The sequence below is a fragment of the Streptomyces sp. NPDC088766 genome, assembly GCF_044750845.1.
Taxonomy (GTDB): domain Bacteria; phylum Actinomycetota; class Actinomycetes; order Streptomycetales; family Streptomycetaceae; genus Streptomyces.
The window spans coordinates 1-57,671 of the sequence record NZ_JBIVKQ010000030.1 but is presented as its reverse complement, the minus strand read 5'-3'; the positions used below and the strand labels follow the sequence as shown (position 1 = coordinate 57,671).

Below are 57,671 nucleotides of genomic sequence, written 5' to 3'. Positions count from 1 at the left end.
CATGGCCCTTTCGACGATCCTGATGCTGGTGTGCGCGATCGCCCTGCTGGTGCTGGAGCGGATCCTCCCCCAGTCTCGAGCAGACTCGACCGGGGGCACCCCCGTCGACCGTACCGGGGAGTTCTGATGCTGAGGCTCGAAGGCGTGACCGTGCGGTTCGGGGACCGGGCGGTGCTGGACGCCGTCGATCTCACCGTCGTCGAGCACGAGGTGGTGTGTGTGCTCGGGCCCAGCGGCAGCGGCAAGTCGACGCTGCTGCGGGCGGTGGCCGGGCTGCAACCCCTGGACGCCGGACGGGTGGTGCTGGACGGACGGGACCAGGCGGGTGTGCCCGCGCATCGGCGCGGGCTGGGGCTGATGTTCCAGGACCATCAGCTGTTCCCGCAGCGGGACGTCGGCGGCAACGTGGCCTTCGGACTGCGCATGCGCGGCGCCGGGCGGGGACGACAGCGCGAACGGGTGGGGGAGTTGCTCGATCTGGTCGGGCTGCCGGACGCGGCCGGGCGGGCCGTCGCCGCGCTCTCCGGCGGTGAGCAGCAGCGGGTGGCGCTGGCCCGCGCGCTCGCGCCCAGCCCGCGGCTGCTGATGCTGGACGAACCGCTCGGGCAGCTCGACCGGTCGCTGCGGGAGCGGTTGGTCGTCGAACTGCGGGAACTCTTCGGCCGGTTGGGCACCACGGTGCTCGCGGTCACCCACGACCAGGGTGAGGCGTTCGCGCTGGCCGACCGGGTCGTGGTGATGCGGGACGGGCGGATCGCCCAGTCCGGCACGCCACTTGAGGTGTGGCAGCGGCCGGCGGACGCGTTCGTGGCCCGCTTCCTCGGCTTCGACAACGTGGTGGAGGCGAGCGTCACCGGGGAGGCCGCGGACACGCCGTGGGGCAAGGTGCCGGTGCCGGCCGGCTCCCCGCAGGGCACCCGCACGCTGCTGGTGCGGTCGGCCGGGGTGCGGCTGGTCGACGCCGGCCAGGGCCTGCCCTGCACGGTCGCCGCCCGCACCTTCAAGGGCACCCACGTCGCCGTCCACCTCCAGCCGCGGGACGCCCCGCGCCTGGAGGCCGCCTGCGCGCTGCGGCTGGCGCCGGAGACCGGGGACACGGTCGGGGTGGAGTTCGACGCGACCGAAATCGTCGTGCTCGACTGATCGTCCCGCCCGTACGGTGTGGCGCACGAGCCTTCTCGCACATGACCGGTACTGCGACGAAATCGCACACCGGGTAGGGCAGTCGAGGCCCATCGTGACTTCCGGTGCCGATCTGTCGGCCACCGTGCCGACCTGCCCCGACCGGTCCTTGGAGCAGCTCGTGCGGCACACGGGCGGGGCCCTGCGCCGGGTGGAGCTGCTGGTGCGGACCCGCTCGGCGATCGTGAGCTGCTGGAGTTCTGGCCGGCGAGGAAGACCTTCGGCTGAACCGGCGGGTGGCCCGCCCCGGCCGTCGGCTCGGGGCGGGCCACCCGGGTGGTCAGCGGTTGCCGGTTCCCTTGCGGCGCATGCCGAAGAAGACCGCGCCGCCGCCGACGAGGACCAGGACGGCCGCGATGCCGACGATCAGGCCGGTGCGGGAACTGGCGCCGGTCTCGGCGAGGTTGGCCTCCTGGGCGGCGGGCGACGGGGCGTTGCTCGCGGTGTCGGCGGGCGTGTTGCTGTCGCTCTGGGAGGCCGACGGGGTCGGGGTTCCCGACTTCGCCGGGGGTGAGGCGGTGTCGGAGGGGGGCGTCGACGGGGTCGGGGAGGCCGGCGGCGTGGTGGGCGTGGTGGGTGTGGTGGGTGTGTCCTCGGCCTGGCAGGCCTTGGCCGGGGTGGTCAGGTTGGGCGCGATGTCGGCGTCGAGCAGGGTCTTCCCGCCCCTGGCGGCCGCGACGCGGACCCGGTACTCGGCACCCGGCTCCCAGGCCTCGGCGAAGGTGACGGTGACGCCCTTCTTCGAACCCTCGATGGTCTGCTCGCCTATCTTCTTCAGGTCGGCGTTGTTGTTCTGGAGGAAGACCTTGACGACGGCCGTGGTGCCCGTCGGATCCGTGTCGGTGACGGTGATGACGCCCTTCGGTCCGTCGCAGGACGCGGTCGCGGAGAACTGGCCGATGCTGGGGGAGCCGGTGGCCAGCGCGGAGCCGGAGGCGCCGAGGACAAGGGCGGCCGAGGCGCCGACGAGAGCGGACATGCGCACCGAACGGGCGGCGGTACGGCGGGATGGGGACACGTTTGTCCTTTACGTGATGTGCAACTGCGGGGAGCGGAGGGGGAGATGTCGCCCTCGATGCGGCGGCGACAGCCTCCCCAGGGGTCCCACAGGTCTATAAGCGTTCCATGAGAAGTGTCAATGCGTCGATGGTTCCGGCCCCTTGGCTTTGCCCGATCATCAACCGCTGAGACGTTTCAGCGCGGCGGGAGCCTCCCCGATCCGGCCGACCGGGGCGATACGGCCCCGCATCGACCGCCCCTCGGCCGGCTTCCGCAGCAGCGGCCGGGCCGGCAGCCGCTCCGCCGGTGCGCCCGGCCCACGGGAACCATCGGCGCCGGCCCGCTCCGCGACTCGTGGTGGTCGGACGTCGCGTTGCCGAAGATCTCCTGCACGGTCCCGGCGGTGCCCGGCAGGAACACGGACACCGGCGTACGCGTCCGTCCCGCGGGCCATGAGGCGAACAACTCGTCGGGCGTGTGGACGAAACCGCGGTACGGGGTCGAAGGGGAGGCCGGGTGCCGGCGGGAGGACCAGGGCGTCCGGGGTACGCGCCTTCGTCGCCGCGGCCGCTTCCCCCGGGCAGCCGAGGAGGACGGCGCCCTCGGTCTCCACGGCGGCCCGGACGTCCGTACGCTCCGTCAGGTCGACGGCCCGGACGCGGAAGTGGGACAGGGCGCCCCGGGTGGAGACCACCCCGTCGAACTCGGAGGGGGACTCGATCTCACGGTCGGGTGTGCCGTCGTACGGCCGGGCGGGTGTCGGGTGCACCCGCCCGTGCCAGGCGTGCCCCGTCGGGGCGGGTCAGCCCTGGACCGCCGACGGGTCCATCCAGACGACCTCCCAGGTGTGGCCGTCGAGGTCGTCGAAGGAACGCCCGTACATGAAGCCGAGGTCCTGCGTCTCGTTGGCCGGCGAACCGCCCGCCGCCAGGGCGCGGTCGACCAGTTCGTCCACCTTCTCGCGGCTCTCGGCGCTCAGCGCGATCATGACCTGGCTGGTCTTGGTGGCGTCCGCGATCTCCTTCTTGGTGAAGGTCGAGTAGAACGGCTTGGTGAGCAGCATCGCGACGATGGTGTCGCTGATCACCACGGAGGCCGCGTCCTCGTTGCTGAACTGCGGGTTGATGGAGTAGCCCAGGTCCGTGAAGAACTTCTTGGAGGCGTCCAGGTCGTTCACGGGCAGGTTGACGAAGACCATCTGCTGGTGGGCCGGGGTGCTCATCGGGGTGTCTCCCATCGGGTCGTGCCGCTCGTGCTGTTCGCGTGCGGTGTCGTGCGTGTTCTTCCGAAGGGTCAGACCCGGGAGCCGCGCGGAAGTCATCGGTGGTCGACGTTCTTTCGCGTTCTCCGCGCGGATTCTCGAACGGCTCCGCACGGGGCCTCGGGCGGCTCAGGGGGTCAGCGGGAGGGCGGCGAGCGCCGCCACGGTCAGCGTGAGCGGGACGAACAGCGTGGCGAGGGCACCGGCCCGGAGTGCCGCCGCGCTGCGCAGCACGGTGGACGGGGCGCCGAGGCGGAGCAGGGCGGCCGTGGTGTCGGCGCGGGCCTGGCGGGCCTCGACGGCGGTCGTGAGGAGCGTGGCGAGGGCGCAGCCGGCGACCAGGGCCGCGCCGAGGGTGGTGAGCGGGCCGAAGGGCGGGTCGGCGGGGCCGTGCAGCGCGGCCATGGTGTACGCGCCGGAGGCGACCGCGCACAGGATGCCCAGGGGGGCGCCGATGCGGGACGCCTCCTCCATCAGGCCGCGGCCGGCGAGGAGGCGGAGGGCGCCGGGGCGGGCCGACTGCAGGACGCGGCCGCAGAGGTGGGTGAGGCCGGGGCCGGCCACGGCGAGGCCGATCGCGGTGAGCGTCCAGCCGAGCAGGGCCGCGGTGGGACCGGTGGGGCCGCCGGGGAGGGTGAGCTGGTGGCCGGGGGTGCGGCCGGCGTAGGCCTCGACGGCGAGGCCGGCGGCGAGGAGGGCAGCGCCCCAGGGGAGGCCGGCGGGGTCGGGGCGCGGGGGTTCGGGCGGGGTGTGGTCGGGGGCGCGGGCCGGGGTGTCCCGGGCCTCGGCGTCCCCGTCCGGGGCGGCCATGGTCACGGTGCGCCGGGGGCGCCGGGTGTCCCCGTCCGGGGCGGTCATGGTCGCGGGGTGAGCGGGTTGCCGGGGGTCGCCGTCGCCGTCCGGGGCCGGCGTGGTCACGGCTCGGCGGGCCTGCCTCGCGCCGAACCTGCCGTACGCGCCGAACGTCTCCCGGGCGCCCGCGGAGGTGGTGAAGCGGCGGAGGGCCAGGCCCGCGCCCCGGGCGGTCCCGGTCTGCCGGTTGTCCCGGGGGCGGAGCGTCAGGGCCACCGTCAGCGAGGCCGCCGCGGGGGTCAGGGCCAGGAGGGTGAGGGCGGCGGGCAGGGGCAGCGGGACGCCCGCCGCCAGGAACGATGCCGCCGCTCCGTCGAAGGGCATGCCCGTGAGGTCGCCGCGGAGGTGGAGGAAGAGGAGCAGGGCCAGCATCGAACCGAGCGCGGTGGACAGGGCCGTCGTGGTCGCCGCGATCGCCATCAGGCGGGCGGGGCCCAGGCCGATCGCCGCCAGGCCGGGGCGGGGCCGGGTGCCGGGGTCGGTGCGGGCGACCGCGAGGGCGAAGTGGACGGTGGCGGCCAGTGGGACCGCGCACCAGGCCAGCCGGAGCGCCGCGCCCGCCGGGGCGTCGGGGTGGCTCAGGGCGTGGCCGAGGGTGCACAGCAGGAGGAAGCCGGTACCGGCCGAGGCCGTCGCGACGAGCAGACGGCGCAGTTGGACGGCCGGACGGGCGCTGCGGGTCAGGCGGAGAGCGAGCACGTCGCCCGGCCTTCCGACTCGGTGACCGGCGGCAGGTGGACGGTGCGCACCCGGCGTCCGTCCAGGAGCGGGACCGTGCGGTCGGCGAGGGCCGCGGTCTCGGCGTCGTGCGTGGCCAGGACGACGGTGATGCCGTGCGAGCGGGCCGCCGTGGTCAGTGTGCGCAGCACGTGGCCGCGGTCCGCCCGGTGCAGGGGGGCCGTCGGTTCGTCCGCGAAGAGGACGGACGGGGCCGGGGCGAGGGCGCGGGTGATGCACACGCGCTGGCGTTCGGCCTGGGTCAGTTCGTGGGGCCGCAGGCGGTACTTGTCGCCGACGTCCAGGCGTTCCAGCCACTCCAGGGCGGCGGCCTTGGCTCGGCGGCGGCTGGTGCCGCGCAGCATCAGGGGCAGGGCCGCGTTCTCCCAGACGTTCAGCTCCGGGACGAGCGCCGGCGCCGGGTCGATCCAGCCGAAGCGGTCGCGGCGGAGCCGCTCGCGGGCCATCGGTCCCATGGTGTGCACGGGGACGCTGTTGAACCACACCTCGCCGCGCTGGCTGCGGGCCAGCCCGGACAGGCAGTGCAGCAGGGCCGTCTTGCCGCTGCCGCGCGGGCCGGTGACGGCGAGGATCTCGCCCTCCCGCACGCCGAGCGACACGCCGCCCAGTGCGGGGGAGCCGTCGGGGTGCGTGTAGTGCAGGGCGCGTGCCCACAGCACGTCGTTGTCCGGCGGGGCCTCCATGGGCGTACACCTTCGTTCAGATCCGTAGTTCCCGTGTCGTTCCCCCGTCCGGGGGAACGAAGGCCGGGCCGATCGGTCACTGGCACGCTAGGCAGCCCGGGTCGGGCATCCGGACAGCACACGGCCCCGGGCCGCCGTTTCTCACTCGAACGGACGGCACCGGGGCCGGTGTTGATCACCTGAGAGGAAGATCCCCACGGCTCGGCCGGGGATCGGGGATCCCCGGGAGGCCGTCAGAGCTTCGTCCACGCCTCCGTCAGGGTGGCGCGCAGTATCTGCTCGATCTCGTCGAAGGTCTCCTGGTCGGAGATCAGCGGCGGGGCGAGCTGGACGACCGGGTCGCCGCGGTCGTCGGCACGGCAGTACAGGCCGTTGTCGAAGAGGGCTTTGGACAGGAAGCCGTACAGGACGCGCTCGGTCTCCTCGTCGCTGAAGGACTCCTTCGTCGCCTTGTCCTTGACCAGCTCGATGCCGTAGAAGAAGCCGTTGCCGCGGACGTCGCCGACGATCGGCAGGTCGTGCAGCTTCTCCAGGGTGGCGCGGAAGGCGCCCTCGTTGTCGAGGACGTGCTGGGTGAGGTTCTCGCGCTCGAACAGGTCGAGGTTGGCGAGGCCCACGGCCGCGGAGACCGGGTGGCCGCCGAAGGTGTAGCCGTGCAGGAAGGTGTTGTCGCCCTTGTAGAACGGCTCGGCCAGGCGGTCGGAGATGATGCAGGCGCCGATCGGGGAGTAGCCCGAGGTCATGCCCTTGGCGCAGGTGATCATGTCCGGTACGTAGCCGAACTTGTCGCAGGCGAACATCGTGCCGAGGCGGCCGAAGGCGCAGATGACCTCGTCCGAGACGAGCAGCACGTCGTACCGGTCGCAGATCTCGCGCACCCGCTGGAAGTAGCCGGGCGGGGGCGGGAAGCAGCCGCCGGCGTTCTGGACCGGCTCCAGGAAGACCGCGGCGACGGTGTCCGGGCCCTCGAAGAGGATCTGCTGCTCGATCTGGTCGGCGGCCCAGCGGCCGAAGGCCTCGGGGTCGTCGCCGAAGATCGGGGCGCGGTAGATGTTGGTGTTCGGGACCTTGTGCGCGCCCGGGACGAGCGGCTCGAAGGGGGCCTTGAGGGCCGGCAGGCCGGTGATGGACAGGGCGCCCTGCGGGGTGCCGTGGTAGGCCACCGCGCGCGAGATGACCTTGTGCTTGGTGGGCTTGCCGGTCAGCTTGAAGTACTGCTTGGCGAGCTTCCAGGCGGTCTCGACCGCCTCGCCGCCGCCGGTGGTGAAGAAGACCTTGTTCAGGTCGCCGGGCGCGTGGTGGGCGAGGCGTTCCGCCAGCTCCACGGCCTTGGGGTGGGCGTAGGACCACACCGGGAAGAACGCCAGCTCCTGCGCCTGCTTGAAGGCGGTCTCGGCCAGTTCCGTGCGGCCGTGACCGGCCTGCACCACGAACAGGCCCGCGAGACCGTCGAGGTAGCGCTTGCCCTTGTCGTCGTAGATGTGGGTGCCCTCGCCCCGGACGATCGTCGGGACGGGAGCGTTCTCGTACGAGGACATGCGGGTGAAGTGCATCCACAGGTGGTCGTACGCGGTGCGGCTGAGGTCCTTGGTGCTCACGGTTATCGGGTCCTCACGGTTATCGGGTTCCCCACATGTAGGTCTGCTTCTTGAGCTTCAGGTAGACGAAGCTCTCGGTGGAGCGCACGCCGGGCAGCGCACGGATGCGTTTGTTGATGACGTCGAGCAGGTGGTCGTCGTCCTCGCAGACGATCTCGGCGAGGACGTCGAACGAGCCCGCGGTCATCACCACGTACTCGACCTCCGCCATGTCGGTCAGCGCGTCGGCGATCGCCTCGGTGTCGCCCTCGACGTTGATCCCGACCATCGCCTGCCTGCGGAATCCCACGGTGAGCGGGTCCGTGACGGCGACGATCTGCATCACGCCCTGGTCGAGCAGCTTCTGGACGCGCTGGCGCACGGCCGCCTCCGACAGGCCGACGGCCTTGCCGATCGCGGCGTACGGCCGGCGGCCGTCCTCCTGGAGCTGCTCGATGATGCCGAGGCTGACGGCATCCAGGTGCGGGGTGCCGTTCTTGGACTCGCGGGAGTCCCGGTGCTCTGCGCTTCGACTGGCCACGGCGTCACTCTGCACGACGTATCGACAGTTGCGCAAGGCGCGGGCGATGAAATTCGTTGTTTACGTGACTGAGACTTGCGGATTTCGCAGCGGTGGCGCGATCGGGGGTGTTGAAAACGTCAGTGTGCCGATTAGGGTGGGTGTCTCATTGATTGGACAGTTCGACCCTGACACAGGAGGCCGGCAGTGAGCACGGAGCTGCGTGGGCTGCGCACCCTACGGAATTACATCGCCGGTGAGTTCCGGGACGCCGCCGACGGACGCACCACCGAGGTGGTCAACCCCGCGACGGGCGAGGCGTACGCGACGGCACCGCTGTCCGGCCCGGCGGACGTGGACGCGGCCATGGAGGCCGCCGCGGCCGCCTTCCCGGCGTGGCGCGACACCACCCCCGCCGAGCGACAGAGGGCCCTGCTGAAGATCGCGGACGCGTTCGAGGAGCGCGCCGAGGAACTGATCGCCGCCGAGGTGGAGAACACCGGCAAGCCGATCGGCCTCACGCGGTCCGAGGAGATCCCGCCGATGGTCGACCAGATCCGCTTCTTCGCGGGCGCGGCCCGGATGCTCGAGGGGCGCTCGGCCGGCGAGTACATGGACGGCATGACCTCGATCGTCCGCCGCGAGCCGGTCGGCGTCTGCGCGCAGGTCGCGCCGTGGAACTACCCGATGATGATGGCCGTGTGGAAGTTCGCCCCGGCGATCGCGGCCGGCAACACGGTCGTCCTCAAGCCGTCGGACACCACTCCGGCCTCCACCGTCCTGATCGCCGAGATCGTCGGCTCGATCCTGCCCAAGGGCGTCTTCAACGTCGTCACCGGCGACCGCGACACCGGCCGTCTGATGGTGGAGCACCCGATCCCGGCGATGGCGTCCATCACCGGCTCGGTACGCGCCGGCATGTCCGTCGCCGAGTCCGCGTCGAGGGACCTCAAGCGCGTCCACCTGGAGCTGGGCGGCAAGGCGCCGGTCGTCGTGTTCGAGGACACCGACATCGCCAAGGCCGTCGAGGACATCTCCGTGGCGGGCTTCTTCAACGCCGGCCAGGACTGTACGGCGGCCACCCGCGTCCTGGTCCAGGAGGCCGTTCACGACGAGTTCGTGGCGGCGCTGGCCAAGGCCGCGGCCGAGACGAAGACCGGGCAGCCGGACGACGAGGACGTGCTCTTCGGCCCGCTGAACAACCCCAACCAGCTCCGGCAGGTCACCGGCTTCATCGAGCGCCTCCCCGCCCACGCCAAGGTCGAGGCGGGCGGCCACCGGGTCGGCGACAAGGGCTACTTCTACGCCCCGACCGTCGTCTCCGGCCTCAAGCAGGACGACGAGATCATCCAGAACGAGGTCTTCGGCCCGGTCATCACCGTCCAGACCTTCACCGACGAGGACCAGGCCGTCGAGTACGCCAACGGCGTCGAGTACGCCCTCGCCTCCTCGGTGTGGACCAAGGACCACGGCCGGGCGATGCGCATGTCCAAGAAGCTCGACTTCGGCTGCGTGTGGATCAACACTCACATCCCGCTCGTCGCCGAGATGCCCCACGGCGGCTTCAAGAAGTCCGGCTACGGCAAGGACCTGTCGGGGTACGGCTTCGAGGACTACACGCGGATCAAGCACGTGATGACGTCGCTGGACGCGTAGGCCTCCGGCGGTTGCGCCGGTCCGCTCCGGTCCGGCAGCTCCGGGCCGGTCCGCTCCGGTCCGGCAGCTCCGGGCCGACCGCGGCGGTCCGGCTGCGGCGGTCCGGCCGGCCGTCGCGTCCCGTCTGTGGCGCGCGGCGGTCCGGCTCGGCCCCGGTTCGCGCGTGTCCGCGCCGCCTCCATTCGCGGTGCGCCGGTACGCGCCGCGCCCCGGCCGTCGCATCCCGGCCGCGGTGCTCCGGACCGGTCTGCTCTGCGGTGGTTCAGCCCGGCCCGCCGCACTCCGGCCCGCCCGCCCCCGGCGGTCCGGCCGTCGCGTCCCGCTGCCCCGGACGGTGGTCACGTCCGGGGCAGCGCCGTGTTGCCGCTTTCCACGCCGCCGCCCGCCCGGCTTTGCCATCTCTTTGCAACCTGTGTTCCCGCTGTCTCGTCTCTCCGCTCGATCCGTCACGCAGCCCGTGCGGACCGACGAAGGAGAGCGACACATGCGATTCACACGCCGAACCGGCTTCCACGCCCTGGCAGTCGCGGGCACCGCCCTGCTGATCGGCGCGGGGCCCGCGTTCGCCGACGGGGGGACGCCCACGCCCGCCCCGTCCACCCCCGCGACCGCCCCCACCCGCGCCCCCGCCGAGGCGACGCCGGTGACCGAACCCACTGTGATGCCGGACTCCCGGAACCAGGTCCCCGTCGTCCCCCGCGGCGCCGCCGACACCGGTGCGGCCGCGACGGCCGCGCCGTCGTCCGGTGCCGACGCGGTGATCGGCGGCGGGGTCGCCGCGGCCCTCGCCGCGGGCGGCGCCGGGGTGTACGTCCTGCGGCGCCGGAGGACGACCGGCGCATGAGCCCGTACTCCAGGCGCGCCTTCCTCGCCGCGGCCGGCGCCGGCCTGCTCGCGGGCTGCACCGGCGGCCACCCGGCCGACCGGGCCCCGGGCACACCGCCCTCCTCGCCGCTCACCCCGTCCGCTCCCCTGCCGGGGGGCGGGGCGGGGGCGGCACGCCCGCCGGGGCGTTCGGCGCCCGTCGCCCTGCGGATCCCGGCCATCGGGGTCGACACCCCGGTCGTACGGCTGGGCCTTCAGGCCGACGGCAGCGTGGAGGTGCCCGCCGTCACCGCCGACGACCGGGCCGGCTGGTACCGGTACTCGCCGACGCCCGGCCAGACCGGGCCGTCGGTGATCCTCGGCCACGTCACGGTCGGGAAGTACGGGGACGGCGTCTTCCGCCGGCTCGACCGGCTGCGGCCCGGCGACGGGATCACGGCGCGCCTGGAGAACGGCACGAGCGCGGACTTCGCGGTCACCGCCGTACGGACCGTCGGCAAGGCCGAGTTCCCCACGGCCGACGTCTACGGGAACGTGGACCGGCCCGAGCTGCGTCTCATCACCTGCGGCGGGCCGGTCACCGGGGACGGGTACCGCGACAACGTGATCGTGTTCGCGGTCCTGACCTCTGCGGGAGAGCGGTGAAGCGGTCCCGTGAGAGGGCGGCGGCCGAACTCTTCGCCGCCCTCTACCCGCGCCTGGCCGGCTGGTGCCGCCGGCTCGTCGACGACGACGAGACCGCCCACGAGATCGCCTCGGAGGCGTTCACCCGGCTCTGGGCGCGCTGGACGGCGGTCGCCGAACCGCAGGGCTTCCTCTACGTCACCGCGGCCAACCTGGTCCGCGACCACTGGCGCAAGCTCGAACGCGAACGCCGGGCCGTGCGCCGGGCGACCGTGGAGGCCGCGGTCAACCCGCCCGCCCCGCCGGCCGACCCCTCGGTCCGGCTGCTCGTGCAGTCGCTGCCGGACCGGCTGCGGGTGCCGATCCTGCTGCACTACTACGCTGACATGCCGATCCGGGAGGTCTCCTTGCTCACCGGACGCAAGGAAGGAACCGTCAAGGCCGATCTGCACGCGGCCCGCGAACTGCTCCGCGCACACCTGGGGAGAAGCCTTGATCACGCACGCTGACGACGCCGACGACGGCACGCGCGCCCCCGACGACCCGCTGACCGTCATCCTGCGGCCCCCCGCCGGCCACCTCGCCCCGCCGCCCGGCCGCTACGAGGCGGTCCGTCGCGGCGCCGTCCGCCGTCGGCTGCTGCGGACCGCGGTGGGAGTGGGAGCCACCTGCGCGCTCGCCACGCTCGTCGTCCTGCCGCTGCGTTCCGGCGGACAGGACGGGCCGGCCGCCCCGGTGGTCCCGATGGCCCCGCCGCCCGCGAGCAGCCCGTCGGCCGTGCCGACCCCGTCGACGTCACCCGTACCCACCTCGGACCTCGCCCGGCGAACCCGGGCCCCCGGCCCCACCACCGCGCTGCCCACGCCCGGCCCCGACCGCACCGGGCCGCGGCAGCGAGCCGCGCCGTCACCGCCCGAGTCGCGGCAGCGGGCCGCACCGTCGCCGTCCACCGAACCGACCACGTCGTCGAGCGCGCCGTCGAGCGCGCCCTCGGAGGCCGCCACGCGCCGGTGAGCCCGCCCTCGCGCCGCGGCCGAGGACGGGGTCCGTGCCGGGGCCCCTGCGAAGGGCTCAGGCGCGGCCGGGGCCGGTGCCGGGGCCGGTGCCGGCGCCGGCGCGGGGCGGACCGCAGGCGCCCGGTCCGGTGCCGGGCCGCCCGGTGCCCCTCACCGTGTGAACGCCAGTGCCGTCACCGACGCCGTCACCACCGCCACCGAGAGGACCGCACCCGTTCCCATCAGGCGGGCCAGCGGCACCCGTACGCCGTGCGCGTGGCAGCGTTCGTACCAGAGCAGGGTCGCCAGGGAGGCCCACGGGGTGATCAGCGGACCGGCGTTGGTGCCGACCAGCAGGGCCAGCAGCTGGTCGTGGTTGGCCAGGGGGACGGCCGCCTCGCCCGCCAGGTAGACGGGGAGGTTGTTGAGGACGTTGGACAGGCCCGCGCCGACCGCCGCCGCGCGGAACATGCCCGCGAGGCCGCCGTCGTCACCGATCGCGGAGGCCAGCAGGGTGTGCAGGCCGTTGGCGTTGACGGTCTCCACGACCAGGAACATGCCGGGGACCATGACCAGCAGCCGCCACGGGATCAGGGAGAGCCGCAGCGCGGCGCGGTCGCGTACCGCGAAGGCCACGACGACGACCACGGCGGCCGTCGCCGAGGCCAGCCACAGCTCCACGTCCGCGACCAGGATCGCGAGCAGGAACCCGCCGCAGGCCAGCGCGCAGGCGCGGAACAGCACCGGGTCGGCGGGCCGGTGCGGACCGGGCGGCGCATAACGGCCCGCGCCCCGCGCATCCGGACGGGCCTCGGGCCGTACGTCCGCCGCGAGCGCCGCGCCCGGCCCGGTGCCCGGGGCCGTCTCACCGGGCCCCGGCGCGCCCCGCCGTCCCCGCCGCCAGTAGAACCCCCACAGGCAGGCCGCCGTCACCGCGATCGCCGCGAGCTGCGGGGCCCACATGCGGCCCGCCAGCCCCGGCGGGGACAGTGCGACCCGGTCCGCCGCCAGCAGGTTCGTCAGGTTGGAGACGGGCAGCAGCAGGCTCGCCGTGTTGGCGAGCCAGACCGTGGTCATCGCCAGGGGGAGGGCTGCGATGCCGACGCGGGCGGCCATCGCCAGCATCACCGGGGTGAGCAGGACCGCCGTGGTGTCGAGGTTCAGGGCGATGGTGGTGACGGAGGCGAACGCCACGCAGAGCAGGAAGAGGAGCGCGTACCTGCCTCGGCCGGCGCGGGCGACACCGGCCGCGACCACGTCGAAGACCTCGGCGCGGCTGGTCAGCTCGGCGAGCACGATCACCGTGCCGAGGAACGCCACCAGCGGGGCGACACGGGTCATCGCGTCCGAGGCGGAGCCGGTGGGGAGCAGCCCCGTGGCCACGCAGACCAGTCCGGCCGCGAGGAGACCGATCGCCACCCGGTCCAGTGCATGAAGACGTCGCAGGACAATCACGCCCGAAAGGGTCGCACATCCGTGCCCCGCTGTTGTCGGGAGTCCCTGGCGGTGGGCGGCTCACGGCCGCGGGCGCCGCAGGGGGAGACGCAGGGGAGGGGCGCGCCGGGCGGGCTCAGTGGCCGTGCGAGCTCTCCTCGTGGGTGCCGGGGCCGCTCTCGGGTGCCGGTGCGGCGCCCGTCCGTACCGTGAACGCCGCGGTGCGGACCGTCCCGTCGATCTTGAAGTCGAGGAACAGCCGGTAGGTGCCGGTGCTGGGCGCGGTGGCCGCGAACGACACCTCGGGCCCGGACGTCTTCTCGCCCTCGGCCTCCTCGTGCGGGTGGACGTGCAGGTAGGCCAGGTCGCCGGAGCGCAGGGCGACCAGATGGCCGTAGGCGCCGAGGTAGGGCTCCAGGCCGGTGACCGGCCGTCCGTCCCGGCGGACGGTGAAGGTCAGGTCGCTCTCCCCGCCCGCGGCGAGCGTGCCCTCCAGGGCGACGGTGTAGCCGTCGACGGTGGCGGTCGCCGCGGGCGCGGGCGGCCGGCTCGCCCGGTACGGCCCGGTGACCGACAGGTCGGAGCCGAGGGTGAGGCCCTCGCTCCCACCGGCCGGCACGAAGTCCGCGAAGACGCGGTAGCCGCCCGCGGCAGGCAGGTCCACCGGTGCGCTCCAGGTGCCGTCGGCGGCCCGGACGGGATGCAGGTGGCGGTACGTCGTCAGCTCGCGTGAGGCGACGATCAGGTGCAACTGCTTGCCGTGGGCGGTCTCGTAGCGGGTCACGGGGTCGCCGCCGGCGTCCCGGACGACGAAGCGCAGGCTGCTCTTCCCCGCCGGTACGGCGGTGGTCTCCAGGTCCAGGGAGTAGCCGCTCTGGGACACCTGGAGGCCGGCCGGCAGGAGGCTCCCGGCCGAGGGCCTCGCGGCCGGCTCCGGGCTGTGGCTCCCGGTGTGTCCGGCGGCCGTCGCCCCCGGGTCGGCCGGGCCGAGTGCCGTGCCGACCCCGTAGGCGGCGCCGAAGGCCGTGGCCAGCGCCGCCGTGAACGCGCCGATCTTCTGCAGGGTGTTCATACCGGGCTCCCGACTCGTCTCTCTGTCTGCCATGCATACCCATGGGGGTATACGCGGGTCAGCTTATACCCCCCATGGGTATGAGGGAAAGGGGAGCGGGTCCGGCGGCGTGGCGGGTGCCGACCCTGTTTTGAACATGTTCAACTCGTGGGCGTAAGGTGCCCGCATGAGCGACAGAGCCGCCCTTCTCCGGGGCATCCGAGCCTGGCTTGCCGTCTTCGTCGTCTGCCTGGTGCTCAGCGGCGCCACGGCCTTCCCCCTCGTGCACGAACTGCACCGGACCGAGGACCTGTTGCGGGCCCTGTCCGTGCCGGAGCACCTCCCCGCCCTCATGGACTGGATCGTGCGGGTACGGCAGGGGCTCGACGTGGTCGACGCCGAGTACCCCTTCGTGCTCTACGGCACCGACTGGCTGGCCTTCGCGCACCTCGTCATCGCGGTCGCCTTCCACGGCCCCTACCGGGACCCGGTCCGCAACGTCTGGGTCGTCGAGTTCGCGATGATCGCCTGCGCCGGGATCATTCCGCTGGCCCTGATCTGCGGGCCGATCCGCGGCATCCCCTTCTGGTGGAGCGTGCTGGACATGTCGTTCGGCGTCCTCGGCGTGATCCCGCTGTACGTCGTGCGGCGCAAGATCAAGCGGCTGGAGGCGCTCACCGCCCCCAACGCCTGGACCCCGGCGACTGCTTGAGGGCGGCGAGGGCGATGCGCTCGGCCACCGGGTTCATCCCCTCGCCCTTCGCGTCCGTCGCGTCGACCGAGCGGACCAGTGTCCAGCCCGGGTCCCGGGTTCCGGGTCCCGGCGACCATCGCGTTGCAGCCGTACCGGCCGCCCGCCGCCCGCCCGCCGCTCGCTCGCCCGCCGCCGGTCAGCCTCTGTCGCGGAGGGCGCGCAGGACGTCGATGCGGTTGGTGGTGATCGAGTCGACGCCGAGGTCGATGAGCCGGCGCATGGAGCGGCGGGTGTCCGGGGTCCACACGGACAGCAGCCGGCCGTCCCGGTGGATCCGGGCGACCATGTCGCGGTCGACGAGGGAGAAGCGGTAGTTGAGCCAGCGGGGTCCGACCGCCGCCAGCAGCGCGGGCCGCGGCGGTGCCAGGCTCGTGCAGGTCAGGGCGATCTCGGCGGACGGGTCGGCGGCCCGGACGGCGAGCATCGCGGTGGCACCGGCGCAGTAGTAGACGCGCTCCGCCGCCCCGGCCTCGCGGACGGCGTCCACCACCCGGCGCGCCGTCCGCACCTCCCGGGTGCCCGGCAGGTCGATCATCACCCGGCTGTCCCCGGTGGCCGCCAGCGCCTCCGCCAGCGTCGGCACCCCGCCCTCCGTCAGCCCGCGCACCTCGGCCGCCGACAGCGACAGCAGCGGCCGGTCCCGCTCCCACAGCCGCTTCAGCGTCTCGTCGTGCAGCAGCACGGGCACACCGTCCCGGGTGAGCCGTACGTCGATCTCGACGGCGTCCGCGCCCTGTTCGAGCGCGGAACGCAGTGAGTCGAGGGTGTTCTCACGGACGCGGTAGGGGTCGCCGCGGTGGGCCACGGCAGTCACGGTCTGCATGGGCCCATTGTGGTGGTGGCCGGGGAGCGGGGCAGCCGTCAGGGGGCGAGCCACTTCGTGGTGTACCCGTCGATCTCGGCGGCGATCCTCGCCTTGCCGGGCCCGTCGAGGAAGGACGCCTCGACGGCGTTCTTCGCGAGGTCGGCCAGCCCGCGCTCGTCCAGGTCGAGGAGGCGGGCGGCGACGTCGTACTCACTGTTCAGGTCGGTGCCGAACATGGGCGGGTCGTCGGAGTTGATCGTCACCAGGACGCCCGCCTCGACGAAGTCCCGCAGCGGGTGCTCGTCGAGGGTGCGGACCGCGCGGGTGGCGATGTTGGAGGTCGGGCACACCTCGAGCGCGACGCGGCGCTCGGCGAGGTGGGCGAGGAGCTTCTCGTCCCGCGCGGAACTGGTGCCGTGCCCGATGCGCTCGGCGCGCAGATGGGTCAGGGCGTCCCACACCGTCTCCGGTCCGGTGGTCTCCCCGGCGTGCGGAACGGACCGCAGCCCGGCCGCGATCGCCCGGTCGAAGTAGGGCTTGAACTGCGGGCGCGGTACGCCGATCTCGGGCCCGCCGAGGCCGAAGGAGACCAGCCCCTCGGGGCGCAGCCGGTCGTCGGTGGCCAGTCGTGTCGTCTCCTCGGCGGCCTCCAGGCCGGCCTCGCCGGGGATGTCGAAGCACCAGCGCAGGATCGTGCCGAACTCCGCCTCGGCCGCCTTGCGGGCGTCCTCGATCGCGTCCATGAAGGCACGCTCGTCGATGCCGCGGCGGGTGGAGGAGAAGGGGGTGATGGTCAGCTCGGCGTAGCGCACCTGCTGGCGTGCCAGGTCGCGGGCCACCTCGTACGTCAGCAGCCGGACGTCCTCCGGGGTGCGGATCAGGTCCACGACCGAGAGGTAGACGTCGATGAAGTGCGCGAAGTCGGTGAACGTGAAGTAGTCGGCCAGCGCCTCCGGGTCGGTGGGGACCCTGGAGTCCGGGTGCCGGGCGGCGAGTTCGGAGACGATCCGCGGGGAGGCCGATCCGACGTGATGGACGTGCAGTTCGGCCTTGGGCAGGCCGGCGACGAAGGCGTTCAGGGTCAAGGGGTCCTCCCCGGGACGGCACCCCGGGCCACGCGGGCCGGCGGGGGTGCGGGTGATCGGCTGATCGGTGGGACGGCATCATCGTAGGCGGACGGGTCGGGGGAGGAACGAGGGCCTCGACGGACGAGGGCGGGCCCGCGGCGGTGCCCTCGCCGTCGGTGCTGTGGCGTCAGGCGCTGTGGCTCCGGGTTTTGTGGTCTCCGGCCTTGTGGCCTCAGTCCCCGGGCGGTCGGGGTCCGGGCCGTCGGCGTCCGGGCGGTCGCCGTCCGGGCGGTCGCCGTCCGGGCCGTCGGGGTCCGGCCTCGCGGTCGGTCCGACCGATTCCCCGCCCGCTCGCCCGCCCCGCCCCGGCCGGCCTACGGGACGTGACGGACAGGCCCTAGCATTGCGGGACGCATGACAGAGGGGGTCCCGCGCATGTCCGACGACGCACCCGGTGGTCCGGCCGACGATCCGTCCCACGATCCGTGGGTCGCGCCCGGCTCCGTGCCCGACGGAACGGAAGGGCCGCAGTACGCCCACGTGCCCCTGGACAAGCCGGCCACGTCGGACGGGGGGAGTGCGGCCGGCGGCCCGGCCGCGGATGCCACGACCGCGCCCGGCGCCTCCACCCGGGACGGGGCGGAGCCCGCCCCGCAGGACGCGTGGACCTCCGCCGGCCCCGTCCCCGCGGCCGACCCCTGGCCCGCTCCCGCCCTGGCCCCGGACCACGGCTCCGGCGTCACCATTGACGCCGGCGAGGTGCCCACACCGCAGGACCACGCGCCGTCCTCCGTCCACGACCAGCAGACGGTGACCTCGCTGCCCGCCGTGACGCCGGCCCCCGCGGCCGGCACCCCCCAGGGCGACGCCTCGTTCGCGTCCTTCCCGCCGCCCCGTCCCGGTACCGCTTCGCCCGGCTCGGTGGGCGGCCCCAGCCCCTTCGCCCCGCCCGCCGACGGAGCGGTGCCGCCGCCGCCGATGTCCCCCGACGGCCCCGGACAGGTGCCGTACGGCTACCCCGGCGGCTACGGCCACCCGGGCCCGCCCGGCTACGGCGCCACCCCGAGCTACGGCGGCACCCCCGGCCCCTACGGGTGGCCCGGCATGCAGCCGGCCCCGAGCAACGGCATGGGGATCACGGCGATGGTCCTCGGTATCGTCGCCGCCGTGGGCTTCTGTCTCTGGCCGGTCGCGATCATCGTGGGCGTCCTCGCCCTGATCTTCGGACTGATCGGCAGGAGCAAGGCCAACCGGGGCGAGGCCACGAACCCGGGTCAGGCCCTGGCCGGCATCATCTGCGGGGCCGTCGGGCTGGCCCTCGGGGTGGGCCTGGCCGTACTGGTCACCGTGGCGCCGTAGGGCCGGGCGGCCCCGGCCCTCTCCCAGGCCCTCCGCCCCGGCCCCCTCAAGCACCCCGCAGCAGCAGCCTCGCCTCCATCAGCGCGAAGCCCAGCAGGTTGAGGCCCCTCCAGCGCTCCGGGTCCGTCGCGGCCTCGTCGTCCGCGGCGAGGCCGATGCCCCACACACGGTCCACGGGGCTCGCCTCCACCAGCACTCGCTCGCCCGTGTCCAGCAGGTACCGCCGCAGCTCCGGGTCCGCGCCGAACTTGTGGACGCTGCCCTCGACCACGATCCGGAACCGCTCCCGCTCCCAGACCGCCTCGTCGAAGCCGCGCACCAGCCGCCCGGCCTTCTTCGCCTCGGAGGGGTGAGCGGCGACCAGCGCCCGCCGCTCCGCCTCCGCGTCGCCGAACAGGCGTGCCTTGCCGGCCATCATCCAGTGCTCGGCCGTGCGGTACTCCACGCCGGCCACGGTGAACGGGGACGGCCACCACTGGCTCAGGCAGCTCGTGCCCACCTGTCCGTCGTGCCGCGCGCGGTGGCCCCAGAAGTGCAGATACTTGATTCTCGCCCCCGTCCGGACCTCCCTGACCAGGGCTTCCCGGGAATCGATCTTCGCCATGCATTCCACTGTGGCACGCGCCACTGACAGGGCGTCTCGCCTTTTCCGGCCCGACTCGACACCTGGTCGACAGATTCCGTCGCGTAACCAAAAGGCAACAACGGAATCACTTGTTGGCGTCCTATTGCTCTGTCAGGATCGGCACTCAAATCAAGCTGGAGCTACGTCACCCGCCCCCGCGGACATCGGGGCGAAGGCGGAGGAGAGCGACATGCAGAACCCGGGAAGCACCACCCCGGACCCACTCGGCCGGTTTCCCGCGCAGGAACGTTTCGCGGACGGCGCCCAGTACATCGCGGGCCGCCTCCGCACGGGCACGTCCGGCCGCACGCACGCCGTGGTCGACCCGGCCACCGGGGAAGAGGTCCTCACCTGTGAACTCGCCGGGACGGACGACGTCGACGCGGCCGTGGCCGCCGCCCGGGCCGCCTTCCCGGCCTGGGCGGGCGCCACCCCCGGCGAGCGCTCCGACGCCCTGCACCGTTTCGCCGCCGTCCTCGCCGGGCAGGCCGAGGACTTCGCCCGCGCCGAGTCCCTCCAGTGCGGCAAGCCGCTGAAACTGACCCGCGAGTTCGACGTCCCCGGCACCATCGACAACACCGCCTTCTTCGCGGGGGCCGCCCGGCACCTCCAGGGCCAGTCGGCCGGCGAGTACTCCGGCGACCACACCTCGTACGTACGGCGCGAACCCATCGGGGTCGTCGGCTCCGTCGCCCCCTGGAACTACCCCCTCCAGATGGCCGCCTGGAAGATCCTCCCGGCGATCGCCGCGGGCAACACGATCGTCCTCAAGCCCGCCGAACTCACCCCGCTCACCAGCCTCCTCTTCGCGCAGGCGGCGACCGCGGCGGGCATCCCCGACGGCGTGATCAACATCGTCACCGGGACCGGGAGGGAGGCGGGCGAGCGCCTCGTCGGCCACCCCGACGTGGCCATGACCTCCTTCACCGGCTCCACCGCCGTCGGCCGGCGGGTCGCGGAGATCGCCACCGCCACCGTGAAGCGGCTGCACCTGGAGCTGGGCGGCAAGGCGCCCTTCGTCGTCTTCGACGACGCCGACCTGGACGCCGCCGTGCAGGGCGCGGTCGCCGGCTCGCTCATCAACACCGGGCAGGACTGCACGGCCGCCACGCGCGCGTACGTGCAGCGGCCCCTCTACGAGGCGTTCGTCGAGAGGACGGCCGCCCTCATGGAGACCGTCCGGCTCGGCGACCCCTTCGCCGCGGGCACCGACCTCGGACCGCTGGTCTCGCACGTCCAGCGCGACCGGGTCGCCGCCTTCGTCGACCGGGCGCGTGCCTACGCGCGCGTGGTGACCGGCGGCGAGGCCCCTCAGGGAGATCTCGGGAACGGCGCGTACTATCTCCCCACCCTGGTCGCGGACGCCGCGCAGGACAGCGAGATCGTCCAGTCCGAGATCTTCGGCCCGGTCCTCGTGGTCCTCCCCTTCGACAGCGACGACGAAGGGATCGCGCTCGCCAACGACACGCCGTACGGGCTGGCCGCCTCGGCGTGGAGCCGGGACGTCTACCGGGCGAACCGGGCGACGCGCGAGATCAAGGCCGGATGCGTGTGGGTCAACGACCACATCCCGATCATCAGCGAGATGCCCCACGGCGGATACAAGGCATCCGGCTTCGGCAAGGACATGTCCGCGTACTCGTTCGAGGAGTACACCCAGATCAAGCACGTCATGTTCGACAACACCGCGGTGGTCCGCAAGGACTGGCACCGCACCGTCTTCGGGGACCGATAGTCACGAATCCGGCCGCCGACCAGGCCGAATCCTCCCGAAAGGGCACCACGCGCATGGAGCAGTACGAGCCAGACCGCCTGACCCCGCCCCAGGCGGCCGCCATACGACGCAGTCTCCGGGGCGGCAGGGCGGCCATGACCCGCAGGTCGCTGCTGCGCGCCTCGGCGGGCGGCGCCCTGACGCTGGGCGGTCTCGGGGCGCTGAGCGCCTGCGGGATCCCCGCGGCCGGCAAGACCGAGGGCGGTACGTCCGCCGAGGACCACTCGGCGCAGGAGAAGACCGTCAGCTTCTCCAACTGGACCGAGTACATGGACGTCGACGAGGCGGGCAAACACCACCCGACGCTCGACGCGTTCACGAAACGGACCGGGATCAAGGTCAAGTACACCGAGGACATCAACGACAACAACGAGTTCTTCGGCAAGATCAAGCCGCAGCTCGCCGCGGGCCAGGACACCGGCCGCGACGTCGTCGTCCTCACCGACTGGCTCGCCGCCCGCCTCATCCGCCTCGGGTGGGTCCAGAAGCTGGACCCGTCCAACCTGCCGCACGCCTACGCCAACCTGTCGAGCCAGTTCCGCAGCCCCGACTGGGACCCCGGACGGGCCTACTCCTACCCCTGGCAGGGCATCTCCACGGTCATCGCCTACAACAAGAAGGCGCTCGACGGCATCGAGGTGAAGTCCGTCTCCGACCTCCTCGACAACCCCAGGCTCAAGGGCCGGGTCGGGTTCCTCACCGAGATGCGCGACAGCATCGGCATGACCCTGCTGGACATGGGCAAGGACCCGGGGAAGTTCACCGACGACGACTACGCGGCGGCCGTCGCCCGGCTCCAGAAGGGCGTCGACAGCGGCCAGATCCGCCGCTTCACCGGCAACGACTACACCTCGGACATCACCAGCGGCGACTTCGCCGCCTGCATCGCCTGGGCCGGCGACGTCGTCCAGCTCAAGGCCGACAGCCCGGACGTCGACTTCGTGATCCCGGACAGCGGCTACATGACGTCCAGCGACAACATGCTGATCCCCAACAAGGCACGTCACAAGACGAACGCCGAGCGGCTCATCGACTACTACTACGAGCCGAGGCCGGCCGCCGAACTCGCCGCCTACATCAACTACGTCTGTCCCGTCGACGGCGTGAAGGACGAACTGGCGAAGATCGACGAGGACGCGGCGAACAACCCGCTGATCATCCCCGACAAGGCCATGCAGGCCAAGTCGCACGCCTTCCGCTCGCTGAGCGCGAAGGAAGAGACGGCTTATGAAGCGCAGTTCGCGAAGCTCACTGGGGCGTGACGAGATGAAGACGACGACCAGCGCCGGCGGCGACGTCCGCCTGTCCGGCATCAGCAAGACCTACGGCTCCTTCACCGCCGTCCACCCGCTCGACCTGACCGTCCCCCGGGGCTCCTTCTTCGCCCTGCTCGGCGCCTCCGGCTGCGGCAAGACCACCACCCTGCGCATGATCGCCGGCCTGGAGGAGCCCACGTCCGGGACCGTCCACCTCGGCGACCAGGACGTCACCGCCCTCCCGCCCTACAAGCGGCCCGTGAACACCGTCTTCCAGTCCTACGCCCTCTTCCCGCACCTCGACATCTTCGAGAACGTCGCCTTCGGCCTGCGCCGGCGCGGCATCAAGAGCGTCAAGAAGCAGGTCGAGGAGATGCTGGAGCTGGTGCAGCTCGGCGAGCAGGCCCGCAAGAAACCGCACCAGCTCTCCGGCGGCCAGCAGCAGCGCGTCGCCGTGGCCCGCGCCCTCATCAACCACCCCGAGGTGCTCCTCCTCGACGAGCCCCTCGGCGCCCTCGACCTCAAGCTGCGCCGCCAGATGCAGCTGGAGCTGAAACGCATCCAGACCGAGGTCGGCATCACCTTCGTGCACGTCACGCACGACCAGGAGGAGGCCATGACGATGGCCGACACGGTCGCCGTGATGAACGCGGGCCGCGTCGAGCAGCTCGGCTCGCCCGCCGACCTGTACGAGAACCCGCGCAGCACGTTCGTCGCGAACTTCCTCGGCACCTCCAACCTCATCGAGGCCGAGGTCGACTCCCGCAGCGGCGAGGACATCGTGCTCAGGGCCGGCGACGGCAAGCTCGTGCTGCCCGGGGCCCGCTGCGCCGCGCCGGCCACCACCGGCGGCAAGGTGCTGGTCGGCGTCCGCCCCGAGAAGATCTCCCTCACCCACGCCGACGACGCGGGCGAGATACCGGCGGGCCGCAACCGCGTCACCGGCACCATCGCCGCCGGCTCGTTCATCGGCGTCTCCACGCAGTACGTCGTCGACAGCGCCGTCTGCCCCGAGCTGGAGGTCTACGTCCAGAACGTCGACCGCGACACCCGGCTGGTCCCCGGCGCCGAGGTCGTCCTGCACTGGAGCCCGGCCCACACCTTCGGCCTGGACGCGACGCAGGACATCGACGCCGGCCTGGAAGAAGAGGCGGCGCTCTGATGGCGACGCTCACGCAGGCGCCACCGCCCCTGTCCCCGACAGCCCCCGAGACCGGCCCGCCCCGCAGACGGGGCCGTTGGACGCCGTACTGGCTGCTGCTGCCCGGCCTGCTCTGGCTGCTGGTCTTCTTCGCGCTGCCGATGGTCTACCAGGCCTCCACGTCCGTGCAGACGGGCTCCCTCGAAGAGGGCTACAAGGTCACCTGGCACTTCGCGACCTACTGGGACGCGCTCGGCGACTACTGGCCGCAGTTCCTGCGCTCGGTCCTCTACGCGGCCGCCGCGACGATCCTGTGCCTGGTGCTGGGCTACCCGCTGGCCTACCTCATCGCCCTCCGCGCGGGCCGCTGGCGCAACCTGATCATGGTCCTGGTGATCGCGCCGTTCTTCACCAGCTTCCTGATCCGCACCCTCGCCTGGAAGACGATCCTCTCGGACGGCGGGCCCGTCGTCGGCGCCCTCGACACGCTGCACGTGCTGGACGTGACGGGCTGGCTCGGCTGGACCTCGGGGGACCGGGTGCTGGCCACACCGCTGGCCGTGGTCTGCGGTCTGACGTACAACTTCCTGCCGTTCATGGTCCTGCCGCTCTACACCTCGCTGGAGCGCATCGACGGACGGCTGCACGAGGCGGCCGGCGACCTGTACGCCAGACCCGTCACCGTCTTCCGCAAGGTCACCTTCCCGCTGTCGATGCCGGGCGTGGTCTCCGGCACGCTGCTGACCTTCATCCCGGCGTCCGGCGACTACGTCAACGCCGAACTCCTCGGCTCCACCGACACCCGCATGATCGGCAACGTCATCCAGACGCAGTTCCTGCGGGTGCTGGACTATCCGACGGCCGCGGCCCTCTCGTTCCTCCTCATGGCCGCGATCCTTTTCCTGGTCACCTTCTACATCCGCAGGTCGGGGACGGAGGATCTGGTCTGAAATGCCCTTCGTCAACTGGTTCAAGAAGAATCTCGTCGTCATCGCGGGCCTTTTCACGCTCGCCTATCTGCTGCTGCCCAACGTCGTCGTCACGGTGTTCTCCTTCAACAAGCCGAAGGGGCGCTTCAACTACGCATGGCAGCAGTTCTCCACGGACGCCTGGAAGGATCCCTGCGGGGTCTCCGGACTCTGCGGATCGCTGTCGCTCAGCCTCCAGATCGCGCTCTGGGCGACACTCGGCGCGACCGCGCTCGGCACGGCCATCGCCTTCGCGCTCGTCCGCTACCGCTTCCGCGCGCGCGGCGCCGTGAACTCGCTGATCTTCCTGCCCATGGCCATGCCCGAGGTCGTCATGGCGGCCTCGCTGCTCACCCTGTTCCTCAACATGGGCGCGCGGCTGGGGTTCTGGACGATCCTCATCGCCCACATCATGTTCTGCCTCAGCTTCGTCGTGACGGCCGTCAAGGCACGCGTCATGTCGATGGACCCGAGGCTGGAACAGGCGGCCCAGGACCTGTACGCCGGCCCGCTGCAGACCTTCCTGCGGGTCACCCTGCCGATCGCCGCACCGGGCATCGCCGCGGGCGCGCTGCTCGCCTTCGCGCTCTCCTTCGACGACTTCATCATCACCAACTTCAACGCGGGCTCGACCGTCACCTTCCCCATGTTCGTCTGGGGCTCGGCACAGCGCGGAACGCCCGTCCAGATCAACGTCGTCGGCACGGCCATGTTCCTCATCGCCGTCCTGCTCGTGCTGACCTCCATGGTCGTCACCAACCGCCGTAAGAGGCAGAAGGCGTAAGCCCTCGCCTTCCCGACCCGTCGAGAGCCCGCCGTAGGGAGTTGACATCATGGCCCCTGGCGCCATGAGCCGTGGCAGAGACCATCACTGGACGACATCGCTCTCGCAGGCGCGGCCGGTCCCGTACTGGCTGGAGGATCCGGGCAAGCCCCACCCCGAGCCCGCGCTCACCGGCGCCACGACCTGCGACCTGCTGGTCGTCGGCGGCGGGTACAGCGGACTGTGGACCGCGCTGGTCGCCAAGGAGCGCGAGCCGCAGCGGGACGTGGTGCTGCTGGAGGGCCGCGAGGTGGGCTGGGCCGCCTCGGGCCGCAACGGAGGCTTCTGCGCGGCCTCCCTCACCCACGGTCTGGCCAACGGGCTGACCCGCTGGCCGGACGAGATCCACCGGCTCGAGGAACTGGGCGCGCGCAACCTCGACGAGATCGAGGCGGCGGTCGCCCGGTACGGCATCGACTGCGACTTCGAGCGCACCGGCGAGATCGACGTGGCGACCGAGCCGTACCAGGCGCGCGAACTGCGCGACTGGTACGAGGAGATCGAGGGCAGGGGCCTCGCCGGGGGCATCGAGTTCCTCGACGGCGACGCCGTGCGCGAGCAGGTCGCCTCACCCACCTTCCGGGCGGGTCTGTACGACCGCCGCGGCGTGGCCATGCTCCACCCGGCCAAGCTCGCGTGGGGCCTGAAGCGGGCGTGCCTGCGCCTCGGCGTCCGCGTCCACGAGCACACCCCCGCGCTGACGCTGAAGCCGTACGGTGCGGGGATGGCCGTCCGCACCCCGTACGGGCGGGTCCGCGCGCGGCAGGTCGCGCTCGGCACGAACGTCTTCCCCAACCTGGTCAGACGGGTCCGCGCCTACACCGTGCCCGTCTACGACTACGCGCTGATGACGGAACCGCTGAGCGCCGGGCAGCTCGACGCGATCGGCTGGAAGAACCGGCAGGGCCTCGGCGACAGCGCCAACCAGTTCCACTACTTCCGGCTCTCCGCCGACAACCGCGTCCTGTGGGGCGGCTACGACGCGATCTACCCGTACGGCGGCCGGGTGCGCGCCGAGTACGACGACCGGCCGCAGACGTACGCCAGACTCGCCGAGCACTTCTTCACCTGCTTCCCCCAGCTGGAGGGGCTGCGCTTCACGCACGCGTGGGGCGGCGCGATCGACACCTGCTCGCGCTTCTCGGCCTTCTTCGGCACGGCCCACCACGGCAAGGTGGCGTACGCCGCCGGCTACACCGGGCTCGGCGTGGGCGCGACCCGGTTCGGCGCCGAGGTGATGCTCGACCTGCTGGCGGGCGAGCCCACCGAGCTGACCTCGCTGGAGATGGTCCGCAGGAAGCCGCTGCCCTTCCCGCCCGAACCGTTCGCCTGGACCGGCATCGCGCTCACCAAGTGGTCGCTGGCACGGGCGGACACGCACGGTGGCCGGCGCAACCTGTGGCTGCGGACCATGGACCGGCTCGGGCTCGGCTTCGACAGCTGAGGGTTCCGCCGGCGCGGGCCGGTCCGCGCCGGCGCCGGTTCACTCCGACGAGGACGCCCGACCCGCGTAATGCCGGCCCGGGACCTCCCTCTCCCTCGTGACGCGCACGCGTCGACGAGACACAGGGAGGTACCCATGGCCGGGACGAAGACGGCCGTCGAGTGGCTGGCATCCGTCGCACCGGATCCCGAGGTCTGCCGCAGGCAATGGGAGCGCAACCCCCTCGGGGTCGCCCTCCTGCCCGCGGGCAGGGCCTGGGACGTGCTCATCCTGCCGGGCGGACTCGGCTTTCCCACGCTCGACGTCCTCACCCGCGTCCTCGACCGGCCCGGCCCCGTGCTGGCCGACTTCGGCGACCAGCGGGTGGGCTTCCTCGTGCCGCCGGGCACGGCCGCCCGCTGGGTCGGCACCGGCATCCGCACGGCCGGGCCGGGCACCTGGATCGTCGTGCCCCACCCGGGCCGCGCGACCGGCGGCGTCCGCTGGCTGGTACCGCCGGACGGCTCGGGCACCCTGACCGACCCGGCCCTTCTCGAACTGGCGATGCACGAGGCGGCGGCGGGCCCCGTCGGGAGAGACGGGGGCTGACCCGCCCGCCCCGGCCCGTCACCCGCCCCGGCCGGGGCCGGGAACGCCGCCGCTCGGCTCGGTGACGCCTGCGCGCCACCGACGTCGGCCGCCCGTGCGGCCGACGCGGCCCGCACCGCTGCCCGGCGGCCACCGGGATTCGTTCTCGCCGCCGGGAAGCCGCGGAAGCCCGCCCGGTGCACATGCCGCACAGCGGCACGGCAGCCGGCGAGCAGGCCGGGGTCCCCGGGCTTCAGTCCGAGGAGCAGGTCAGTCCGGTGCCGTCGCCTTGAGGGCCAGCCACAGCTCCATCCGTACGTCCGGGTCGTCCAGGGAGCGGTTCAGGATCTCCTCCACGCGGCGCATGCGGTAACGGAGGGTGTGCCGGTGGACGCCCAGGTCGGCCGCCGCGGCGTCCCACTGGCCGTGGCGGGAGAGCCAGGCGCGCAGGGAGGCCACCAGGTCGCCCCGGCCCGTCGCGTCGTGCTCGTGCAGGGCCCGCAGCAGACCGTCGGCGAAGGCCTTCACCGCGTCGTCCGCGAGGAGCGGCAGGATCGAGCCCGCCGCGAGCTGCTCGTGCTCCACGAGGACCCGCCCCCGGCGCCGCGCCACCGACAGCGCCTGCTCGGCCTGCTTGTACGCGGCCGCCGCGGCGATCGGACCGGCCGGGGCCGACAGGCCGACGACCAGTTCGTCCTCCTCGCCCTCCGATCCGGACGCGCGCGCGTCCTCCAGCGCCGCCCCGTACGAGGCGGCGGCCGCGGCCGCCGCGCCCCCGTCGGCGGCCAGCACCACCAGCCGCTCGCCCTCGGGCACCACCAGCACGGTCTCCCCGGACCGGGCGGCCGCCGACTCCACGACCTCGGCGAGCAGCCCCAGCGGGTCCCCGGCCCGGTCGGCGGAGCCGGGCACGCGCGCGTGCGAGGACGCGTCGGTGTGGGCCCGCGCCGACGCCGGCTCGGCCAACAGCACCCGGAACGGAGCGTCCAGCAGGCCGCCGTAGAGGTCACCGGCGACGGCCCGCGCGTGGTCCGGCTCGCCCGCCAGCAGCATGCGCAGCACCGCCACCCCGATCCGCTGCTCCGCCGCCTGGAGCGAGCGGGAGCGTTCCGTGGTGAGGGTCAGCAGGGCGATCGCCGAGTGGACCGCGTAACGCTCCGCCGTGCCGAGCGTCGACGCCGTGCCGACCGCGAGGGCGGCCCGCGGGCGGCGGCCGGTGCCCAGGGAGTGCAGTTCGACCCGGTCGTCGTGGTCGGAGTGCTCGGGCCCGCCGACCACCGCCGAGGCCGGCGCCGGACGCTCCCGCAGCCGCTCCACGTCCGCCGTGAGCCGCGCGGCCCGCCGCCCCGCCCACTCCGGCGCGCTCGCGACGACGGTGCCCGAGGCGTCGTAGAGCGCGGCCCAGCCGTCGACCTGGGAGGCGAGCGCGGCGAGCAGGCCCTCCGGGCCGTCCGTCAGCGCCTGCCTGGTCAGCTCCCGCTGGGCCGCGAAACCGGCCGTCACCGCGCGGTACTGGTCGGCCGCGATCGCCGCCGACACCTCCTTGCTGATGGCGAGGAACGGCGTGCGCCGGGGCACCTCCAGCAGGGGCAGCCCCTCCTCCTCGGCCGCGTCCACGAGGGCCTGGGGGATCTCCTCGTAGTTGACGCCGACGGCGAAGCCGAGTCCGACCACCCCGGCCCCGGCCAGCCGCCGCACGTAGCGCCGCATCGCCTCCGGGTCCTCCGCGTCCAGCTTCAGCGCGGTGATCAGCAGCAGCTCCCCGCCCTCCATGTAGGGCACGGGGTCGGCGAGTTCGCTGACGTGCGCCCAGCGCACCGGTACGTCCAGACGGTCCCCGCCCGCCCGCACGGTCAGCTTCAGCGCGGAGTGGTGGACGAGCGAGGCGAGCGTGGGGGGCATGGGACCTTCAGGTCGGAGGCGGACACGAGGGCGGTCGACCGGTGATCTTTTGGCCGCTTCGTATGAAGCGGCCATGTCGATTCTGCCTCACTGGAGGGGTGTCCCGCGCTTCGTTCCGGCCGCGCGGATCCCCTCAGCCGCGCAGACCGCCCGGCCGCGCAGACCCGGGAATCCGTTCAGCCGCGCAGATCCACCAGCAGTGGCGGCGCGTGCTCGCCCCCGACGGTGGTCAGGGACAGCACCGCGTGCCCCGGCGGCACCTCGTGCGCCAGCTGCGACGCCGACCACCGCTCGCGCTCCACCTGGCGCACGGTCACCGCGTCCGTGGTCACGGCCTTGCCGGTGACCAGCTTGCGCAGGGCGTGCAGGGCCCGGGTCATCGGCTGGTCGGCGAAGACGGTGTGCTTGGCGACCTCCGTCGTCTCCACCCACTCGGTGCCCCAGGTCTGTGCGAACCGGCTGCCGTCCCAGGTGGTGATCCCGGAGAACGCCATCCGGCAGCCAACGGCCCCGTACAGCGGGCCGTGCAGGACTTCGGGCACGTCGGCGACCGTGCGCAGGGAGAGCAGCACGCCCGCGTTCTGCGAGCGCAACCCCTGGATCCGGCGCACCGACCCGGCGGTCACCGCGCCCGTCGCGTCGTCCAGGACCAGGGCGGCGAAGTGCGTGCGCCCCGCCTCCCGCACGACCGTGTGGAACTGGGCGAGGACCAGCCGGGTGATCAGCCGTCCGGCCTCCTCGTGGCCGCGCTCGGGCAGATCCACGCGCACCCGCAGCGGATGGTGGGCGACGGCCCGCAGGGAGAACGCCCGGTGCGCTCCGCTCGGTGCCCCGCCGTTCCCGCCGTTACCGCCGAGGAAACCGGCGAGGACCGGCCGGCTCAGCAGCGCCAGCCGGTCGGCGAGGGCCCGGCCCGGGTCGCCGGGCGCGCCCGCCTGCCGGACGCGCGCGTCCAGCTCGCGGCGCATGACCTCGTCCCCGGCCACGGCCTCGCGCAGCGCGGACAGCGCCGTCGGCCCGCCCTCCAGCAGCTCGCGCAGGACCGGCAGCGCGGGGAAGCGGCCGTGCACGGCCCGATAGGGGCCGAGGAGCTGGGCGAGGGCGGTGGCCGCGCCCTGGGCGCTCACCGTGTCGAGATCGCCCACCAGCGCCTCGGCGAGGACGGCGGCGGCCTCGTCGGCGTCGTCGGACCCGGCGTACGGGTCGAGGTCGTGCACCGACGCGGGGTCCCCGATCCGGACGATCACGTCGAAGGCGGAGTCGGAGGCGAGCGGGCTTCCGGCCGAGGAGACGGCGACGAGCGCGCACGACCCGGTGAGCGCCTGGAGGGCCAGCGCCTCGACGACCGGCTCCACCAGCGTCCGCGTCTTGCCCGAGCCGGACGGGCCGACCGCGAGCAGCGAGGTGCCCAGCACGTCCGGGCCGAGCGCCGCGCCCGCGTCGTGGTAAGCCGCCGGGGCGCGCTCGGCGGCCACCCACCGCCCGATGCGCACCTGGTGCGCGAGCAGGTCGTGGCGCCCGGTGCGCCCCGGCAGGTCGCGGGAGCCGGAGGGGTGGGTCCAGGCGGCCCCGGCCCGCCGCAGCACGGTCTCGCGGAAGTCCGGACGGCCCGTCGTCCACGCGCGGGTGACGCGCGCGCAGTCGACGTCGTTCATCCGCCCGGCCGTGACCTCGGCAGTCAGCACCTCGGCCGCCTCGTGCTGCCCGGCGTCCCGCAGCTCCGGCCACTCGGCACGCGGCCGCTCGACGGGAACGGGCGTCCGGGGACCGGCGGCCGCGCGCCGGGCGGCGAGCCGCTTCCTCAGGTACGGCCACCAGTCGCCGACCAGCGCGAACGGCCACACCACGAGCAGGGTGACCACGGTGTACAGCGAGTCGGTGAACAGCCGGGAGGCGAACAGGCCGTAGCCGCCGGCGATCAGGGCGACCAGGGAGAACAGCGGGTCGACGACGGGCAGCGGGTCCCAGCCCACTCCCGGGAAGGCGTCCGGGAACACGAAGCTCAGGGCGACCAGGGCGCCCAGCAGCCCGAGCAGCGCCCGCGCGGGCTGCGGCCGACGGCCGACGAAGTGGCGTACGACGTCGGGCCAGCTGCCCAGCCGCCCCATGGCGTACACCAGGACGGCGAAGAAGACGCCGTCGTACACCACCCTGGCCTCGGCGCCCTCCATGGTCTTCGGGGAGGCGAGCGTGCCGCCCCACCACCAGTCGTCCGGGGTGAACAGCCGCAACGGCGCGAACTGGTACGGCAGGCCGCCGCGGCGCCACAGCGACCACAGCACCAGCGCCACCACCAGCGGGATGAGCAGGCCGACGACGGTGACGGGCGCGAGCCGCTCGGTCGCCCGCGCGCCCTTCGGCAGCCGGTACCCGAACCGCCAGATGCCCGGCCGGGCGGTGGCACGGGACTCGTTCAGCCACGCCGCGACCGCGGAGGAGGCCCGGGCGCCCGGCCCGCCGGCCTGCGGCACCGACGGCTCGCCTGCGGGCCGGGGCGGAGCACCGGCGGGCAGCGGCGGCGCCTGGCCCGGCCGGGGCGGCACACCGGGAGGTCCGGCGGGGCGCTCCGGCGGCACCGCCGGGCGCGGCACGGGATCCGCGTGCGTGCCCCGCGCGTCCTGCGTCCCGTCGCTGTCCATCGCCCCTGCCCCCTGACCGGCCGCTCCGTCCACCATCGCCGGGTCAATCTAACGCCCCCGCCTGGGGAGTTCACCGCTTACGCGGCCGGGCGCCGGCGGCGGACCCCCTCAGCGGCTATGTCCACGACGGACAACGGAGGTCGCCGACAACGCCCACATGGAGCATGCCCGCACCCCCTCACCCGGCCTAACCTGCGAGAAAAGGACCTGTGCGTCCGTGCGGACGCACCCCGGTACGCCCGGTACGCAAGATCATCAGGGAGCCCCCATGACCGCACTTCCGCAGGAGCGCCGCGTCGTCACCGCCATCCCCGGCCCGAAGTCGCAGGAGCTTCAGGCCCGCCGCGTCGCCGCGGTCGCGCAGGGCGTGGGCTCTGTGCTGCCGGTGTTCACCGCGCGCGCGGGCGGCGGCATCATCGAGGACGTCGACGGCAACCGTCTGATCGACTTCGGCTCCGGTATCGCGGTGACCAGTGTCGGCGCCTCCGCCGAGGCCGTCGTACGCCGGGCCGCCGCACAGCTCGCCGACTTCACCCACACCTGTTTCATGGTCACCCCCTACGAGGGCTACGTCGAGGTCGCCGAGGCCCTCGCGGAGCTGACCCCGGGCGACCACGCCAAGAAGTCCGCGCTGTTCAACAGCGGTGCCGAGGCCGTCGAGAACGCCGTCAAGATCGCCCGCGCGTACACCAGGCGCCAGGCGGTCGTCGTCTTCGACCACGGCTACCACGGCCGGACGAACCTGACGATGGCGCTGACGTCCAAGAACATGCCGTACAAGAACGGCTTCGGCCCGTTCGCGCCCGAGGTCTACCGGGTGCCGGTGGCCTACGGCTACCGCTGGCCGACCGGTGCCGAGAACGCCGGCCCCGAGGCCGCCGCGCAGGCCATCGACCAGATCTCCAAGCAGGTCGGCGCGGACAACGTGGCCGCGATCATCATCGAGCCGGTGCTCGGCGAGGGCGGTTTCATCGAGCCGGCGAAGGGCTTCCTGCCCGCGATCCGCCAGTTCGCCGCCGACAACGGCATCGTCTTCGTCGCCGACGAGATCCAGTCCGGCTTCTGCCGCACCGGCCAGTGGTTCGCCTGTGAGGACGAGGGCATCGTCCCCGACCTGATCACCACCGCCAAGGGCATCGCGGGCGGTCTGCCGCTCGCCGCCGTCACCGGCCGTGCCGAGATCATGGACGCCGCGCACGCGGGCGGCCTCGGCGGCACCTACGGCGGCAACCCGGTCGCCTGCGCCGGCGCGCTCGGCTCCATCGAGACGATGAAGGAGCTGGACCTCAACGCGAGGGCGAAGCGGATCGAGGAGGTCATGAAGGGCCGCCTGACCGCCATGCAGGAGAAGTTCGACATCATCGGCGACGTGCGCGGCCGCGGCGCGATGATCGCCGTCGAGCTGGTCAAGGACCGCACGACGAAGGAGCCGAACCCCGAGGCGACCGCCGCGCTCGCCAAGGCCTGCCACCAGGAGGGGTTGCTGGTCCTGACCTGCGGCACCTACGGCAACGTGCTGCGCTTCCTGCCGCCGCTGGTGATCGGCGAGGACCTGCTGGGCGAGGGCCTCGACATCATCGAGCAGGCCTTCGCCGGCGTCTGAGCGGACTCTCACCCGCCTCCCGGGCGAGCGGTCGCCCGTGTCCCGGGCAGGCCCTGCGCGTCCGGTCCGGGAGCCACGGAATTCCGGGCCGGGCAGAGCGTGTGAAGAACGTGTGCGGGGTGGATGGCGGGAGGCGGATCAGTCTGTCGTCCCGCCGGTCGCTGCCGTAGGTTCTTCCCAGATGAGAGATACCCCCCGCCCACAGGGGACTGTGGGCGAACCCAGGACGGGGCCTCCCCGGCTTCGACCTGGTCGTGCCTCGCGCACACGACCGGAGCTGCCCGCTCCGCATCTCCTCACCGATCGGACGGTCGCCCGCCCCAGACCCCCCGGGGCGCGCGGCATCCCGATCCGGACGGCCGCCCCGGAACCATCCCCCCAGTTCCGGGGCGGCCGACCTCCTTCTGGGACAGAGGCCGCCCGGAGACACGCCACTGCCCGCGGACCCCGGTTCACATCGGGGTCTTCTTTTGCGCTCGCTTGCGACACGGCACGTCTCGCCCCGTACCGCGCCAGGGGCCCCATGCACCGCCACGTCGACACCGCCCCCGGCATCCACCTCCGGGAGGAGGAGCGCGGCCCCGCCGGCGCGCCCCGCCGGACGCCGCGATCCTGGAGCACACCCGTTCCTGACAAGCTGGGGCCCATGTCGACCCGCTCCCACCCGGAGGCCGAGGGCACCGCGGCGCCGCCGGTCCCCGGACGCGCCGCCCTGGGCACGCTGCTGTTCGGCCTGCCCGCGCTCCTGCTCGCCCTGATCACCTGGCAGGTCGCCGCCGAGGGGCCCCTGCTGGACCTGGACGCGCGCCTGAGCCGGGCTCTCGTGCACCCCGACCGGGGCGCCGAACTGCTGGCCGACCTGGGCGATGTGCAGGTCGCGGTCCCGGTGCTGGTACTGATCGCCGGGTACGCCGCCCGGCGCGCGCGGTCCGCGGGCGTGCCGCGGTGGTGGCTGCCGTCCCTCGCCGGGGCGGCGCTGATGGTGCTGGTGCCGCTGATCGTCGTACCGCTGAAGGAGTGGACGGACCGGCCGGGCACGCCCGCCGTGCCGCCGGCCACCGGGTACTACCCCTCCGGGCACACCGCGACGGCGGCCGTGGCCTACGGGGCGGCCGTGCTCGTCCTGCTGCCCCGGCTCGGCTCCCGGCCGGCCCGCCGGACGGTTGCCGCCACGGCCGTCGTCCTGGTCGCGGCCGTCTCCTTCGGGCTCGTACGGCGGGGCTACCACTGGCCCCTGGACGTGGCGGCGAGCTGGTGCCTGGGCGTGCTGCTGCTGGGGGCGCTGTGGCTGTTCCTGCGGCGGACCGCCCGGTAGGAGACCGGGCCGGACCTCCGCCGCGTCGGCACCGACCTCGCCAAACCGGAGTACCCCCCGCCCCCACCACTACGACTCGGACAAGCGCCCCTTCGCCCCCGCGCCCCTACCGTGGACCAGGAAAAGCCAGCACACCCCACTACGCGGAAGGGCCGGGACTCCTATGACCTCCACCCACGCCTTCTGGCTCGCCGGCCGCCAGGTCACCGGCGAGGACAGCTTCGACGTCAGTTCCCCGTGGGACGGCCGTCTCGTCGGCAGGGTCAGCGTGCCGACCGACGCGCAGGTCGAGGAGGCCGTGGCCGCCGCGTACGCCGTGCGGGACGAGTTCGCCGCCACCCCGGCGCACGTCCGTGCCGCCGCTCTCGACCACGTCAGCAAGCGGCTCGCCGAGCGCACCGAGGAGATCGCCCAGCTGATCTCCGGCGAGAACGGCAAGCCGATCAAGTGGGCGCGGGGCGAGGTCGGCCGGGCGGTGTCCGTGTTCCGGTTCGCCGCCGAGGAGGCCCGCCGGTTCAACGGCGGCGAGGCCCAGCGGCTCGACACCGACGCCGGCGGCCAGGGCCGGCTGGCCCTCACCCGGCGCTTCCCCAAGGGGGTCGTGCTCGGCATCGCGCCGTTCAACTTCCCGCTGAACCTGTGCGCCCACAAGGTCGCCCCCGCCATCGCGGCCGGTGCGCCGATCATCCTGAAGCCGGCCCCGGCCACCCCGCTCTCCGGCCTGATCCTCGGTGAGCTGCTCGCCGAGACCGGCCTGCCCGCCGGCTCGTGGAGCATCCTGCCGGTCTCCAACGACCGCATGCCCGCCCTCGTCCAGGACGAGCGGCTGCCGGTGATCTCCTTCACCGGCTCCGAGAAGGTCGGCTACGCGATCATGGACTCGGTGCCGCGCAAGCACTGCACCCTGGAGCTGGGCGGCAACGGCGCGGCCGTCGTCCTCGGCGACTTCGCGAGCGACGCCGACCTCGACTGGGCCGCGACCCGCATCGCCACCTTCTCCAACTACCAGGGCGGCCAGTCCTGCATCTCCGTGCAGCGGGTCATCGCCGACGCCTCCGTGTACGACCGGCTGCTGCCGCGCATCGTCGCCGCCGTCGAGGCCCAGGTCACCGGTGACCCCTCCGACGACCGGACCGACGTCGGCCCGCTGGTCAGCGAGGACGCGGCCAGGCGCGTCGAGTCGTGGGTCGACGAGGCGGTCACGGCGGGCGCCACGCTCCTCGCCGGCGGCAAGCGCGAGGGCGCCTCCTACGCGCCGACCGTCCTCACCGACGTGCCGCAGAGCGCCACGATCTCCTGCGAGGAGGTCTTCGGGCCGGTCCTCACCGTGCGCAAGGTGGACGGTGAGGCCGAGGCCTTCGCCGCCGTCAACGACTCCAAGTACGGCCTCCAGGCGGGCGTGTTCACGCACGACCTCCAGGCCGCCTTCCGCGCCCACCGGGCGCTGGAGGTCGGCGGCGTGATCATCGGCGACGTGCCCTCCTACCGTGCCGACCAGATGCCGTACGGCGGTGCGAAGCAGTCCGGGGTGGGCCGCGAGGGCGTGCGGTTCGCGATGGACGACTACACCTACGAGCGCGTGCTGGTCCTCACCGGTCTCGCTCTCTGACGTGTCCCGGAAGGGGCCCGGCACCGATGCCTACCGGTGCCGGGCCCCTTCGTCGCGTCAGCCGTCCCCGGACCCTCGACCGGAGAAGCCGACGAGCGCGAGCCGCAGCGGGCCGCGCAGCCCGATGCGCAGGTCGTGGACGCCCTCGGCGGTGAAGGGGGCCTCGAGCGTGGTGTAGGCGTACGGCCCCGGCGTGGGCGTGCCGAGGGTCAGGGTCACCGGCGGTCCGTCGGCCGACCGGATCTCCACCGTGCCCCCGCCCGCCACCTCCAGCGTCACCCCCGTGACACCGGCGCCGAAGTCGCAGGCCCGGTAGAGCAGTTCGGCCGTGCCGCCCGCCGCGGGCGTCACCGCGTCGCCCGACACCTTCGTGCGGTCCACGATCTCCGCGCCGCTGTGCTCGTCGAAGTCGACGGCGGCCAGCCCGTCGCGCAGGACCGGACGGGGGGCGGCCGCATCGCCGTCCAGCATCACCGTCTTCCGCAGCCGCACGTCCTCGCTGGACGCACCGACCAGCAGGTCGTACGCCCCCGGTTCGCGGCGCCAGCCGCCCCGCGCCACGTCCCAGAACGCGAAGGCGGACAGCGCCACCTCGAAGGACAGTTCCGTCCGGGCGCCGGGTGCCAGCGTGACCCGCTGGTGGGCCAGCAGCTCACGCCGGGGACGCGGGACCGAGGGGTCGACCGCCCGTACGTAGAGCTGGGCGACCTCGTCGGCGGTCACCTCGCCGGTGTTGGTCACCGTGAAGGAGACCCGCACCGAGTCCTCCCCGACCCGCACCGCCAGGTCGGCGTACCCGAACGAGGCGTACGACAGGCCGTGCCCGAACGGGAACAGCGGATCGCCCTCGAAGTAGAGGTACGTCTGGCGGGCACCGATCACGTCGTAGTCCAGCAGGTCGGGCAGGTCCGCGTCGCCCGCGTACCAGGTCTGCGGGAGCCGGCCGGCGGGGGAGACGTCACCGGCCAGCACCCGGGCCAGGGCGGTGCCCGCGGCCTGCCCGCCGTGCGCCGTCCACAGCACCGCGGACAGGCGCTCCGGCTCGATCGCGTACGGGTACGCCGACACCAGCGCCAGCACCGTCCGCGGGTTCACGGTCCGGGCGGCCTCCAGCAGCCGCTCCTGCTGGCCGGGCAGCCGCAGGGTCGTACGGTCCTCGGTCTCGCGGCCGTTGATGTGCGGGTCGTTGCCCGCCACCACCACGACCACGTCCGCCCCGGCCGCCGCCCGCGCCACCGCCTCCGCGCCGCGCTCGGTGACGACCAGGTCGAACACCTCGGGATCCTCGTCGGCAACCTTCACGCCGTCGGCGGCGACCCGGACGTGGCGACCCGTGCCGAGATGCCGCAGGAGGTGACCGTCGCCATGGGGTTCCAGGCGGAACGTCTCCTGCACGACCCAGCCGCCGGGCTGCTCCGCGGAGGCGCGCAGGAAGCCGTCCTCGGCGACCGAGAGGTAGCGGCCGTCGGGGGCGCGCAGGGTGAGCACGTCCTCGCCCCAGTCGACCAGGGCGAACTCGGTGCCGTCGGGGTCGGTGGTGAGCGGGGGGAGGTCGGTGCGGCCCGCGAGCAGTGCCGGGTCGAGGGCGCCCTCGGCGCCGCGCGCCTCGTCGGGGGAGTCGGGGGCCGGCAACACCTTGAGGAACGTTCCGGCGGCGGTCCGCAGCAGGACCCGGTCCACCCCCTCAGCGAACTCCACCCGCTCCGTGCCGAACCGCTCGTACAGCCCCTCCAGGGGAGTGGAGCGGTGGATCAGGGTGCCGCTGTACCAGTCGAGCTTGCACTCGTCGGCGAGCAGGCCCACCACCGCGATCCGGGCGTCCGCGGCCAGCGGCAGCACACCGTCGTTGCGCAGCAGCACCACCGCCTGTTCGGCGGCCTCCCGGGCGAGGGCGCGGTGGGCCGGGGTGTCGAACGCGCCGGTGCCCGCGTGCGGGTCGTGGTGCGGGTCGAACTCGCCCAGCCGGAACCGCACCGAGAGCTGACGGCGGACCGCCGCGTCGATGTCCGCCTCGGTCAGCAGCCCCTGCTCGTACGCCCCCGTGACCCGCTCGACGATCTTCGAGCCGTCGGTGCCGTGGTCGGTGAAGCTGTCCACGCCGGCGGTCAGCGAGGCCGCCGTCGCCTCCTCGTGGGTGTCGAAGTAGTGCTCGGAGTCGACCAGGTTGGAGGGCGCGCCCGCGTCCGAGCAGACCAGCAGCTCCTGTCCGGTCCAGGCCCGCAGCTGCTCGCGCAGGTACGGCGACACGTGGTTGGGGCGCCCGTTGACCAGGTTGTACGCGGGCATCACCCCGGCCACCGCGCCCGCCTCGACCGTGTCGCGGAAGGCCCGCAGGTCGTACTCGTGCAGCACGCGCGGGCGGACCGAGGAGGAGGTGACGTCCCGGCCGGTCTCGTTGTTGTGGGCCAGCCAGTGCTTGAGCACCGGGGCCGTCCGCCAGTAGGTCGGATGTTCGCCGCGCAGACCGTGCGTGTAGGCGGTGGCGATGGCGGAGGTGAGCCTCGGGTCCTCGGAGTAGCCCTCCTCGTTGCGGCCCCACAGGGGGTGGCGCAGCAGGTTCACCGTGGGCGCCCAGACGTTGAGGCCGACCCGCTCGTCGTGGGCGCGCATCGCGCGGACCTCCCTGGACACCGCCTCGCCCACCTGCCGCACCAGCTCCGGGTTCCAGGTCGCGCCCAGCCCCACGGCCTGCGGGAACACCGTCGCCGGGCCCATCCACGCCACCCCGTGCAGCGCCTCCTGGCCGGTGCGGAACGCCTCGATGCCGAGCCGTTCCACGGCGGGCGCGAACTGGTGCAGGAAGGAGATCTTCTCCCGGAGGGTCAGTCGCGACAGCAGGTCGTCGATGCGCTTCGCGAACGGCAGACGCGAATCGCGGAACGGTGGGGTGGGCGGCGTGGATGCGGTCACGTGAGGTTCCCTTTGCGATGGAGCGGGAAGACGCTTTCGAAGCGCTTCGATGCTCATTCGGCCCCGGGGTGGGTGTCAAGAGACCCCACGGTAACGACGGGGACTCATGGTCGTCATCTCAAGCCGGGCATGAGCGTGGGGCAATCCCGAACACCTCCGAGGAATCTTGGGAGCGACTCTTGTGCACCCCCATGCCTTCACTTAACCTCACTGCAACATCGAAGCGCTTCGACGATCCTTCGACAGTGCGGAGCCACCGCCATCGGGCGGGCAGACCTCCGATGATCGGGGACCGGGGCGCTTCAGCTCAGCCAGTTCCACTCGAGACACCGCAGCCGACGGCCACCGCCGGGTGTCCTGGTGCGCCATGAAGGGTTGACGCAATGACGCCGAACGCCGCTTCCCCCTCTTCCGGTCCTTCCGGACCCAGCCGGAGAAGCTTCCTCGCCTCCACGGCGGTCGCCACCGCAGCGGTGGCGGGCGGGATGCCGCTGCTCGCCGCCTGCGGCGGGTCGGACAGCGGCTCGAAGGAGGGCACCACCTCGGGGAAGGCCGCGGGCAAGCTGCTCCCGGCGTTCGTCGCCAGCACGGTCGCCAAGCCGGACCTGCCGTCGAAGAACGGTTCGGCGGCCGGCTACACCGGCAAGGTCGACCTCACGACGCTCGCCACGTCGGTCCCGGACAAGCTCGGCACCGGCGCCCCCGTCAAGATCATGTCGCCGTTCTGGGGCTCCCCGCCGAAGCCCGGCTGCGCCTACTACACGTCGCTCGACGCCCTGGCGGGCACCAAGATCACCTGGCAGAACCAGGACGGCAACACCTACGGCCAGAAGCTCGGCGCCGTCCTCGCCTCCAGCTCCATACCCGACATGGTGGTCGTGCCGAGCTGGGAACTGGTCGGCAAGATCTCGAACGCGGTCACCGCGAAGTTCATGGACCTGGGCCCCTACCTGGCGGGCGACAAGGTCAAGAAGTACCCGAACCTGGCGGCGATCCCCTCCGACGCCTGGCGCATGGGCATCTTCGGCGGCGCGCTGCGCGGCATCCCCATGCCCACCGCCGACGCGACCTTCATCGTGCCCTACTACCGCAAGGACCTCTTCGACAAGAAGGGCTACTCCGTACCGAAGTCGCCCGACGAGTTCCTCAGCTGGGCCAAGGAGGCCACCAGCGCCAAGGCGAAGGTGTACGCCTGCGGCGACATGTCCTGGACCGCCTTCAACGTCTTCGGCGTCCGCTCCTCCGGGACGCTCGGCTGGGACATGGGAACCGACGGCAAGGTGACCTACCGCATCGAGCAGCCCGAGTACCTCGAGGCCCTGGAGTGGGCCCGCAAACTGTTCGACGCCGGCGTGGTGCACCCCGACGACAAGGCGCGCTCGGGTGACGCGGGCCAGCGGTTCACCGCCGGACAGATCCTGGTGTACAACAACGACATGTCCGCCTGGTACGGCAAGACCGCCGAACAGGCCGCGGCGAACCCGGACTTCGAGGTCGACGCCATGGACATCTTCGGCCCCGACGGCGGCGCCCCGAAGCTGCACGCCTCCCAGCCGGCCAACATCTGGTCGATGATCCGCAAGGGCGCCTCCAAGGAGACGGTGGAGAACGCGCTGGCCGCCGCCAACTTCGCGGCCGCCCCCTACGGCACCAAGGAGCGCATGCTCGTCGACTACGGCGTCGAGGGCACCCACTACACGGTCGAGGACGGCGTCCCGGTCAAGACCGACCAGGGCAACTCCGAGGTCATCAACGCCTGGGTGATGCTGGCGGCGCCGGCCGCCTACTTCGCCCACCCCGACTACCCCGACATCGCCCGCAAGCAGGTCGAGTGGCAGCAGAGGATGGGCGCCTTCGCGAAGAAGACGTCCACGTACGGCATGAACATCGTCGAGCCGACCCGCTACGCCAACCTCTCCAGCCAGTTCGAGCAGCTGGAGATCGACTACGTGCGCGGCAACCGGAAACTTTCCGACGTGCAGGCCGCCATCTCCACCTGGAAGTCCTCCGGCGGCGAGAAGCTGCGCGACTGGTACAAGCAGCTCCTCGACAAGAACGGCAGTGGCAACTGATGTCTCTCACGGCCGGCAGCAGACCCGACGGGACCCGTCCCCCCGCGGCCGTCGAGGAACCGGCGGCCGCGGCGGCCGCCGCCGCGGTGAAGGGGCGGGTGCCGCGCACGGCGGGCCGGGCGGCCAGGGTTCCCCGGCGGATCAGGTGGCGCCGCGACCGCGCGCTCATCCTGATGACGATGCCGGTCATCGGGCTGCTCCTGCTCTTCAACTACGTCCCGCTGCTCGGCAACGTCGTCGCCTTCCAGGACTACGACCCGTACGTCTCCAGCAACGGCGTCACGGCGATCTTCCACAGTCCCTGGGTCGGTGTGGAGCAGTTCTCCCGGATGGTCGACGACCCGCTGTTCTGGAGCGCCGCGAAGAACACCGTCGTGCTGTTCCTGCTGCAACTGGTGCTCTACTTCCCGATCCCCGTCGCCCTCGCGCTGCTCATCAACAGCGTGGTCCGGCCCCGGGTCCGGGCCGTTGCGCAGGCGATCATGTACCTGCCGCACTTCTTCTCGTGGGTCCTCGTGGTCACCGTCTTCCAGCAGGTTTTCGGGGGCGCGGGCATCATCGCGCAGACCCTCGAGGACCACGGGTGGAGCGGCTTCGACCTGATGACCAACGCGGACCTGTTCAAGTACCTGGTCACCGCACAGGCCGTGTGGAAGGACGCGGGCTGGGGGATCATCGTCTTCCTCGCCGCGCTGGCCGCCGTCAGCACCGACCTGTACGAGGCCGCGGCGATGGACGGCGCGGGACGCTGGCGCCGCATGTGGCACGTGACGCTGCCGGCGCTGCGCCCGGTGATCGCGCTGCTGCTGGTCCTGCGGGTGGGCGACGCGCTGAGCGTCGGCTTCGAGCAGTTCCTGCTCCAGCGGGACGCGGTCGGCGTCGGGGCCAGCGAGGTCCTCGACACCTACGTGTGGAACATGGGTATCCAGAACGGCGACTTCAGCTACGCGGCCGCGGTCGGCCTCGTCAAGGGCGCCATCGGCATCTGTCTCGTCCTGGGCGCGAACAAGTTCGCACACCTGCTCGGCGAGCAGGGGGTGTACAAGAAGTGAGCCTCAACACGCAGCTCGTCCGCAGCCTCAAGGCTCCCGCCCGCCCGGTGTGGGAGGAGCCGCCCAGCAGGGCCGGACTCACCGCGAAGGGCGGATTCCTGGTCCTGTGCTGCCTGGCGGTCCTCGGTCCGCTGTGGATCGTGATCGTCACCAGCCTCTCCCCGAAACCCGTGATCGACCGGGCCGGCGGCCTCGTCGTGATCCCCCAGGGCATCACCTTCGTCAACTACACGGAACTGCTCAGCGGCGGCCAGGTCAGCCGGGCGATCATGGTCTCGCTCGGGGTCACGCTCTTCGGCACGCTGTTCTCGATGACGGTGTCGGTGCTCGCGGCCTACGGTCTGTCCCGGCCGGGCAGCCTGGGCCACCGGTTCTTCCTGATGACCATGATGGCGACCATGTTCTTCGGGGCGGGCCTCATCCCGACGTACCTTCTGGTGCAGACGCTGGGCCTCACCGACACCTACCTGTCCCTGATCCTGCCGAGCGCGGTCAGCGTCTTCAACATCCTCGTCCTGCGTGCCTTCTTCATGGGGATCTCACCCGAACTCACCGAGTCCGCCCGCATCGACGGTGCCAGTGACCTGCGCATCCTGCTGACCATCGTCATGCCGCTGTCACGGGCGGTGCTGGCCGTCATCTCCCTCTTCTACGCGGTCGGTTACTGGAGCGCCTGGTTCAACGCCTCCATCTACCTCTCCGACCAGCAGATGATGCCGCTGCAGAACGTGCTCATCCAGCTGGTCCAGAAGAACAGCGAGGCGCCGACCGGCCTCCAGCAGGCGGTCCGCACCGGTGAACTCTCCTCCCTGGGACTGCAGATGGCTGTCATGGTCCTCGCCCTCATCCCCGTGGCGATCGCCTCCCCCTTCGTCCAGCGGCACTTCAAGAAGGGCATGCTCACGGGGGCGGTCAAGGGCTGAGGCCCGGTGAGGTCCCGAGGAGCCGCCCGGCCCCACGGCCGCGGCTCCGCCGGACCGGCCGCGCCGCTCCCGCCCCCTCTCGAGGGCGCTCCCCCTCCCTCCCCCTCCCCCCGCTCCCTCCTCCTCCCTCCTCCCAGAACGAGGTATGTGTCATGCGTCCGTTCCGCGTCCACCTCGCCGCCGCCGGGCGAGGCATCCAGTACCGGGAGCCCGTCCGATGCCCGGCCTGAACACGGTGACGAACGGCCGCATCCTCTTCGGCGGCGACTACAACCCGGAGCAGTGGCCCGAGGAGGTGTGGCAGGAGGACGTCCGGCTGATGAAGAACGCCGGCGTCAACTCCGTCACCCTCGGCGTCTTCTCCTGGGCGAAACTCGAACCCCGCCCGGGAGCCAGGGAGTTCGGCTGGCTGGACCGGCTCATGAACCTGATGCACGCCCACGGCGTCGGCGTCGTCCTGGCCACCCCCACCGCCTCGCCGCCGCCCTGGATGGGCCACCTGTACCCCGACACGCTCCCCGTCGACCAGGACGGGCGCACCGAGTGGTGGGGCGGACGCCAGCACTTCTCGCACTCCAGCGCCACCTACCGCCGCCTCGCCGCCGCCATCACCGAGGACCTCGCCACCCGCTACGGCGGCCACCCGGCGCTCACCATGTGGCACATCAACAACGAGTACTGCACCTACGACTGGAGCGACGAGGCCGCCGCCCGCTTCCGCCACTGGCTCCGGGCCCGGTACGGCGCCCTCGACGCCCTCAACGAGGCCTGGGGCACCGCCTTCTGGAGCCAGGGCTACGGCGACTGGGCCGAGGTCCACACACCCCGCCACGCCCACTACCTGAAGAACCCCACCCAGGTGCTGGACTTCAAGCGGTTCACCTCCGACATGCTCCTGGAGTGCTTCACGGCCGAGCGGGACATCGTCCGCCGGGCCACCCCGCACCTGCCGGTGACCAGCAACTTCATGCCGCTGTGGGCCGGCCAGGACGCCTGGCGCTGGGCCGCGGAGGAGGACGTCGTCTCCGTCGACCTCTACCCCGACCCCCGCGACCCGCTCGGCGCCCAGCACGGCGCCCTCGTCCAGGACATGACCCGCTCGCAGGCCCGCGGCCCCTGGATGCTGATGGAACAGGCGGCCGGCCCGGTCAACTGGCGCGGGGCGAACCACCCCAAGCCGCGCGGCCTCAACCGCCTGTGGTCCCTCCAGGCCGTGGCCCGCGGCGCCGACGCCGTCTGCTACTTCCAGTGGCGCCAGTCCCGCCAGGGCGCGGAGAAGTTCCACTCCGGCATGGTCAGCCACGCGGGGGAGGAGGGCCGCACCCACCAGGAGGTCAAGCAGCTCGGCGCCGACCTCGCCCGCATCTCGGCGCGGGTGGCGGGCAGCCACAGCGTGAACGACATCGCGGTCCTGCACGACTGGGACGCCTGGTGGGCGAGTTCCCAGGAGGGCCGGCCCTCCGCGCACGTCGAGCACGCGGCCGTCCTGCAGGCCTGGCACCGCGCCCTGTGGGAGTCCCACCTCACCACCGACTTCGCCCACCCCGAACACGACCTCGGCCGATACAAGCTGGTCGTCGTCCCGCAGCTCTACCTCCTCACCGACGCCGCCGTCGACAACCTCCTCGCCTACGTCCGCGGCGGCGGCACCCTCGTCAGCGGCTTCCTGACCGGCGTCGCCGACGAGGACGACCGGGTCCGCCCCGGCGGGATGGACGCCCGGCTGCGCGAGCTGTTCGGCATCCGCACCCTGCACGAGTGGTGGCCGCTGGACCCGCAGGAGCACGCCGCGTGCGACGGCTTCCGCGGCACTCTGTGGTCTGAGGAGATCGAGAAGACCGACGACGCCGTGGCGGAGGCCTCCTACCGGGGCGGAGACCTCGACGGCCTGCCCGCCGTGCTCCGCAGGGACCGCGCCTGGTACGTCTCGACGCTCCCCGAACCCGACTCCCTGCGCGACCTGCTCGCCCGGATCGCGGCCGGCGCGGGGGCCGCCCCGGCGCTCGCCGGCCTGCCCGACCGGGTCGAGGCCGTCCGCCGCGGTGACCTGCTGTTCCTGCTCAACCACGGGCGCGGGACCGTGACCGTCGACGTGCCGGGCACCCACCGGGACCTCCTCACCGACGCCGGGGTGACGGACCGGATCACCCTCGGCCGCTACGGCGTCGCGGTGCTCTCGTCATGACCGGCGGCCCCGTCCACGGCACCTGGGAACCGCGCCCGGCCGCCCGCTGGGAGGACGGCTTCCTCAGCGGCAACGGCCACCACGGCGCCCTCGTGTTCGGCGATCCGGACGACGACCGTGTCGTCGTCACCCACCACACCCTCGTCCGCCCCAACGGCGCCGAACACGCCGAACCCCCGCGGCTCGCCGCCGAACTCCCCGCCCTCCAGGACCGGTTGCTCGCCGGGGACCTCACGGCGGCCGAGGACTTCACCGACGGACGGCCCATGCAGTGGGTGCAGCCCTTCCACCCCGCGTTCCAGATCCGGCTCCGCCGGCCGGACGCCGACGCCCGCGACTACCGCCGTGCCGTCGACTTCCGCACCGGCGAGGTCACCGCCGCCACCGCCGACTGGACCAGCCGCGTCCTCGTCTCCCGCGCGGACGACGTCATCGTCCAGCACATCACCGCCCCCGCACTCACCCTCGACATCACCCTCGATCACCGGCTCCCCCACGTGCCCGCGGCCCTGGGCGTGGGCCACGGCGCGCTCCTCACCCCGGAGGGCGCCGTCCTCAGTCTCCGCGCCCGCTACCCGGACAGCGACCGCGGCTACACCGGCGTCACCCTCGTCGCGGTGACCGGCGGCCGGCTCTCCCTCGCCGCCCCCGGCGCCCGCGTCGAGGGCGCCGACTCCGTCCTGCTCCTCACCCGCGTCCGCCGCCACACCGGCGACCTCGACGTCACCGAGGAGACCCGCGCCCTGCGGGCCGTCCTCGCCGGACGGACGTACGACGACCTCCTCGACCGCCACACGGCACTCCACCGCACCGCCTACGAACGGGTCGCCCTCGACCTCGCCGCCGCCCCGGACGAACGCGCCCTGCCCGGTTCGGAGCTCCTCGGACGGCCCGGCAGCACGGCGCTCCTGGAACGGCTCTTCGCGGCCGGCCGCTACCACCTCCTCAGCGCGAGCGGCCTCCTCCCGCCCCGCCTCACCGGCCTGTGGACCGGCGACTGGGACACGGCCTGGTCCGGCGCGTTCACCACCGACGCCAACCTCAACCTCCAGACGGCGTCGGCGGCGGCCGCCGCCCTGCCCGAGGTCACCGAGGCCCTCGCCGCCCTCGTCCACCGCCAGCTGGACGACTGGCGGGAGAACGCCCGCGCGATCTTCGGCGCCCGGGGGATCGTCGCCCCGCCGCACACCGACGGCGAGTCGGGACTGTCCTACCACTTCAGCCGCGAGTACCCGCTCCACCTGTGGACGGCCGGCGCCGACTGGCTGCTCAAGCCCCTCGTCGACCACGACGACACCCACGGCGGACACGACCCCCGCACCGCCGCCGCGCTCGCCGAGACCGCCCTGTTCTACGAGGACTTCCTCACCCGCACCGACGCCGACGGACACCTCGTCGTCGTGCCGTCCTACTCACCGGAGAACCGGCCCGCGGGCGGGAGCTGGGGCGCGATCAACGCGGCCATGGACCTGTCCGCCGCCCGGCACGCCCTGCGTACCGCCGCCGCGTACCACCCGGACGGCGCGGCCCGCCTGCGGGCCCTCGCCGACCGGCTCCCGCCGCACCGGACCAACGCCGACGGCGCCCTCGCCGAATGGGCCTGGCCCGGCCTCGGCGACACCTACGACCACCGCCACCTCAGCCACCTGTACGCCGTCTGGCCCCTCGACGAGATCAACCCCTACGACACCCCTGCGCTCGCGGCCGCCGCCCACCGCGCCCTCGAACTGCGCGGCGCCGAGAACGACTCCGCGCACGGCCACCTCCACCACGCGCTGGTCGCGGCCCGGCTGCGTGACGGCCGGCGCGTCGGCGAGGCGCTCGCCCGGGTGCTGGAGGGCGACTTCTTCCACGCCTCCCTGATGAGCGCCCACTACCCCCGCCGCGACGTCTACAACGCGGACGCCGCCCACACCCTGCCCGCCGTCGTCATCGAGGCGCTCGTCCAGTCGACCCCCGACCGGCTGGTCCTGCTGCCCGCCCCCGTCCCCGCCCTCCCGGTGGGCGAACTGCGCGGCGTACGCACCCGGTTCGGTGCCGTCCTCGACCTCGCCTGGGGTCCCGGCGGAGCCCGCGCCGTCCTGCGACCGCACCGCACGCACCGCATCGAAGTCCGGACTTCCTCCGGCACGGAGCCGCTCGACCTCGTCGCCGGAGAAGACCACGTCCTCACCCTGGGGACGTGGTAGCTCCCCGCACATTCCCCCGCATCCCCCCACCCATGGAAGGGACACCATGGCACCTCGCATCATCGGCAGGGTCACCAAGGCCCTGCTCGCCCCCGCCCTGGCGCTCGGCGCCACCGTCGGCCTCGCCGCCGCCCCCGCCCAGGCGGCCGTCTGGAACTCCTGCGACCAGTGGGGCAACACCGTTCTCAACGGCTACACCCTCTACAACAACATCTGGGGTTCCGGCGCCGGCAGCCAGTGCGTCTGGGCCAACTCCGGCACCAACTGGGGCGTCTGGGCCGACCACCCGAACACCGGCGGCATCAAGTCCTACCCGAACGCCAAGAAGGTGATCAACAAGACGATCACCTCGCTGGGCTCCCTCAGCAGCAACTACAACGTCACCGTGCCGTCGTCGGGGGCCTACAACTCCTCGTACGACATCTGGGACACCGACTACGACTACGAGATCATGCTCTGGGTCAACAAGACCGGGGCCGTCGGCCCCCTCGGCACCTCCCAGGGCACCGTGACGCTGGGCGGTCACACCTGGACCGTCCACAAGGGCAGCAACGGCGCCAACGAGGTGTTCTCCTTCATCCGCACCTCGAACTCGTCGTCCGGCACCGTGAACATCCTCCCGATCCTCAAGTGGATCAAGGACACCAAGGGCTGGATGGGCAACGAGACCATCGGCGACGTCCAGTTCGGCTTCGAGATCACCTCGTCCCCGGGCGGCCTGAACTTCCAGACCAACAACCTCACCGTCAGCAGCAGTTGACCGGACGGGGCGGGGCCGCCCGGCATGCGTGAGCGGCCCCGCCCCGTCGGTGCGGCGCGGCCGGCCCCTCCCCCCTCCCCGGGACGGGACCGGCCGCGCTTCCCCGTCCGCCGCGGCTACCCGGCCACGGGCAGCCGCGCCCCGTCCCGCAGGAACAGCGGGATCCGGTCCAGCGGCGCGTCGACCGTCACGGCCGACCCGCCCTCGTACGTCTCACCCGTCCACGCGTCCGTCCAGCGCGCGCCCGCCGGAAGGTAGGCCGTCCGCACCGTCGCGCCCGCCGTCAGCACCGGGGCGACCAGCAGGTCACGGCCGAGGAGGTAGGAGTCGTCGACGGACCAGGCCGCCCGGTCGTCGGGGAACTCCAGGAACAGCGGCCGCATCACCGGCAGCCCCTCCTCGTGCGCCTCCCGCATGACGTGGAGCACGTACGGCTTCAGCCGCTCGCGCAGCCGCAGGTACTTCTCCAGGACGGCCCCCGCCTCCTCGCCGTACGACCACACCTCGTTGGGGCCGCCGGTCATCTCCGGGCCCAGCGGCATGCCCGGGTCGCGGAAGCCGTGCAGGCGCATCAGCGGGGACAGCGCGCCGAACTGGAACCAGCGGACCATCACCTCGCGGTACTCCGGGTCGTCCGGGTCGCCGCCGTGGAAGCCGCCGATGTCGGTGTTCCACCACGGTATGCCCGACAGAGCGGTGTTGAGACCCGCCGCGATCTGCCGGCGCAGGGTCGCGAAGTCGGTGCCGATGTCACCCGACCACAGTGCGGCGCCGTAGCGCTGACTGCCCGCCCACGCCGAGCGGTTGAGGGTGATGATCTCGTCGTCGCCGCAGCCGGACGCGCGCAGGCCCTCGTAGAAGGTCCGGGCGTTCTCGGCCGGGTACATGTTGCCGACCTCCAGGCCCGGCCCCGCCCAGTACCGCAGGTTCTCCGGGAAGCCCGGCTTCAGCTCCGGCTCGCAGGCGTCCAGCCAGAACGCCGTGATCCCGTAGGGGGCGAGGTAGTTGTCGCGGATCCGTGACCACACGAACTCACGGGCGTCGGGGTTGGTGGCGTCGTAGAAGGCGACCTGGACCGGGGTGGCGACCTCCTTGTCCGGCCAGTCGGCGTGCGCCATCGGGCCGTACTGGGTGCCGATGAAGTAGCCGCGCTGCTCCATCACCGGATGGTTCTCCGACAGCGGGGACACCGACGGCCAGACGCTCACCACCAGCTTGACGCCCAGCTCGTCCAGTTCGCGGACCATCGCGGCCGGGTCCGGCCACTCCTTCGGGTCGAACTTCCACTCGCCCAGGTGCGTCCAGTGGAAGAAGTCACACACGATGACGTCCAGGGGCAGCCCGCGCCGCTTGTACTCCCGTGCCACGGCCAGGAGTTCGTCCTGGGTGCGGTAGCGCAGCTTGCACTGCCAGAAGCCGGCCGCCCACTTGGGCAGCATCGGCGTACGGCCCGTCACCGCGCTGTAGCGGCGCTGGGCGTCGGCCGGGGCGCCCGCGGTGACCCAGTAGTCGATCTGGCGGGCCGAGTCGGCCACCCAGCGGGTGCCGTTGTGCGCCAGCTCCACCCGGCCGATCGCCGGGTTGTTCCACAGCAGGGTGTAGCCCCGGCTGGAGGTGAGCACCGGGATGCCGACCTCGGCGTTGCGCTGGACCAGGTCCAGCACCAGTCCCTTCTGGTCGAGCCGCCCGTGCTGGTGCTGGCCCAGGCCGTAGAGCTTCTCGTCGTCGTAGGCGGCGAACCGCTGCTCCAGACGGTGGTGGCCGCCTCCTACGGCCGTGTAGAGCCGCGGGCCGGGCCACCAGAAGTGGGCGCGCTCCTCGGCCAGCAGCTCCCGGTCGTCACGGGTGTCCAGGAACCGGATCAGGCCCTCGGCGTCCACCTCGACGGTGAGCGCGCCGACCGTCAGCCGGCCCCGCCCGTCCTCGATCTCGACCGTGGAGGAGGCCGGCGGCGCCTCGGCGAGCAGCGCGCCGGGCAGACCGTCGAGGACGGGACCGCCGAGCCGCGCACGGACCCGGACCCCGTCCGGACCCCACGGCTCGACACGGACGGTCTCCTGGCGGCCGCTCCACTCCAGCGCACCGTCCCGCTCGCGGAAGGTGCCGACGGTGGGGGACGACTGCGCCAGGCTGACCTGAGGCTGGTTTTCGGCAGGCTGATTCACGTGGCGTGCTCCTGTGCTCCTGGAGGAGTGAGTCATGGAGGAGGAAGAGACATGGGGGTGCCACGGACACGGCACCGGTGCGGCTCGGGGACGTCGGGGACATCGGGGATGTCGGGGACGAGCGGAGGCGTGCGGGGATGTGCGGTCGGGCGGGACGTCGGGGACGTGCGGGGACGTGCGGGGACGTGTGGGGACGAGCGGGGACGTGCAGCTCGGGCGGCGCGAGCGCAGACGTACGGGTCGAGCGGGGGGCGTGCGCGGGTGGTGCGGCCGTCCGGTCAGGAAGCGACCGGCGCGGGGCCCGAACTCGCGCGGACCGTCAGCTCCGGGGCGAGCAGCACCACGTCGTCGTCACCCGGGCCGTCGAGCTTGGCCACCAGCTGCTCCACGGCCCGCCGCCCCATCTCCTGCGCGGGGATGGCGACCGACGTCAGCCGCACCGACGCCTGCACGGCCACCTGGTCGGGGCAGATGGCGACCACCGACACGTCCTCGGGGACGGCCCGGCCCTGCTGGCGCAGCAGCGCGAGCAGCGGCTCGACCGCCGACTCGTTCTGCACGACGAAGCCGGTGGTGCCGGGCCGCTCGTCGAGGATCCGGGCCAGCGTCACCGCCATGGCGTCGTACCCGTTCTCGCAGGGGCGGTGCAGCACCCGCAGGCCCAGTTCCTTCGCGCGGGACCGGAGTCCGTCGAGGGTGCGCTCGGCGAAACCGGTGTGCCGCTCGTACACCGCGGGCGCCTCGCCGATGACGGCGAGGTCGCGGTGGCCGAACGTCGCCAGGTGCTCCACGCACAGCGCGCCGGTCGCGCTCCAGTCGAGGTCCACACAGGTCAGGCCCGTGGTGTCGGCGGGCAGCCCGATCAGGACCGACGGCTGGTCGGTGCCGCGCAGCAGCGGCAGCCGCTCGTCGTCGAGCTGGACGTCCATCAGGATCATCGCGTCGGCGAGCCCGCTGCCGGTGACCCGGCGCACCGCGTCGGGGCCCTCCTCGCCGGTGAGCAGCAGGACGTCGTAGCCGTGCGTGCGCGCCGTGGTGGCGACCGCGATGGCGATCTCCATCATCACCGGCACGTACATGTCGGTGCGCAGCGGGATCATCAGCGCGATGATGTTCGACCGGCTGCTGGCCAGGGCCCGCGCGCCCGCGTTCGGGTGGTAGCCGAGCTGGCGGATGCTCTGCTCCACCCGCTCCCGGGTGGTCGCGGAGATGGACCGCTTGCCGCTGAGGACATAGCTCACCGTGCTCGCCGAGACTCCGGCGTGCTGGGCGACCTCGGCAAGGGTGACCATCCAGCTCTCCAAGATGTGTGAAGCGCTTCGACAGTGCGCAGGGGGAACAAGGGCGGGTGAGAGTGGTTTGACAGTAGCTCTAGCGGGAGTTGGTGTCCATAGTTTGTCGAAGCGCTTCGACTGGGTTTCTCCGGTGTTTCCCCGGCACGGTTCGGCGGGCCGGATGCCACGGGCCGCGGCAACCCTGCGTGCCCGCTGCGACCACCGGGAGGACGTACAGGAACCGTTCCCCGGAAGGACCCCCGATGCAACACCGCAGACACCGCCTCTCCTGGACGGCGAGGGGCCTCGTCGCCGCCTCGGTCGCGCTCGCGGCCGCCGCCGGTGTGACCGTCGCCCGGGCGGGCGAGTCGAGCAGGAAGTGCGCGGCGTTCGACACCTCACGCTCGGCAAGTACTACGTGAACAACAACCTCCGGAACCAGGTGAAGGCCGTCGGCGGCCAGTGCGTCTGGGGCAACTCCCCGACGGGCTCGACCGTGTCCTGGGGGACGAACCACGACTGGGCCGACAGCGCCACCGGCAAGGACCACACTGGGCCGACAGCGCCACCGGCAAGGACCACGACGTGAAGTCCTGCGCCGGTACCGTCCTCGGCCGGCACTGGGGCCGGAAGGTCGACAAGGCGAGGACCGGGCTGCCGATCCGGGTCGGCGACCGCAGGTAAGGTGACCGTGAGCTGGGACTTCTCCGTCTTTGTGAACCCCGGTGTCATGAACGTCGCCCACGACCTGCGGCTGCACGACAAGAACACCGCGGACTGGCAGGACCAGCCCACCGACGAGGTCATGATCCGGCTCGACCGCCGGGGCGGCGCGGGCCCGCTGGGCACCGAGTACGGCAGCGTCAGCCTGGGCGGCGCCATGTGGGACCTGTGCCGTGGGGACATCGGCTGGAACGTGTACTCGTTCGTCCGCCGCACCAACACCACCGGGGCCACGCTCGACCTCGACGACTTCACCCAGGCACTCGTCCGGCGCAAGCCGCTGAGCAACGACAAACACGTCTCCGGCATCGGGTCCGCCACCGAGGTCTTCAAGGGCAAGGGCCGTCCGGACACGAAGTCGTACGCGGTCACCATCGGCCGGCCGGGCCCGCGAGGGGTGGTGGGTCCGCCCCGGATCGGGTACCAACGATCGGGTAGCACCCATCGGTGACCGATTCGGTGACCGATGTGGTCCGAGATCCCGATTCGCGGCGAGGTGAGCCTCATGTCCGCACCACCCCTCAAGAAGCCCGTCGTCACCGAACGTGAGGCCCGGCAGGTGGCGGAGGCCGCCCGGGAGCAGGACTGGCGCAAGCCCAGCTTCGCCAAGGAACTGTTCCTGGGCCGTTTCCGCCTCGACCTCATCCACCCCCACCCCCTCCCCGCCGCCGAGGCCGTGCGGCGCGGCGAGCAGTTCCTGGCCAAGCTCCGCGAGTTCTGCGAGACGCGGATCGACGGCGCCCTCATCGAGCGCGAGGCCCGCATCCCCGACGAGGTCGTGGCCGGCCTCAAGGAACTCGGCGCCCTCGGCATGAAGATCGACCCCAAGTACGGCGGGCTCGGCCTGACCCAGGTGTACTACAACAAGGCACTGGCCCTGGTCGGCTCGGTCAGCCCGGCGGTCGGCGTGCTGCTCTCGGCCCACCAGTCGATCGGCGTACCGCAGCCGCTGAAGTTGTTCGGCACCGACGAGCAGAAGCAGCGGTTCCTGCCGCGCTGCGCCCGCACCGACATCAGCGCCTTCCTCCTCACCGAGCCGGACGTCGGCTCCGACCCGGCCCGCCTCGCCACCAGCGCCGTACCAGAAGGCGACGACTACGTACTCGACGGCGTGAAACTGTGGACCACCAACGGCGTCGTCGCCGACCTGCTGGTCGTCATGGCCAGGGTGCCCAGGAGCGAGGGCCACAAGGGCGGCATCACCGCCTTCGTCGTGGAGGCGGACTCGCCCGGCATCACCGTGGAGAACCGCAACTCCTTCATGGGACTGCGCGGCATCGAGAACGGCGTCACCCGCTTCCACCGGGTCCGCGTCCCCGCCGCGAACCGCGTGGGCCCCGAGGGCGCGGGCCTGAAGATCGCGCTGACCACCCTCAACACCGGCCGGCTGTCGCTGCCCGCCTCCTGCGTGGCCGCCGGCAAGTGGAGCCTGAAGATCGCCCGCGAGTGGTCGGCGGCCCGCGAGCAGTGGGGCAGGCCCATCGCCGGCCACGAGGCGGTCGGGGCGAAGATCTCCTTCATCGCGGCGACGACCTTCGCCCTGGAGGCCGTGCTCGACCTGTCCTCGCAGATGGCCGACGAGGACCGCAACGACATCCGCATCGAGGGCGCCCTGGCCAAACTCTTCGCCTCCGAGATGGGCTGGCGGATGGCCGACGAACTGGTCCAGATCCGCGGCGGCCGCGGCTTCGAGACCGCCGACTCCCTCGCCGCCCGCGGCGAACGGGCGGTCCCCGCCGAACAGGTCCTGCGAGACCTGCGCATCAACCGCATCTTCGAGGGCTCGACGGAGATCATGCACCTGCTGATCGCCCGCGAGGCCGTCGACGCCCACCTCTCGGTCGCCGGCGACCTCATCGACCCCGACAAGTCCCTCCAGGACAAGGCGAGGGCAGGCGCGGGCGCGGGCGTCTTCTACGCCAGGTGGCTGCCGAAGCTGGTCGCGGGACCCGGTCAACTCCCGAACTCCTTCTCCGAGTTCAGGCACGAGGTCGACCTCTCCCCGCACCTGCGGTACGTCGAGCGCCACGCCCGCAAGCTTGCCCGCTCCACCTTCTACGCCATGTCCCGCTGGCAGGGCCGCATGGAGACCAAGCAGAACTTCCTCGGCCGGATCGTCGACATCGGCGCCGAACTGTTCGCGATGAGCGCGGCCTGCGTGCGCGCCGAACTGCTGCGCTCCCGCGGCGAGCACGGCCGCGAGGCCTACCAGCTCGCCGACGTGTTCTGCCGCCAGTCCCGCATCCGAATCGAGGAACTCTTCACCCGTCTGTGGTCCAACACCGACGACCTCGACCGCAAGGTCGTCAGGGGTGTCCTCACGGGCACCTACGAGTGGCTGGAGCAGGGTGTCCTCGATCCCTCGGGCGAGGGCCCCTGGATCGCCGACACCACCGCGGGACCGTCCGCACACGAGAACGTCCATCGCACGATCGGGTGAGACCGCGCACACCGGGCCACGGGTGTCCCACCCAGAGCCCTCCCGTGCGGAGGGCCGCAGGGGGACACCCTGTCCGCCCACCCGTGCGGTGCGGCAACAATGGGGGCATGAGCGACAGTCCAGCCCCACTCGCCGACCCGCATCTCGTCTACGACCCCGTGGCGGGCGACGGCCCCAAGGACGTGGTGATCCTCGGGTCCACCGGATCGATCGGCACCCAGGCCATCGACCTCGTGCTGCGCAACCCGGACCGCTTCCGGGTGACCGGCCTGTCCGCCAACGGCGGCCGGGTCGCCCTCCTCGCCGAGCAGGCCCGCCGACTGCGGGTGCGGACCGTCGCGGTCGCCCGCGAGGACGTCGTGCCGGCCCTGCGGGAGGCCCTGAGCAGCGCGTACGGCCCCGGTGAGCCGCTCCCCGAGATCCTCGCCGGACCGGAGGCGGCCACCCTGCTCGCCGCCTCCGACAGCCACACCGTGCTGAACGGCATCACCGGCTCCATCGGCCTCGCGCCCACCCTCGCCGCCCTGGAGGCGGGCCGCACCCTCGCGCTCGCCAACAAGGAGTCGCTCATCGTCGGCGGCCCGCTGGTGAAGGCGCTCGCCAAGCCCGGCCAGATCATCCCGGTCGACTCCGAGCACGCGGCGCTGTTCCAGGCCCTCGCGGCCGGCACCCGCGCCGACGTCCGCAAGCTCGTCGTCACCGCCTCCGGCGGCCCCTTCCGCGGCCGCACCAAGGACCAGCTGGCGCACGTCACCGTCGAGGACGCCCTCGCGCACCCCACCTGGGCCATGGGCCCGGTCATCACGATCAACTCGGCGACCCTCGTCAACAAGGGCCTGGAAGTCATCGAGGCGCACCTCCTCTACGACATTCCCTTCTCCCGCATTGAGGTGGTCGTGCACCCGCAGTCGTATGTCCACTCGATGGTTGAGTTCACGGACGGATCGACACTGGCGCAGGCGACGCCCCCCGACATGCGCGGGCCCATCGCCATCGGCCTCGGCTGGCCCGAGCGGGTTCCCGACGCGGCGCCCGCCTTCGACTGGAGCAAGGCGTCGACGTGGGAGTTCTTCCCGCTCGACGACGACGCCTTCCCCTCGGTGAACCTCGCCCGGCACGTCGGCGAGCTCGCGGGGACGGCCCCGGCGGTGTTCAATGCCGCCAACGAGGAGTGCGTGGAGGCGTTCCGCAAGGGCGCGCTGCCGTTCAACGGGATCATGGAGACCGTGACGCGGGTCGTCGAGGAGCACGGCACCCCGCGCGCGGGAACCTCGCTCACCGTGCCGGACGTCCTCGAAGCGGAGACCTGGGCGCGCGCCCGGGCCCGGGAACTGACGGCACAGACGGCGGAGGCCCGTGCATGACGACCCTGATGTTCATCCTCGGCATAGTGGTCTTCGCGTTCGGCCTGCTGGTGTCGATCGCCTGGCACGAGCTGGGGCACCTGTCCACCGCCAAACTCTTCGGCATCCGTGTCCCGCAGTACATGGTCGGCTTCGGCCCCACCATCTGGTCCCGCCACAAGGGCGAGACCGAGTACGGCGTCAAGGCGATCCCGTTCGGCGGCTACATCCGCATGATCGGCATGTTCCCGCCGGGTGACGACGGCCGCGTCACGGCCCGCTCCACCTCGCCCTGGCGCGGCATGATCGAGGACGCCCGCTCGGCGGCGTACGAGGAACTCCGGCCCGGCGACGAGACGCGCATGTTCTACACGCGCAAGCCGTGGAAACGGGTCGTCGTGATGTTCGCGGGCCCCTTCATGAACCTGATCCTCGCGGTCGCCCTCTTCCTCACCGTCCTGATGGGCTTCGGCATCCAGCAGCAGACCACGTCCGTCGCCTCCGTCTCGCCCTGCGTCATCGCCCAGAGCGAGAACCGCGACACCTGCGAGAAGTCCGACCCCGCCTCCCCGGCGGCGGCCGCCGGCATGCAGAAGGGCGACAGGATCGTCTCCTTCGCCGGCAAGCCCACCGAGGACTGGGACACCCTCTCCGACCTCATCCGGGTCAGCGCCGGCAAGGAGGTCGCGATCGTCGTCGACCGGGACGGCCGCGAGGTCACCCTGAACGCGAAGATCGCCACCAACCTGGTCGCGAAGAAGGACGCCGGCGGCTCCTACGTCCAGGGCGAGTACGTCAAGGCGGGCTTCCTCGGCTTCAGCGCGGCCACCGGGGTCGTCAAACAGGACTTCGGCGAGTCCACGGTCTGGATGACCGAACGCGTCGGGGACGCCGTCGACTCCCTCGCCGCCCTGCCCTCCAAGATCCCCGCCCTGTGGGACGCGGCCTTCGGCGACGGCCCCCGCGAACCCGACTCCCCGATGGGCGTCGTCGGCGCGGCACGGGTCGGCGGAGAGATCGCCACCCTCGACATCCCGGCCTCCCAGCAGCTCGCGATGTTCGTGATGCTGCTCGCCGGCTTCAACCTCTCCCTCTTCCTGTTCAACATGCTCCCGCTGCTGCCGCTCGACGGCGGGCACATCGCGGGCGCCCTGTGGGAGTCGCTGCGCCGCAACCTGGCCAAGGTGCTGCGCCGCCCCGACCCCGGCCCCTTCGACGTGGCGAAGCTGATGCCGGTGGCCTACGTGGTGGCCGGGATCTTCATCTGCTTCACCGTCCTGGTGCTGATCGCGGACGTCGTCAACCCGGTCAAGATCTCCTAGGCGGTGTCTTCAAATGATCTTGAGTGGTGGATCATGGTGGGGTGATACGTCGCCATGAACTGTCGGATGCCGAGTGGGAGTTCGTCCGGCCGCTGCTGCCGGTGTCGCTGCGGGGCCGGAAGCGGTTGGACGACCGCACGGTGCTCAACGGGATCGTGTGGAAGTTCCGCACCGGGACCGCTTGGCGGGACGTGCCCGAGCGGTACGGCCCGTGGGCCACACTGCACACCCGGTTCCGCCGGTGGGCCCTGGACGGCACGTTCGA

Annotated in this window: 47 protein-coding genes and 1 pseudogene (1 of these 48 running past the window's edge); 31 read left to right on the top strand and 17 right to left on the bottom strand. The window is 72.6% G+C overall.

Annotated elements, in window-relative coordinates; translation table 11 throughout:
* Positions 1-127 carry the 3' end of an ABC transporter permease gene (locus tag ACIP5W_RS31325; RefSeq protein WP_401480698.1) on the top strand. Its footprint begins 1,592 nt before the window's first position, so 127 of the gene's 1,719 nt are visible here — the last part of the coding sequence; the start codon falls outside the window, past its left edge; it ends in the stop codon at positions 125-127.
* Positions 127-1,143 (top strand): ABC transporter ATP-binding protein, encoded by a 1,017-nt coding sequence (locus tag ACIP5W_RS31320; protein WP_401480696.1) that lies wholly within the window; start codon positions 127-129, stop codon positions 1,141-1,143. The genes ACIP5W_RS31325 and ACIP5W_RS31320 overlap by 1 nt, the downstream gene beginning before the upstream one ends.
* Before the next feature lie 319 nt (positions 1,144-1,462).
* Here ACIP5W_RS31320 and ACIP5W_RS31315 read toward each other — a convergent pair whose 3' ends face one another.
* The 7 genes and pseudogenes from ACIP5W_RS31315 to ACIP5W_RS31285 all read right to left on the bottom strand — a co-directional run bounded on the left by ACIP5W_RS31315 (position 1,463) and on the right by ACIP5W_RS31285 (position 7,848).
* Positions 1,463-2,200, bottom strand: a complete 738-nt coding sequence (locus ACIP5W_RS31315; protein WP_401480694.1) for an LAETG motif-containing sortase-dependent surface protein — start codon at positions 2,198-2,200, stop codon at positions 1,463-1,465.
* 159 nt (positions 2,201-2,359) lie between these two features.
* Positions 2,360-2,950, bottom strand: a pseudogene (locus tag ACIP5W_RS31310) (hypothetical protein).
* Between the two features lie 33 nt (positions 2,951-2,983).
* Positions 2,984-3,403 (bottom strand): VOC family protein, encoded by a 420-nt coding sequence (locus ACIP5W_RS31305; RefSeq protein WP_401480746.1) that lies wholly within the window; start codon positions 3,401-3,403, stop codon positions 2,984-2,986.
* Between the two features lie 168 nt (positions 3,404-3,571).
* On the bottom strand, positions 3,572-4,993 hold the full coding sequence (locus ACIP5W_RS31300) for a hypothetical protein (RefSeq protein ID WP_401480692.1): 1,422 nt from the start codon (positions 4,991-4,993) through the stop codon (positions 3,572-3,574).
* Positions 4,975-5,715 (bottom strand): ABC transporter ATP-binding protein, encoded by a 741-nt coding sequence (locus ACIP5W_RS31295; RefSeq protein ID WP_401480690.1) that lies wholly within the window; start codon positions 5,713-5,715, stop codon positions 4,975-4,977. Before ACIP5W_RS31295 ends, ACIP5W_RS31300 begins: the two co-directional genes overlap by 19 nt.
* A 233-nt stretch (positions 5,716-5,948) precedes the next feature.
* Complete coding sequence (locus ACIP5W_RS31290; protein ID WP_401480688.1) at positions 5,949-7,313, bottom strand: aspartate aminotransferase family protein; 1,365 nt, start codon at positions 7,311-7,313, stop codon at positions 5,949-5,951.
* A 19-nt stretch (positions 7,314-7,332) separates the two neighbouring features.
* On the bottom strand, positions 7,333-7,848 hold the full coding sequence (locus ACIP5W_RS31285; protein ID WP_401480686.1) for an Lrp/AsnC family transcriptional regulator: 516 nt from the start codon (positions 7,846-7,848) through the stop codon (positions 7,333-7,335).
* 171 nt (positions 7,849-8,019) lie between these two features.
* Between ACIP5W_RS31285 and ACIP5W_RS31280 the strand changes: the two genes are divergently transcribed.
* The 5 genes from ACIP5W_RS31280 (at position 8,020) to ACIP5W_RS31260 (ending at position 11,931) form a co-directional block, all read left to right on the top strand.
* A complete protein-coding gene (locus ACIP5W_RS31280) occupies positions 8,020-9,468 on the top strand; it encodes a gamma-aminobutyraldehyde dehydrogenase (protein WP_401480684.1) in 1,449 nt (482 codons plus the stop codon).
* A gap of 484 nt (positions 9,469-9,952) precedes the next feature.
* Complete coding sequence (locus ACIP5W_RS31275) at positions 9,953-10,312, top strand: sortase-dependent protein (protein WP_401480682.1); 360 nt, start codon at positions 9,953-9,955, stop codon at positions 10,310-10,312.
* A complete protein-coding gene (locus ACIP5W_RS31270; protein ID WP_401480680.1) occupies positions 10,309-10,938 on the top strand; it encodes a class F sortase in 630 nt (209 codons plus the stop codon). The genes ACIP5W_RS31275 and ACIP5W_RS31270 overlap by 4 nt, the downstream gene beginning before the upstream one ends.
* A complete protein-coding gene (locus ACIP5W_RS31265; RefSeq protein ID WP_401480678.1) occupies positions 10,935-11,426 on the top strand; it encodes an RNA polymerase sigma factor in 492 nt (163 codons plus the stop codon). The genes ACIP5W_RS31270 and ACIP5W_RS31265 overlap by 4 nt, the downstream gene beginning before the upstream one ends.
* Positions 11,410-11,931, top strand: a complete 522-nt coding sequence (locus tag ACIP5W_RS31260; RefSeq protein WP_401480676.1) for a hypothetical protein — start codon at positions 11,410-11,412, stop codon at positions 11,929-11,931. The genes ACIP5W_RS31265 and ACIP5W_RS31260 overlap by 17 nt, the downstream gene beginning before the upstream one ends.
* A gap of 152 nt (positions 11,932-12,083) precedes the next feature.
* Here ACIP5W_RS31260 and ACIP5W_RS31255 read toward each other — a convergent pair whose 3' ends face one another.
* Together ACIP5W_RS31255 and ACIP5W_RS31250 are read right to left on the bottom strand one after the other, a co-directional pair.
* The gene (locus tag ACIP5W_RS31255; RefSeq protein WP_401480744.1) at positions 12,084-13,340 is read right to left on the bottom strand and encodes an SLC13 family permease; all 1,257 of its coding nucleotides are present in this window, start codon (positions 13,338-13,340) and stop codon (positions 12,084-12,086) included.
* A gap of 142 nt (positions 13,341-13,482) precedes the next feature.
* Entirely contained in the window at positions 13,483-14,418 is a 936-nt protein-coding gene (locus ACIP5W_RS31250) for a hypothetical protein (RefSeq protein ID WP_401480674.1), read from the bottom strand.
* Positions 14,419-14,584: 166 nt separating this feature from the next.
* Here ACIP5W_RS31250 and ACIP5W_RS31245 point away from each other — a divergent pair, with 166 nt between their 5' ends.
* Positions 14,585-15,109, top strand: a complete 525-nt coding sequence (locus ACIP5W_RS31245; protein ID WP_401480672.1) for a hypothetical protein — start codon at positions 14,585-14,587, stop codon at positions 15,107-15,109.
* A gap of 178 nt (positions 15,110-15,287) precedes the next feature.
* On the opposite strand, the gene ACIP5W_RS31240 is transcribed toward ACIP5W_RS31245, so the two are convergent.
* Together ACIP5W_RS31240 and ACIP5W_RS31235 are read right to left on the bottom strand one after the other, a co-directional pair.
* Entirely contained in the window at positions 15,288-15,974 is a 687-nt protein-coding gene (locus tag ACIP5W_RS31240) for a glycerophosphodiester phosphodiesterase (RefSeq protein WP_401480670.1), read from the bottom strand.
* Positions 15,975-16,012: 38 nt separating this feature from the next.
* Positions 16,013-17,098 carry an adenosine deaminase gene (locus ACIP5W_RS31235; RefSeq protein WP_401480742.1) on the bottom strand — a complete coding sequence of 362 codons (1,086 nt, stop codon included), beginning with the start codon at positions 17,096-17,098 and terminating at the stop codon, positions 16,013-16,015.
* A gap of 360 nt (positions 17,099-17,458) precedes the next feature.
* Between ACIP5W_RS31235 and ACIP5W_RS31230 the strand changes: the two genes are divergently transcribed.
* Positions 17,459-18,382 carry a DUF4190 domain-containing protein gene (locus tag ACIP5W_RS31230; RefSeq protein WP_401480668.1) on the top strand — a complete coding sequence of 308 codons (924 nt, stop codon included), beginning with the start codon at positions 17,459-17,461 and terminating at the stop codon, positions 18,380-18,382.
* A 46-nt stretch (positions 18,383-18,428) separates the two neighbouring features.
* On the opposite strand, the gene ACIP5W_RS31225 is transcribed toward ACIP5W_RS31230, so the two are convergent.
* Entirely contained in the window at positions 18,429-18,986 is a 558-nt protein-coding gene (locus tag ACIP5W_RS31225) for an NADAR family protein (protein WP_401480666.1), read from the bottom strand.
* 211 nt (positions 18,987-19,197) lie between these two features.
* On the opposite strand from ACIP5W_RS31225, the gene ACIP5W_RS31220 reads away from it, so the two are divergent.
* The 7 genes from ACIP5W_RS31220 (at position 19,198) to ACIP5W_RS31190 (ending at position 27,001) form a co-directional block, all read left to right on the top strand.
* Positions 19,198-20,742 (top strand): gamma-aminobutyraldehyde dehydrogenase, encoded by a 1,545-nt coding sequence (locus ACIP5W_RS31220; protein ID WP_401480664.1) that lies wholly within the window; start codon positions 19,198-19,200, stop codon positions 20,740-20,742.
* A 53-nt stretch (positions 20,743-20,795) separates the two neighbouring features.
* Complete coding sequence (locus tag ACIP5W_RS31215; RefSeq protein WP_401480662.1) at positions 20,796-22,043, top strand: spermidine/putrescine ABC transporter substrate-binding protein; 1,248 nt, start codon at positions 20,796-20,798, stop codon at positions 22,041-22,043.
* Positions 22,009-23,199 carry an ABC transporter ATP-binding protein gene (locus tag ACIP5W_RS31210; RefSeq protein ID WP_401480660.1) on the top strand — a complete coding sequence of 397 codons (1,191 nt, stop codon included), beginning with the start codon at positions 22,009-22,011 and terminating at the stop codon, positions 23,197-23,199. Before ACIP5W_RS31215 ends, ACIP5W_RS31210 begins: the two co-directional genes overlap by 35 nt.
* Positions 23,199-24,128 (top strand): ABC transporter permease, encoded by a 930-nt coding sequence (locus ACIP5W_RS31205; protein WP_401480658.1) that lies wholly within the window; start codon positions 23,199-23,201, stop codon positions 24,126-24,128. Before ACIP5W_RS31210 ends, ACIP5W_RS31205 begins: the two co-directional genes overlap by 1 nt.
* 1 nt (position 24,129) lies before the next feature.
* On the top strand, positions 24,130-24,930 hold the full coding sequence (locus ACIP5W_RS31200) for an ABC transporter permease (RefSeq protein ID WP_401480656.1): 801 nt from the start codon (positions 24,130-24,132) through the stop codon (positions 24,928-24,930).
* Positions 24,931-24,979: 49 nt separating this feature from the next.
* Positions 24,980-26,413, top strand: a complete 1,434-nt coding sequence (locus ACIP5W_RS31195) for an NAD(P)/FAD-dependent oxidoreductase (RefSeq protein ID WP_401480653.1) — start codon at positions 24,980-24,982, stop codon at positions 26,411-26,413.
* Between the two features lie 135 nt (positions 26,414-26,548).
* Entirely contained in the window at positions 26,549-27,001 is a 453-nt protein-coding gene (locus ACIP5W_RS31190) for a hypothetical protein (protein WP_401480651.1), read from the top strand.
* 249 nt (positions 27,002-27,250) lie between these two features.
* On the opposite strand, the gene ACIP5W_RS31185 is transcribed toward ACIP5W_RS31190, so the two are convergent.
* Positions 27,251-28,882, bottom strand: a complete 1,632-nt coding sequence (locus ACIP5W_RS31185) for a PucR family transcriptional regulator (protein WP_401480649.1) — start codon at positions 28,880-28,882, stop codon at positions 27,251-27,253.
* Between the two features lie 176 nt (positions 28,883-29,058).
* Positions 29,059-31,521 (bottom strand): ATP/GTP-binding protein, encoded by a 2,463-nt coding sequence (locus ACIP5W_RS31180; protein WP_401480647.1) that lies wholly within the window; start codon positions 31,519-31,521, stop codon positions 29,059-29,061.
* A gap of 268 nt (positions 31,522-31,789) precedes the next feature.
* Between ACIP5W_RS31180 and gabT the strand changes: the two genes are divergently transcribed.
* The 3 genes from gabT to ACIP5W_RS31165 all read left to right on the top strand — a co-directional run bounded on the left by gabT (position 31,790) and on the right by ACIP5W_RS31165 (position 36,048).
* The gene (gabT, locus tag ACIP5W_RS31175; protein WP_401480645.1) at positions 31,790-33,124 is read left to right on the top strand and encodes a 4-aminobutyrate--2-oxoglutarate transaminase; all 1,335 of its coding nucleotides are present in this window, start codon (positions 31,790-31,792) and stop codon (positions 33,122-33,124) included.
* Positions 33,125-33,770: 646 nt separating this feature from the next.
* Complete coding sequence (locus tag ACIP5W_RS31170; RefSeq protein WP_401480643.1) at positions 33,771-34,439, top strand: phosphatase PAP2 family protein; 669 nt, start codon at positions 33,771-33,773, stop codon at positions 34,437-34,439.
* Between the two features lie 163 nt (positions 34,440-34,602).
* Positions 34,603-36,048 carry an aldehyde dehydrogenase family protein gene (locus ACIP5W_RS31165; protein WP_401480641.1) on the top strand — a complete coding sequence of 482 codons (1,446 nt, stop codon included), beginning with the start codon at positions 34,603-34,605 and terminating at the stop codon, positions 36,046-36,048.
* Between the two features lie 57 nt (positions 36,049-36,105).
* On the opposite strand, the gene ACIP5W_RS31160 is transcribed toward ACIP5W_RS31165, so the two are convergent.
* Positions 36,106-38,958 carry a glycoside hydrolase family 3 C-terminal domain-containing protein gene (locus tag ACIP5W_RS31160; RefSeq protein ID WP_401480639.1) on the bottom strand — a complete coding sequence of 951 codons (2,853 nt, stop codon included), beginning with the start codon at positions 38,956-38,958 and terminating at the stop codon, positions 36,106-36,108.
* Positions 38,959-39,341: 383 nt separating this feature from the next.
* Here ACIP5W_RS31160 and ACIP5W_RS31155 point away from each other — a divergent pair, with 383 nt between their 5' ends.
* The 6 genes from ACIP5W_RS31155 to ACIP5W_RS31130 all read left to right on the top strand — a co-directional run bounded on the left by ACIP5W_RS31155 (position 39,342) and on the right by ACIP5W_RS31130 (position 48,139).
* The gene (locus ACIP5W_RS31155; RefSeq protein ID WP_401480637.1) at positions 39,342-41,030 is read left to right on the top strand and encodes a Tat pathway signal sequence domain protein; all 1,689 of its coding nucleotides are present in this window, start codon (positions 39,342-39,344) and stop codon (positions 41,028-41,030) included.
* A complete protein-coding gene (locus tag ACIP5W_RS31150) occupies positions 41,030-42,082 on the top strand; it encodes an ABC transporter permease (RefSeq protein WP_401480635.1) in 1,053 nt (350 codons plus the stop codon). The genes ACIP5W_RS31155 and ACIP5W_RS31150 overlap by 1 nt, the downstream gene beginning before the upstream one ends.
* Positions 42,079-43,005 (top strand): carbohydrate ABC transporter permease, encoded by a 927-nt coding sequence (locus tag ACIP5W_RS31145; protein WP_401480633.1) that lies wholly within the window; start codon positions 42,079-42,081, stop codon positions 43,003-43,005. Before ACIP5W_RS31150 ends, ACIP5W_RS31145 begins: the two co-directional genes overlap by 4 nt.
* 217 nt (positions 43,006-43,222) lie before the next feature.
* A complete protein-coding gene (locus ACIP5W_RS31140) occupies positions 43,223-45,190 on the top strand; it encodes a beta-galactosidase (protein WP_401480631.1) in 1,968 nt (655 codons plus the stop codon).
* Positions 45,187-47,379 (top strand): glycosyl hydrolase family 95 catalytic domain-containing protein, encoded by a 2,193-nt coding sequence (locus ACIP5W_RS31135; protein WP_401480629.1) that lies wholly within the window; start codon positions 45,187-45,189, stop codon positions 47,377-47,379. The genes ACIP5W_RS31140 and ACIP5W_RS31135 overlap by 4 nt, the downstream gene beginning before the upstream one ends.
* 46 nt (positions 47,380-47,425) lie before the next feature.
* Positions 47,426-48,139 carry a hypothetical protein gene (locus ACIP5W_RS31130; protein WP_401480627.1) on the top strand — a complete coding sequence of 238 codons (714 nt, stop codon included), beginning with the start codon at positions 47,426-47,428 and terminating at the stop codon, positions 48,137-48,139.
* A 116-nt stretch (positions 48,140-48,255) separates the two neighbouring features.
* On the opposite strand, the gene ACIP5W_RS31125 is transcribed toward ACIP5W_RS31130, so the two are convergent.
* Positions 48,256-50,304, bottom strand: a complete 2,049-nt coding sequence (locus ACIP5W_RS31125; RefSeq protein ID WP_401480625.1) for a TIM-barrel domain-containing protein — start codon at positions 50,302-50,304, stop codon at positions 48,256-48,258.
* 278 nt (positions 50,305-50,582) lie between these two features.
* Positions 50,583-51,596: a LacI family DNA-binding transcriptional regulator gene (locus ACIP5W_RS31120; protein WP_401480623.1), complete on the bottom strand. Its 1,014-nt coding sequence runs from the start codon at positions 51,594-51,596 to the stop codon at positions 50,583-50,585.
* A 361-nt stretch (positions 51,597-51,957) separates the two neighbouring features.
* On the opposite strand from ACIP5W_RS31120, the gene ACIP5W_RS31115 reads away from it, so the two are divergent.
* The 6 genes from ACIP5W_RS31115 to ACIP5W_RS31090 all read left to right on the top strand — a co-directional run.
* Positions 51,958-52,167: a hypothetical protein gene (locus ACIP5W_RS31115; protein ID WP_401480621.1), complete on the top strand. Its 210-nt coding sequence runs from the start codon at positions 51,958-51,960 to the stop codon at positions 52,165-52,167.
* Positions 52,168-52,269: 102 nt separating this feature from the next.
* On the top strand, positions 52,270-52,752 hold the full coding sequence (locus ACIP5W_RS31110; RefSeq protein WP_401480619.1) for a hypothetical protein: 483 nt from the start codon (positions 52,270-52,272) through the stop codon (positions 52,750-52,752).
* Positions 52,753-52,806: 54 nt separating this feature from the next.
* Positions 52,807-54,741: an acyl-CoA dehydrogenase family protein gene (locus ACIP5W_RS31105; protein WP_401480617.1), complete on the top strand. Its 1,935-nt coding sequence runs from the start codon at positions 52,807-52,809 to the stop codon at positions 54,739-54,741.
* Positions 54,742-54,848: 107 nt separating this feature from the next.
* Complete coding sequence (gene dxr / locus ACIP5W_RS31100) at positions 54,849-56,105, top strand: 1-deoxy-D-xylulose-5-phosphate reductoisomerase (protein WP_401480615.1); 1,257 nt, start codon at positions 54,849-54,851, stop codon at positions 56,103-56,105.
* Positions 56,102-57,406: a M50 family metallopeptidase gene (locus tag ACIP5W_RS31095; RefSeq protein ID WP_401480613.1), complete on the top strand. Its 1,305-nt coding sequence runs from the start codon at positions 56,102-56,104 to the stop codon at positions 57,404-57,406. Before dxr ends, ACIP5W_RS31095 begins: the two co-directional genes overlap by 4 nt.
* Positions 57,407-57,447: 41 nt before the next feature.
* The coding region (locus ACIP5W_RS31090) for a transposase (protein WP_401480611.1) at positions 57,448-57,671 on the top strand (224 nt) is incomplete at its 3' end.

Bases quoted from the DNA above. Each gene is read 5' to 3' on its own strand.
- ACIP5W_RS31195 (WP_401480653.1), top strand. From the start codon at position 24,980: ATGGCCCCTGGCGCCATGAGCCGTGGCAGAGACCATCACTGGACGACA.
- ACIP5W_RS31130 (WP_401480627.1), top strand. From the start codon at position 47,426: ATGGCACCTCGCATCATCGGCAGGGTCACCAAGGCCCTGCTCGCCCCC.
- ACIP5W_RS31305 (WP_401480746.1), bottom strand. From the start codon at position 3,403: ATGAGCACCCCGGCCCACCAGCAGATGGTCTTCGTCAACCTGCCCGTG.
- ACIP5W_RS31185 (WP_401480649.1), bottom strand. From the start codon at position 28,882: ATGCCCCCCACGCTCGCCTCGCTCGTCCACCACTCCGCGCTGAAGCTG.
- ACIP5W_RS31150 (WP_401480635.1), top strand. From the start codon at position 41,030: ATGTCTCTCACGGCCGGCAGCAGACCCGACGGGACCCGTCCCCCCGCG.
- ACIP5W_RS31180 (WP_401480647.1), bottom strand. From the start codon at position 31,521: ATGGACAGCGACGGGACGCAGGACGCGCGGGGCACGCACGCGGATCCC.
- ACIP5W_RS31320 (WP_401480696.1), top strand. From the start codon at position 127: ATGCTGAGGCTCGAAGGCGTGACCGTGCGGTTCGGGGACCGGGCGGTG.
- ACIP5W_RS31295 (WP_401480690.1), bottom strand. From the start codon at position 5,715: ATGGAGGCCCCGCCGGACAACGACGTGCTGTGGGCACGCGCCCTGCAC.
- ACIP5W_RS31250 (WP_401480674.1), bottom strand. From the start codon at position 14,418: ATGAACACCCTGCAGAAGATCGGCGCGTTCACGGCGGCGCTGGCCACG.
- ACIP5W_RS31245 (WP_401480672.1), top strand. From the start codon at position 14,585: ATGAGCGACAGAGCCGCCCTTCTCCGGGGCATCCGAGCCTGGCTTGCC.
- dxr (WP_401480615.1), top strand. From the start codon at position 54,849: ATGAGCGACAGTCCAGCCCCACTCGCCGACCCGCATCTCGTCTACGAC.
- ACIP5W_RS31135 (WP_401480629.1), top strand. From the start codon at position 45,187: ATGACCGGCGGCCCCGTCCACGGCACCTGGGAACCGCGCCCGGCCGCC.
- ACIP5W_RS31240 (WP_401480670.1), bottom strand. From the start codon at position 15,974: ATGCAGACCGTGACTGCCGTGGCCCACCGCGGCGACCCCTACCGCGTC.
- ACIP5W_RS31190 (WP_401480651.1), top strand. From the start codon at position 26,549: ATGGCCGGGACGAAGACGGCCGTCGAGTGGCTGGCATCCGTCGCACCG.
- ACIP5W_RS31275 (WP_401480682.1), top strand. From the start codon at position 9,953: ATGCGATTCACACGCCGAACCGGCTTCCACGCCCTGGCAGTCGCGGGC.
- ACIP5W_RS31120 (WP_401480623.1), bottom strand. From the start codon at position 51,596: ATGGTCACCCTTGCCGAGGTCGCCCAGCACGCCGGAGTCTCGGCGAGC.
- ACIP5W_RS31165 (WP_401480641.1), top strand. From the start codon at position 34,603: ATGACCTCCACCCACGCCTTCTGGCTCGCCGGCCGCCAGGTCACCGGC.
- ACIP5W_RS31105 (WP_401480617.1), top strand. From the start codon at position 52,807: ATGTCCGCACCACCCCTCAAGAAGCCCGTCGTCACCGAACGTGAGGCC.
- ACIP5W_RS31220 (WP_401480664.1), top strand. From the start codon at position 19,198: ATGCAGAACCCGGGAAGCACCACCCCGGACCCACTCGGCCGGTTTCCC.
- ACIP5W_RS31205 (WP_401480658.1), top strand. From the start codon at position 23,199: ATGGCGACGCTCACGCAGGCGCCACCGCCCCTGTCCCCGACAGCCCCC.
- ACIP5W_RS31270 (WP_401480680.1), top strand. From the start codon at position 10,309: ATGAGCCCGTACTCCAGGCGCGCCTTCCTCGCCGCGGCCGGCGCCGGC.
- ACIP5W_RS31215 (WP_401480662.1), top strand. From the start codon at position 20,796: ATGGAGCAGTACGAGCCAGACCGCCTGACCCCGCCCCAGGCGGCCGCC.
- ACIP5W_RS31140 (WP_401480631.1), top strand. From the start codon at position 43,223: ATGCCCGGCCTGAACACGGTGACGAACGGCCGCATCCTCTTCGGCGGC.
- ACIP5W_RS31095 (WP_401480613.1), top strand. From the start codon at position 56,102: ATGACGACCCTGATGTTCATCCTCGGCATAGTGGTCTTCGCGTTCGGC.
- ACIP5W_RS31230 (WP_401480668.1), top strand. From the start codon at position 17,459: ATGTCCGACGACGCACCCGGTGGTCCGGCCGACGATCCGTCCCACGAT.
- gabT (WP_401480645.1), top strand. From the start codon at position 31,790: ATGACCGCACTTCCGCAGGAGCGCCGCGTCGTCACCGCCATCCCCGGC.
- ACIP5W_RS31155 (WP_401480637.1), top strand. From the start codon at position 39,342: ATGACGCCGAACGCCGCTTCCCCCTCTTCCGGTCCTTCCGGACCCAGC.
- ACIP5W_RS31170 (WP_401480643.1), top strand. From the start codon at position 33,771: ATGTCGACCCGCTCCCACCCGGAGGCCGAGGGCACCGCGGCGCCGCCG.
- ACIP5W_RS31210 (WP_401480660.1), top strand. From the start codon at position 22,009: ATGAAGCGCAGTTCGCGAAGCTCACTGGGGCGTGACGAGATGAAGACG.
- ACIP5W_RS31225 (WP_401480666.1), bottom strand. From the start codon at position 18,986: ATGGCGAAGATCGATTCCCGGGAAGCCCTGGTCAGGGAGGTCCGGACG.
- ACIP5W_RS31200 (WP_401480656.1), top strand. From the start codon at position 24,130: ATGCCCTTCGTCAACTGGTTCAAGAAGAATCTCGTCGTCATCGCGGGC.